We start from the raw sequence: 56,103 nt of genomic DNA, 5'->3' as shown, positions 1-56,103 counted from the left end.
TCCTTCATAATGCTTCCCGACTTGTCGGCCGTGGTCTTGATCAGGATGCCGAGCGTCAGCGACTGGTGGATGTTGGCCTGTCCGATGTCGAGGATGAAGGCGTCGTAGCGTGCGAGGATCTCGGTGAGCGACGAGGTCATGCCCGGTTTGTCTTCACCCGAAATGTTGATCTGGATAATTTCAACGTTGTTCTGCATCGTATAATGTATGGTGTTTTCCGGCGCTTTCTGCAAAAAGCGCAGACAAAGTTAATAAAGTTCTCTTTTTTTTGGCTATTTTTGCCTCACAAACTTAAAAAACGGAATTATGTGGACATTTTTAGCGGCCGAAGAACCTGCCTCGCTGATCGTGCCGGACAGTGTGCAGAAAGCGAATCTGGCCGAAGCGGTCAATAAGATCGTGAACATGGATTTCAGCACTTTGTTCGGCTCGCTGATTCGTGAATCGCTCTGGATTCTTGTCAAGGTTCTCATTGCGCTAGCCATCTATTTCATCGGACGCTGGCTCGTGCGCCGCTTCCTGCGGCTGATCGACGTGGCCATGCAGCACCGCAATGTCGACATTTCGCTGCGTTCGTTCACGCGTAATACCGTCAGCGCGTTCTTCACGCTGCTGCTCATCCTGATCGTCGTGTCGACGCTGGGCGTCAACGTGACATCGCTCATCGCCGTCGCGTCGGCCGCCACGCTGGCCATCGGTATGGCTTTGAGCGGCACGGCCCAGAACTTTGCCGGCGGGGTGATGATCCTGCTGATGAAACCCTACCGCATCGGCGACTACATCTCGGCGCAGGGACAGTCGGGAACCGTGCGCGACATCAAGCTCTTCTCGACGGTGATCGCCACGGCCGACAACCAGACGATCTACATTCCCAACAACTCGATCGCGACGGCCATCATCGACAACTATTCCACCTCCGAGACGCGCCGCGTGGACTGGACCGTGGGCATCTCCTACGGCGACGACGTGGATGTGGCCCGCAAGGCCGTCCTTTCGATGCTGGCCGCCGATCCGCGCGTCCTGCCCGATCCCGCCCCGGTGGTGTGGGTCGCTGCGCTGGCCGACAGTTCGGTGAACCTCTCGATCCGCGCATGGGTCAAGAACGCTGACTACTGGAACGTCTTTTTCGAGCATAACGAGCAGTTCTACAAGGAGCTGCCGAAGGCCGGCATCAACTTCCCGTTCCCGCAGATGGACGTGCACCTGACCAAAGAGTAGGGTATGAAAACGCACCTTTTCACCGTTCTTGCGGCAATGAGCCTTTCGGCCTGCAATCCTGACCGGGGACCCGAGTATACGACCCCGGCGGAATTCGGCGAGGTGACCGTGTCGCCGCAGACCATGGCCTTCGATTCGGAGGTCCGGGTGAAGGTGTCCGTTTCGTGCCCCTACGGGCTGCGCAACGTCTGCATTCTCTACATGCTCGACGGCGACGAATCCGACGTGAGGACCGTCGCGAAGACCGAGCCGCCAGCCGACGTCACCTCGTTCGATTACGAGGGAGTCATTCCCCGGCATAGAGCCGGCCGGAAAGTGACTTTCCGGATACGTGCCATCACGGCATACAATGTGCCCTCCTATACGCAGCTTCGGGAATATACGGTTCCCGACGAAGAGGAGGAAGAATCCGAACAACCCATTTAAACAACGAAATAGCAATTTTATGGAACTGAAAGAGATTCTGGCCATTTCGGGCCAGCCCGGACTTTATAAATTCGTGGCGCAGTCCGTGCGCGGCGTGATCGTCGAGTCGCTGCTCGACGGACGGCGCATGAATGCCTCGGCGAATGCCAAGGTGAGCGCCCTTTCGGAGATTTCGATGTTCACCGAAGGCGAGGACATTGCGCTGGCCGACGTTTTCACCCGGATCTACGCCCACACGGGCGGCAAGGAGGCGATCAGCCCCAAGGAGTCGCCCGAGAAGCTGAAAGCCGCGTTTGCCGAGGTGCTTCCCGAGTACGACCGCGACCGGGTGCATGTTTCGGACATCAAGAAGTGTTTCGCGTGGTACAACACGCTGGTCGGGGCGGGATTCACGGAGTTCAAACTTCCGGCCGAGAACGAATAGCGAAAAATATCCCGGCCCGTGCCGGGACGAACCGAAAGCCGCTGCGGCTTTCATAAAGACCTGTCGTTATGGAGAGGAAAACGAAAGTGCTGGCACTGGTTGCCCACGACAACATGAAACGCGACCTGGCGGAGTGGGTCGACTGGAACAGCCGCAAGTTGAGCCGCCACCATTTGGTATGTACGGGTACGACCGGCAAGATGGTCGAAAAGACCCTGCGCGACCACCGGGAGGAGCACGAGGACGAGACGGAGGAGAAACCCGAGCTGAAAATCACGCTGCTCAAGTCGGGTCCGCTGGGCGGCGACCAGCAGCTGGGGTCGCTCATCGCCGACGGAAAGATCAATGCGCTGATTTTCTTCTGGGACCCGATGTCGGCCCAGCCGCACGACGTCGACGTGAAGGCGCTGCTGCGTCTGGCGACGCTTTACAACGTCCCGACGGCCATCAACCGTTCGTCGGCCGATTTCCTGATCTCCTCGCCGCTGTACGAGGACGACGGCTACGAACCCGTCGTGAAGGATTACAAGGCCTATGTCGAGCGGGTGCTGAAATAGGCGATGGATTGAAAAGGGAACGGGCGTGAATTTCACGCCCGTTCCCTTTTTCGTTATTAAGTGTACGCAGAGGTTGTTTTTGCAGGAATCCGGAGCGTTTACTCCATGTCCAGCGGCATGGATTCGATGACCGCTTTGTTGGCGGCCTTGAGCCGTTCGGGAAGCACCTTCATCACCTTGCGGTCGTAGGTGAACAGACCGTTCACTTCGCCCTCCACGTCGGTGGTCTGGGTGTAGACGGCGCCCGAGAAGCCCAGACGCACGTATTTGATCAGGCTTTTGGCGTATTTCTCATACTCTGCCGTCACCTCCTCCGGGGTCTTGAACTGCACGTAGCCCCAGTTGCGCTTGTTCCACCAGAGGTGTCCCTCCATGGGCAGCCCGATGCCGCCGTATTCGCCCAGCACGTTCACGCGCTGCGGATCGAAGAGTTTCATGGCGGGACCCGGGTAGTTGTGCAGGTCGAGCATGTGGCCGCAGGGACGGTGGTTGCCGCCGCTGGCGGGGTTGACCAGACGCGAGGGATCGTACTCCATGGTCCAGTTCACGATGCGCTCGGTGTCGAACTGGCCCCATGCCTCGTTGAAGGGAACCCATACCACGACGCTCGGGGAAGACATGCATAAATCCATGATCTCCTTCCACTCTTTGCTGAAGTTGTCCTTCGACTCCTGCGTGCGGTTCTTGTCCGTACCGCCGTTGTAGGTGTGCATTTCCCACTTGTTGCCCATGTCTCCCGAGGGCATGTCCTGCCATACGAGAATGCCTTCGCGGTCGCAGTGGTAGTACCAGCGCGCCGGCTCGACCTTCACGTGCTTGCGGATCATGTTGTAACCCAGCTCCTTGGTCTTCAGAATGTCGAACAGCAGCGCTTCGTCGGTCGGTGCGGTGAAAAGTCCGTCGGGCCACCAACCCTGGTCGAGCGGACCGAAGTGGAAGAGCGGTTTGTCGTTGAGCGTCATGCGGAGGATGCCGCCCTTGTCGCGCTTGGTTCCGATCTTGCGCATGGCGGTGTACGAATCGACCTTGTCGACGGTTTTCCCGCCCTGCCTGAGCGACACTTCCATGTCGTAGAGGAACGGCGAGTCGGGGCTCCAGAGTTTCGGCTCGGCGATGCCCAGACGCAGCGGGTTTCCGGGAAGTCCCGTCGCCGAAGCCACGAGCTTGCCCTTGTCGAGGATCTTCACCTCCACCAGATCGCCCGTCGTGCAGTTTTCGGCCGCCACGGTTACGGCGATGTTCTTCTGGTCCAGGTTGGGAATGGCCTTGATGCCCGAGATGTGGCTCTTCGCCACCGGTTCGATCCACACGGTCTGCCAGATGCCGCTGACCGGCGTGTACCAGATGCCGTTGGGGTTCAGCACTTGCTTTCCGCGGGGCTGGTATCCCTTGTCCGTGCCGTCGAACACGCGTACGACCAGCTTCTGCTCGCCTTTGGCCTTGAGATAGGGGGTGATGTCGAGCGAAAAGGGCGTGAAGCCGCCCGTGTGCGAGCCTGCAAGGATGTCGTTCACGAATACGTCGGCTTTCCAGTCCACCGCGCCGAAGTTCAGCAGCACGTTGCTGCCTTTCCAGGCGGCGGGCACGCTGAACGTGCGGCGGTACCAGAGTTCATCCTTCTCGGTGAGGCCCTTCTGCACGCCCGACAGCGAGGATTCGACAGCGAAGGGGACGAGGATCTTTCCGTCCATCGTTTTCGGTTCCATGGCGCCGACGGGTTTGATGGCATAGTCCCACAGGCCGTTGAGATTCACCCACTGCGAGCGTACCATCTGCGGACGCGGGTATTCGGGAAGCACGTTGGCCGGGTCGACCTTTTCGGCCCATGGCGTCTTGATTTTGTCGCCCACGGGTTTCCACTGGGCAAAGGTGCACAGCATGCTCAGCGCTGCCACGGTTGTCAGAATTGTTTTTTTCATTACTGATTGATAAAAGGATTGAATATAGTGTTTACTGTCTCTTCTTCTTGAACTGTCCGGGGTAAGGCTCTACCATGCAGCGCTTTGCCCAGGCTTCATACGCTTTGGCCATCGCTTCGACCTTTGCGGGGGCCTGCTCCGGATTTTCGAGCACGTATATCTGATGGTTGCCCGTATTGCCGTCGTCGGCGCTCAAATAGATATACCATCAGGTTCGCGATCCGGCGCAGCGACATGGCGTTTACGGGAGCTTTCATGGTTGGGTTGGTTTTAAGATCCTGATTTACGAATACAAATTTCGTAAATTAAAATTTTTTACCTGCCATATTTTGATCAGAAAAAAGCAAGATTTAGTCAAAATGCCCCGCAGGGGTCCGGTTGGCGAAAAATTGTCGTCGATTGGTCAAATATTGGTGCCCCGGAACGGCTGATGTATTTATATTTGTATGCCAATCGAAATCGTGCATTATTTTATGCTATTCTTCAAACGCCCGGCTTTCGGCCGAATCTACGCCTTCGAGGTGGACGGCTACGGGAACCGCACCGGCCTGCTCAACAGCATTACGGTCGAGTAGGGACCGGTATGATTCCGATGAAAAAGCGGGGCCGCACACATTGCGGCCCCGCTTTTTCACAGGTTGTGCGACAGCGGTGCCGGAACCGCTTCGCTCAAATCGTAGCCGCCCCAGCGGCAGGCGATCTCGTCGAGCGTGGCGAACAGCTCGGCGGTGTCGAGCGATGTCACGAGTTTCAGCCGTGTGGACTTGAAGTCGGGCAGCCCCTTGAAATAGTTGGTCATGTGACGCCGCATTTCGAGGATTCCGACATGGTCACCCTTGATTTCGAGCGATTTCTGTAAATGTTCCTTCGCGATGGCCACGCGTTCCGCGACCGACGGCTGCGGCAGCGCTTCGCCCGTCGAGAGGTAGTGCTTCACTTCGCGGAATATCCACGGCCGGCCGTAGGTCGCCCGGCCGATCATCACGCCGTCCACGCCGTAGCGGTCGAACATCTCGCGGGCTTTCGGACCTGAATCGACGTCGCCGTTGCCGATGATCGGAATGCGTATCTGCGGGTTGTTCTTCACCTTGCCGATCAGCGTCCAGTCGGCCTCGCCGCGGTACATCTGCGCCCGCGTGCGCCCGTGAATGGTGAGGGCCGCAATGCCGACATCCTGCAACCGCAGGGCTATCTCTTCGATGTTTTTCGACTCCTCGTCCCATCCGAGGCGGGTTTTCACCGTCACGGGCTTCTTCACCGCCGCGACGATCCGGCGCGTCATCTCGACCATCAGCGGCACGTCGCGCATCATCCCCGACCCGGCTCCGCGGCCGGCGATCTTCTTCACCGGGCAGCCGAAATTGATGTCGATCACGTCGGGACCGGCCGCCTCGGCCATGCGCGCCGCCTCGACCATCGGGTCGATCAGGTGGCCGTATATCTGAATGCCCACGGGGCGTTCCGTGTCGTCGATTTCGAGTTTCTTGAGCGATTTCGCCGCGTCGCGGATCAGCCCGTCCGACGAGATGAACTCGGTGTAGACCATGTCGGCGCCGAAGCGTTTGCACATGTAGCGGAACGACGGGTCGGTCACGTCCTCCATCGGAGCGAGCAGCAGGGCGCGTTCGCCCAGTTCTATATTTGCTATTTTCATGGCTGTTGTTTCTGGCTGACGAGGATTTTGTCGATGCGCGCGCCGTCCATGTCCACGATTTCGAACGTGAAGCCGTTCCATTCCAGTTTCTCGCCCGTGGCGGGAATGTGGGCCAGTTGGTCGAGGATCAGGCCGCTGACGGTGTTGTAGGCGTTGCAGGGCAGGGCGTTTTCCAGACCGAACCAGTCGAGAAAGTCGTAGAAAGGGCATTGCCCGTCGACCAGACAGCTGCCGTCTTCGCGCCGGACGATGTCCGGTTCCTCGCGCGGGTCGGGCAGTTCGCCGACCAGGGCTTCGAAAATGTCGCGCAGGGTGATGATGCCGCGCGTCACGCCGAATTCGTCGCAGATGATGCCGTAGCCCAGCTGCTCCGTGCGCAGCTGTTCGAGGGCGTTGTAGACCTCGAACCCTTCGTGGAAGAATTTCGCCGGAGCGACCAGCCTGCGCAGGTCGAATCCCTCGTCGCCCAGGTGCAGGAAGAGGTCTTTGAGGCAGACCACGCCCAGCAGTTTGTCGAGACTTCCCTCGCCGACGGGGTAGCGGTTGTGGGGCGCTCGGGCCACCGTCTCGCGGATCTGCGCTGCGGACGCCGCCGCGTCGATCCATGCCAGTTCGCTGCGGTGGGTCATGATCGACTCCACGGTGCGGTCGCCCAGCGAGAAGACGCGGCCCATGATCTGCTGTTCGACCGCCTGCACCTCGCCGTCCTCGGCGCCTTCCTGGATGATCGAACGGATTTCCGCCTCGGTGACCTTGCTCTCGGCCCGTTGCAGGCCTAGCAGGCGGGCGACGCCCGCCGTGCTTCTGGAGAGCAGCCACACGAAGGGCGACGCCGCGACCGAAAGCAGCCGCATCGGCTGCGCAACGATTTTTGCGGCCCGCTCGGCGGCGTTCATGCCGATGCGTTTGGGAACCAGTTCGCCGAAGATGATCGTGAGGTAGGTGACCGCGATGACGATAGTGACCTGCGCCGTGACGGTCGCCGTGCGCAGCGGAATGCCCAGTCGGGCCAGCTCTCCGCCGAATTTCGCCGCCAGCGTGTCGCCGGAGTAAATACCCGTGAGAATGCCGATCAGGGTGATGCCGATCTGTACGGTCGAGAGGAACCGGTCGGGGTCTTTGGCCAGTTTCAGGGCCTGGCGGGCGCCTGCGCTGCCTTGCCGGGCCTGCATCTCCAGATTCGAGCGGCGGGCCGATATGAGCGCGATCTCCGACATGGCGAACAGCCCGTTGAGCAGGATCAGCAGCAGAATGACGAGAATTTCCATGGAATGTCTTGTCGGTTTGTGTCGCAAAGATAATGGATGTCGGGCTAAAACCAAAGAATATGGTCCCGGGGGAATTGCTTATTCGCTGAAAAACGCTAAATTTGCAGGCAAAATCTATTGGATATGAATATCGAAACCTTTATTTCGGATGCGGTCCGCCGGTCGGTGGAGGCGCTTTACGGTGAGCTTGGCGACGAGCAGTTGCAGATTCAGAAGACCCGCAGGGAGTTCGAGGGCGACTATACCCTCGTAACCTTTCCGCTGCTCCGGCGAAGCCGCAAGTCGCCCGAAGCCACCGCGACCGAAATCGGCGAATACATGGCGGCCAACGTCCCCGAGATCGCGTCGTTCAACGTGATCAAAGGTTTCCTCAACCTTTCGCTCGACAGTGCGTTCTGGGCGGCCCGCTTCGCCGAGGTCGCCGCCGACGAACGTTTCGGGCAGGCTCCCGCGACGGGCCGTACCGTGATGGTCGAGTATTCGTCGCCCAACACCAACAAGCCGCTCCATCTGGGGCATATCCGCAACAACCTGCTGGGTTACTCCGTGGCGCAGATTCTCAAGGCCAACGGCCATACGGTCATCAAGGCCAATCTGGTGAACGACCGCGGCATCCACATCTGCAAGTCGATGCTGGCGTGGAAGCTCTACGGAAACGGCGAAACCCCGGCATCGTCGGGGATGAAGGGCGATCACCTCGTGGGCAAGTACTACGTGGAGTTCGACAAACACTACAAGGCGCAGATCAGGGAGCTGGTCGCGCAGGGACAGCCGGAGGACGAGGCCAAGAAAAACGCCCCGATCATGCTCCAGGCGCAGGAGATGCTGCGCAAGTGGGAGGCCCGGGACCCCGAGGTGTACTCGCTCTGGGAGACGATGAACGGCTGGGTTTACGAGGGCTTCGACGTGACCTACAAGGCGTTGGGCGTCGATTTCGACAAGGTCTATTACGAGTCGCAGACCTACCTGCTGGGCAAGTCGCTCGTCGAGGAGGGGCTTAAAAAGGGTGTCTTCTACCGCCGTTCCGACAATTCGGTGTGGATCGACCTCACGGCCGACGGACTGGACGAGAAACTGCTGCTGCGCGGCGACGGCACGTCGGTCTACATGACGCAGGACCTCGGCACGGCTTTCCGCCGCTTCGAGGACAATAGGCTCGACGACATGATCTACGTCGTGGGCAACGAGCAGAACTACCACTTCCAGGTGCTGAAACTGGTGCTCAAGAAACTGGGCTACGCCGACTGGAGCGATCATATCACCCACCTCTCCTACGGCATGGTGGAGCTTCCCGAGGGCAAGATGAAGTCGCGCGAGGGTACGGTGGTCGACGCCGACGACCTGATCGAAGGCATGGTCTCGACGGCCCGCGAGATGTCGGCCGAGCTGGGCAAGCTCGACGGATGCTCGGAGGAGGAGGCCAATGCCGTTTCGACGATGGTCGGGCTGGGTGCGCTCAAGTACTTTATATTAAAGGTCGATCCCAAGAAAACGATGCTGTTCGATCCCCGCGAGTCGATCGACTTCAACGGCAATACGGGTCCTTTCATCCAGTACACCCATGCGCGCATCCGCTCGGTGCTTCGCAAGGCCGCCGAGGCGGGCATCGACTTCGGAGGAGCCGCCACGGCGGATTACCTGCGCGAGGAGATCGACCTGGTGAAGTCGCTGACGGAGTATCCGTCGGTGGTGAAGTCCGCGGGCGAGAACTTCGCGCCGTCGGTCGTCGGGGCCTATGTCTACGAGCTGGCCAAGCAGTTCAATGGCTATTACCACGACCATTCGATCCTCAAGGAGGAGAACGCCGGGGTGCGCACGATGCGTCTCCAGCTGGCGCAGCAGGTCGCCCGCGTCATCAAGGAGGGCATGAAACTGCTGGGCATCGACGTCCCCGAACGCATGTAACGCATTCTGTGATAATGAAAAACGGAGGTTTCGCCGAAACCTCCGTTTTTTCGTGCCGTTAGCGTGGTACGAATCTTGCGAGAGACGAGGACGTTAACTAACACTATTTTAGCGTGAAAACATTTGCATCAACTTTCGCTCTTTCTCTCGCGTTGTGTGCCGCTGCCGGAGCGACGGCCCAAACCAAGAGTGCGGTTCCGGCTCCTGCGGCCGATACCGTATTGCTGTCGGAGACTGCCGACGGAGACTACATCGTTCGCAGGTTCATCGTCAAAAGCCGCGGCGACGCCGACTATTCGATTCGCTACCAGATCAATCTGGCGACGCTCAATGCCGCGCTCAACGGCAATCCGCAGGAGCTGGACGGACTCAACGCCTTTGTGGACAACCTTGTGAAGGATACGCTCCGGCAGGTCTGCGCCGTGACGATCACGGGCTATTCTTCTCCCGACGGTCCGCTGAAGTTCAACGAAGCGCTGGCTGCCAAGCGGGCCGGCGATTTCAAGGCGTATGTCGACAGGAAGTACGATTTCTCGAAAAAGTACAAGGTGACGGTGAATTCCGTCGCCGAGGATTGGGAGACGTGCCGCGCGCTGGTCGCGCAGTCGTCGATGCCCGACCGGCAGTCCGTGCTGAACGTCATCGACGGCAAGCAGTCGTCCGATCAGAAAGAATTGGCGCTCAAGAAGATGCCGGCTGCGTGGAGCTACCTGAAAAAGAACGTTCTGCCGAAACTGCGCCGTGTCGAACTGACGATCGGCTACGGTGCGGGCAGCATCGTCGAGCAGCGCACCATGATCCCCAAACCCAAACCGGCTCCGCAGCCGCAGCCCGCGCAACCCGCTGAACCGTATGTCGTTGTCGACGAGCAGGTGAACGGAATCATCGTCGAGATGCCCGACAGGCACGAATACAAGAAGGAGGTGCGCGAGGAGTCCCGGGAGGTGAAGAAGGAGGCGAGGGCCGCCGAGCGGCTCGCCAAAAAAGAGGCCCGCGAAGCGCAGAAGATAGTCCGCCAGCAGGAGAAGGCTGCCAAAAAGATCGCTAAAAAGGAGGCCAAGGCCGCCAAGAAAGCCGAGAAGGCCGCCAAAAAGACCTACAAGGAGCTCGAAAAAATGTAATGAAAAAGGATTCCGGATTTCCGGAATCTTTTTTTGTCCGCCGCCCGCCCGGGAAATAATTCCCGGGGCCGCAGTCCGAAAATGTTTGATAATCCGAAACGTTTTATTACCTTTGTCAGAGCAAAAATTTTAAAATCGACTGAATATGGCAAATTTACGAAACCTGAAGAAGGAGATTGACTACCGCCTTGAGGAGGTTGTTTTCGACTGCGATATGGCTATCTGTTTTCAGCCTTCGAAAGAGAAGGAGATTTTCGAGGTGATGCAGGAGGCCGTCGGCGTTCGCAACGATCTGTTCGCCAAAGCGATGAATCCCGCCGAGCCGCACAATCCGTCGCTCGTCCGCAAGCACTACGCTGCCCTGCGCGCCGAGATGGACGACGTTTTCGGCAAACTTTTCGAAAAGTTGAGCAAGATCAACGAGCAGAAATAGGGTAGTCCCTTTCGCTGAAAAACAACGGAGCGCCTCATGCGGGGCGCTCCGTTCGTTTTATTCGTGGTCGCGGCAGCAGTCGCCGGGGTGGTGTTCCAGCACGGTGTGGGGGATGTGCCCGTGCGATACCAGTTGAATCGGGCAGTCGTAGTTGCGCAACTGTTCCTCGGTCAGAATGTTCGAACGGTGGCGGTGGACCTGCCGGTTGACGCAGACGATCTCCTTCACGACGCTGGTGATCGTGCCGATGTCGTGCGACACCATGACGATCGCCATGCGGGCGTTCAGTTCATGCAGCGTGCGGTAAAGCTCCTTCTCGAATTTGTTGTCCACGAAATTCGCGGGTTCGTCCAGGATCAGCAGCTTCGGGTCCGAGATCACGGCCCGGGCCAGCAGCGCCCGCTGCATCTGCCCGCCCGACACCTCGCCGATGGGGCTGCGGGCCGTGTCGGCGATTCCCGATGCCGCAAGCAGTTCCATCGCTCTGGCACGGTCCTCCTTCGTGTAGCGGGAGCTGAATCCGCGGCGGCCCTGCAATCCCGACAGTACGACCTCGAGGACCGAGATCGGGAATGCGCGGTCGAAATCCGAAATCTGCGGCATGTAGCCGATCAGCCGTTCCTTCCCGCGGAACAGCTCCGGGGCGAGAGTCAGCTCTCCGGTGTGGGGGACGGTTCCCAGGATGGCCTTTACGAGCGTCGTTTTTCCGCCGCCGTTGGGACCTATGACCCCCAGGAAATCGAGGTCCGCAATCTCCAGGTCGACGTGCCGGAGGGCCTCGTAGCCGTCGTATGCGACACTTACGTCGCGCAGCGTTACCAGATTCATTTTGCCGTGATTGAATCGGTCATTGCGTCGATGGCGCCGATGGCGTCTTCGTCCAGCGGGTCGATCTCCACGTATTCGGCGTCGATGTCGCGGGCGATGATCTCCACGGTCGATGCCGGGAACTGGTTCTGGTAGAAAATCCGCCGCACGCCGTCCTCGCGGGCCTGTCGGATAACCGCCGTCAGCTGTTTGGCCGACGGTTCCTTGCCGTCGGCCTCGATGGCCACCTGCCGCAGTCCGTAATCGCGTGCGTAGTAGGTGAGTGCGGGATGGTAGACGATGAAGTACTTCACGCCGCTCCGGGCGATCTTCTCCGCCGTGCGGATGTCCAGTTCCTTGAGCGTGCTGCGCAGCCGGTTGTAGCCGGCCTCGTATTTCACCGAGTCGGGATAGGCGTTGCGAATTGCCTCGTAGGCGTTTGCGGCCATCGTTTGCAGGGCTTTGGGCGAGGTCCAGACGTGGGGGTCTACACCGTGGGCATGCCCGTGGTCGTGTCCGTGGTGGCCGTGCGAGCAGGAGCCTGCGATCAGGTCGATACCGCGGCTCAAGTTCACGACTTTCGCCTGATCCCCGACTTTGCCCAGCAGGGTGGTTTCGAAGTCGATCAATCCCACGTTGAAAATGAGCTGTGCCTTGTTCAGCTCCACGAACTGCCGGGGCGTCGGCTCGAACGTCTCGGGACTTGCTCCGGGCGGCACGAGCACCTCGATTTTGAAATCGTCGCCGACAATCCCCTCCACGATGCTGCGCAGCGGGGGGATCGAGACGTAAAACGTATTCTCCCCGGCGGGTTGTTCCGGCGTGCAGGCCGCGAGCAGCAGGGCTGCCAGTAAGTATGCCGATAATTTACGCATGGTTGACAATCAATGATTTGTGATTTATACGGTAGGGTAGTCCCCTGTATTTTGTGCAAAGGTAGTAAAATTACCCGTAGCGGCGGGATTTTGCGGCTTGTTTTGTCGTTTCGGCCGAAATGTTTATCTTTGGCCCCCGATTAAAATCCCCGTATGCCGATAAACAATCCGAAAGAGGTCCTCGCCCTGGTGGAGAGGGCCGCCTCCGACAAGATTTCGCTTCCCGTTCGCAAAATATTGATTTTAGCGTTTTTAGCTGGCGCCTATATTTCTATGGGAGGCTTGTTTTCCATCGTGATAGGATATGGCTTTCCGTCGATGGCTCCTGCTCCGGGATTGCAGCGCCTGCTCTCCGGACTTGTCTTCCCGCTGGGGCTTATGCTGGTCGTTTTCGCAGGAGCGGAACTCTTTACGGGCAATAATGCCGTGCTGATCCCCGGTGCATTGGGACGACGTTATGGATGGCGTAAGGTGTTGTTAAATTGGATGTTGGTCTATGCCGGAAATTTTGTCGGGTCGCTGTTTTTCGCCTGTTTTCTCGTGAAACTTCCCGGCATGCTCTCTGCCGAGGCGTGGCGTTCGGCGGCCGTCGGCATTGCCGAGGCAAAGGTCTCGATGCCGTGGCTCACGGTGTTCCTGCGGGGTGTCGGCGCCAACTGGCTGGTGTGCCTGGCCGTGTGGCTGGGTTTGAGCGCCAACGATGTCGCGGGCCGGCTGCTGGGATTGTTTTTCCCGATAATGTGTTTTGTGGCAATCGGTTATGAACACAGCGTCGCCAATATGTTTTTCATTCCGCTGGGCATGATGCACGGTGCATCGGTCACCGTGTCCGATTTTCTGCTTGCCAATCTTGTTCCCGCGACTTTGGGCAATATCGCCGGCGGAGCGGTCTTTGTCGGCGGTATCTACTGGTATATTAATAAGTAAAAAACGGTTGATTATTAATCAATTAATATTCGGGTAACGACCATAATTTAACATAATGACAATATTAATTCAATTACCTTTGTACTGTAAGGATGCTTTTTTTATGGTCGCCGGTCGGACGATTGGCCGGCGGGTTAAATTCATTTTGGATTTTAAGCTTCGGCCGGCGGCGGATTATCTTCCTGTGCGTGCAACATTCACAAAAATATTCCGGGCGATGGCTTTTAGCGCTTTGTCGGCGTGAAACTCTCGAAGGTAAGGTCATCGTACAATATTACGATCCGCCGGACAGCGACGTCTGTTCGTGTGCCGGAAAATGGAGTCGTTGCCGGCGGCGCCGGATTTTCGGACGTTGTCGAAGCCGGCTCCTGATGCGGCGGGTTGAACGGCGTATTCCGGGTCGGACCGAACAATCCGTCGGAGATCGACGATTCGACCGCAGCGGCCGGTGCGGATTGTTCGGGTTCGCTGTCGCGATACATCTTGTCGGAATCGAGCAGCAGCCAGTCGGGATTGATTCGCGGGAACCTCCGGAGAATCTTTTGTAACAAATCGAAGCCCGGTTTGTTTCGCCCGGCGAGAATATGGGAAATTCCCGCCGGATTGATTTCGAGCAGTTCCGCGAGCTGGCTCGGCTTCAATCCTTCGTTTTTCATCAGATCGAGCAATTTTTCCCTCATCAGCGCAAATTTTTACAAATATAAAGTTTTTTCTTTTGTAAAACAAGTAAAATCTACATTTGTAAAATGTTAATAAGTGTCGACAAAGTTTACAAGTGTAAATAAGTCGATATGGTTAAATTTGCATGCAATCTATTTGTTAAAGCGTTATTTTAGATAAATAACAGTAAATATATGATATTATTGTATTTACGTCGTATATTGTTGGTGTTGTCTGCATGTAGCTGGTTATTGATGAATTAGACCGTATGATATTAAATCGTTTCTTTAAGTAATATTTGTAAATAGCTGATTGATGGATATATATTGCTCGATGTTTAATATTTTGATCGCTTGTTGGTCGCTCTGGAATTGCAGTTTATTCAAAGGATGCCGGATTATTACAATTGTAACTATTGACATCTTTAACAAACAGATGTGGTTTACAAATGTAATTACATATGGAAATGACGCGGACATTGTGTGTTTACATTTGTAAATACACTACCCTATTTTGTAAAAATGAATGCATTTTCAAGCTATTTCCGAACCCTTATCAGACATTTTGTTAACATCTCCGGATTTCGGATTTATTATGTTAAATAAAAAGAGGCCGGATAGTGTTGATAACCCACTATCCGGCTTAAATACAGCTTGTTGTAGATTTGTAAACAGCCTTCTATTTCGAGAGTTTGTCGGCTATTTCGCGGAACTCTTCCGGCGTCAGTTTGAGCTTTTCGCGGTGGAAATCCACGTCGTTTTCGCTCTGAATGGGGATCAGATGAATGTGTGCATGGGGCACTTCGAGGCCTAAAACGACGACTGCTACCCTTGCACACGCTATTTCCCGCTTGATTTTGGCTGCGACCTCTTTGGCGAAAAGCATCATGCCTGCCAGCGTTCGGTCATCGAGGTCGAAAATGTAGTCCACCTCCTTTTTGGGGACGACCAGCGTATGGCCTTTTGTCAGCGGATTGATGTCGAGAAATGCGTAGTAGTCTTCGTTTTCGGCTACTTTGTACGAGGGGATCTCCCCTGCGATGATGCGTGAAAAAATAGTTGCCATATCTTTGTTTTTAGGTTTTGCCTATTTAGCGACCGGGGCGTCTTCCGAAGTTTCGGCTGCATTTTTTTCTGCGGCGATTCGTTTATTGCGGATCAGTTCCTTGATGCTGTTAAATACATTGACAAGAATCATTATCAGCAGCAGGCTGTCGGTGAATGTGAACTTGTCCGGTTCTGCGAAAAGCCCGAAAATCGCCCATGTCGTGAATAACGCACCCCAGAACCAAAGCGCCCTGCGCTGCATTCGGACCGTTTTCGCGGCTTCCCGCCGGCGGTATTCTTCCAGCCATTTATTTTCCCGAGGTGTCATTTTCGTCATTTATCGAGGTTTCTGCTGTGGAGAGAGTGGGTCAGAGATCGCCCCAGGGCCTCTTGCCCACCAAAATACGCCTGTTATTGACAATGCCGAGAAGGATGCTGACGAGGGAGAGGGCGATCCCCAACGCTCCCAACCAGTCCGACCGGGAGATGACATCGGTACGGAATAAGTAGATTCCCCATCCGATACTTGCGGCGATTGCGCATCTGAGCAGGATGTATTGCAGTTTCAGATTGCGTTTTGCCTTGTCCGGGTCCCGGGCGGCGGCCCGCCAACGCAGTTCTTCGGGCGTCAAGGGGGCTTTAGGCTTGGTTTCAGGCATCCTATTCCTCGAACTTGGGTTTCAGTATTTCCGAGTAGATAATCGCCTGCCGGAGGTTGAATTCTTCGGTCTGGGACGTCGTTGCCGCATCCGGTGCATTGTTCGTGAGGGAATGCGCGGCGATTTCGTCATTCCCGCTGTCGTCCATGAGCCGGTTGACGGTCTGATGGCGTAAATGCCCCCTCCCGGCGGCTTTCGGCGTCGTATGTTCCGGTGCGTATTCCTCGGCGGGAATCTCCTCCAGACTCTGGCATTCGTCCGGAAAAACGGGTGCAACGGGCCACGGCGCAGGGCGTGGAGCAGGCATCGGAGCCGGTTCGGACTCCGGGTGTGCCTGCGAGGGCCACGCCTCTTCGTGGCCGGGTGTGCGGGCGCCTTTTCCGCGGGCCTTGCGCGATTGCGATACGACGTTGAATATCATCGCTCCGGCGATGATCACGACCCATATTACCGTTGCGAAATCATCCATGTCTTTAACTCAATGTTCGTTTGACACTCTCTATACCCTTTATCTTGCGCAGTTTGTCCATCACGGCGTGGAGACTTTCGGCGTCCTTCACGTAGAGGCTGACGTTGCCTTCGAAAATGCCGTCGTGGCTGTGGATGTTCACTTCGCGGATATTGATGTTGAAATCGGCGCTTACGACCTTCGCCAGGTCGAGCAGGATGCCCTGCCGGTCGATGCCGCGCAGTTCCGTGGTCACCAGGTAGGACATGGCCTTGTGCTGCGACCATTTGATCTCCTCCTTGACGATGTTGCGGCCGAACTGTGTCGCAAGACGGTTCAGCTCGTCGCACGTGGCCTTGTGTACGATGATGTTTCCCGAGGCGGGGTCTCGATACCCTACCACCTTGTCGCCCGGAATGGGCTTGCAGCACTCCGCGATTTCGAACTGCGGTTCCGTGGCCGGAGCCTCCTCTGCCGGGGCGATTTCGCCCGGAATTGCGGCATCGTCCGTCTCGTCCTCCTTCTTCTGGGGGATGAAGAGGGTCCAGAATTTGAGTATCTTGCTCTTGGAGTTGACCTTGAGGGCTTTGTCCAGGTTGTCGAGCGAGACGATTCCCGCTCCGATCTTACTGTACAGCTCCTCCTTGTTCTTGCTGTCGTAAATGGGCGTGATCTTGCGCAGTACGCGGCCGCTCAACTTGACGTTCAGCGACTTCATCTTTTCGTCGAGCATCTGCATGCCCCGCTCGATGTTGTTCTGCCGTTCGCGTTTGAGGAAACTCTTGATCGACTGTTTGGCCTTGGCTGTGGTGACCGTTTCGAGCCATTCGGGCTTGGGGCGGGCGTTGTCGGCCGTGATGATCTCGATCTGGTCGCCGCTGTTGATCTGCGTGGTGATCGGTTCGAGTTTGTGGTTGATCTTGGCGCTGATGGCGCTGTTTCCGATCTTCGAGTGGATGTCGTAGGCGAAGTCGAGGGCCGTGGCTCCGAACGGCATTTTCCGGGCTTCGCCCTTAGGGGTAAATACCACTATTTCCGACGTATACAGCGATAACTTAAAGTTGTCCAGGAAGTCCACGGCGTTCTCCGTCGGACTGTTCAGCGCCGCGCGTATCTGTTTCAGCCACTTGTCGAATTCGTCCTCGTCCTGCGAAATGGTCGCATGCTTGTATTTCCAGTGGGCGGCGAATCCGCGTTCGGCGATGTCCTCCATGCGCTGTGTGCGGATCTGCACCTCGACCCACACTCCGTCGGGTCCCATCACCGTCGAGTGCAGCGCCTCGTAGCCGTTGGCCTTGGGCATCGAAATCCAGTCCCGCAGCCGGTCGGGCTTGGGGGTGTAAATGTCGGTGATCGTGGAGTAAATCTGCCAGCATTGGGTTTTCTCCGACGGAAACGGCAGCGGCTTGAAGACGATGCGGATGGCGAACAGGTCGTAAATCTCCTCGAAAGGAATCTGCTTGCGCTGCATCTTGCTCCAGATCGAGTAGACGCTTTTCACGCGTCCCGAAATCTCGTAGTTGATGTTGTCGCGGTTGAGCGAGGCGATGATCGGGGCGTTGAACTTGTTGATGAACTCCCGGCGCGAAGCTTCGCTTTCCTGCAATTTCTGCGTGATTTCGGCATACTGCTGCGGGAAGCGGTACTTCATGCAGAGGTCCTCCAGTTCGCTCTTGATCGAGTAGAGCCCCAGCCGGTAGGCCAGCGGCGCGAAGAGGTAGATCGTCTCGCCCGTGATCTTGATCTGCTTGTTCATCGGCATCGCCCCCAGCGTGCGCATGTTGTGCAGGCGGTCGGCGATCTTTATCAGGATCACCCGTACATCGTCGGAGAGCGTGAGGAGCACTTTACGAAAATATTCGGCCTGCTCGGAGGTGTCGGCGTTGAACACGCCGGACATTTTCGTCAGTCCGTCGACCATCGAGGCGATTTTCGGGCCGAAAATGCGTTCCATGTCCTCCACGGAGTATTCCGTGTCCTCCACGACGTCGTGCAGCAGGGCTGCGACGACCGATTTCACGCCCAGCCCGATCTCCTCGATGACGATCTTGGCTACTGCAATAGGATGCAGGAGGTACGGCTCGCCGGAGCGGCGCCTTACCCCCTCGTGTGCCTCCTTGGCCAGGAAAAATGCACGTTTGATGAAGTTCCAGTCCTCGTCGTTCTTGCAGATCTTGGTGCACGAGAGGAGCAGGTCGTCCCATTTCTCCTTTATAAGGTTCTCATCCTCGGCAGTATATCCCATAGACTACTCCTTTTTGGTGGTCTTCATGGCTTCGCGGACCTTGGCCTCGATCTCGTTGCGCAGCTCCTCGTCGTTTTTCAGCAGCTCCTTGACGGCGTCGCGTCCCTGTCCGATCTTGCGGTCGCCGTAGGAGAACCACGATCCGGCCTTCTTGACCACGCCGTAATCGACGCCCAGGTCGACGATCTCGCCGATCTTCGAAATGCCCTCGCCGAACATGATGTCGAACTCCGCGCGTTTGAACGGAGGGGCCACCTTGTTCTTCACGACCTTGACCTTCGTGCGGGTTCCCAGCTGGTCCTCGCCGTCCTTGATGACCGACATGCGGCGGATGTCGATACGCACCGAAGCGTAGAATTTCAGCGCATTGCCTCCCGTGGTGGTCTCGGGGTTGCCGTAGACCACGCCGATCTTGTCGCGCAGCTGGTTGATGAAGATGCAGACGGTCTTGGTCTTCGAGATGCTCGACGTGAGTTTGCGCAGCGCCTGCGACATGAGTCGCGCCTGAAGACCCATCTTCGAGTCGCCCATCTCGCCCTCGATCTCGGCCTTGGGCGTCAGCGCCGCCACGGAGTCGATGACGATGATGTCGATGGCGCTCGAACGGATCAGCGAGTCGGCGATTTCGAGCGCCTGCTCGCCGTTGTCGGGCTGCGAAATGAGCAGGTTGTCGACGTCCACGCCCAGTTTCTGTGCGTAGAAACTGTCGAAGGCGTGCTCGGCGTCGATGAAGGCCGCGATGCCGCCGGCCTTCTGCGCCTCGGCGATGGCGTGAATCGCCAGCGTGGTCTTGCCCGACGACTCGGGACCGTAGATCTCCACGACGCGGCCCTTGGGATAGCCGCCTACGCCGAGCGCCATGTCGAGCGTGATTGAACCCGTCGGGATGACCGGAATGTCGTTCACTTCGGTGCTGTTCATGCGCATGATCGAGCCTTTGCCGAAGTCCTTCTCTATTTTCTGCATCACTGCGTCCAGCACTTTGAGCTTGTCCGCGTTTATCTGTACTTTTTCTGCCATTATGGTTTTGTTTTGTATCATTAACTTTGTTTCGGTCCGCTGCTGTCGAACTTCGCCGAGCGGCGGGAGCCGTTGTTTCGCCGCCTTGCGGCGTCGGGTCCCCGCCCGAGACGGGGATTTAGGGGGTGGGTCGGATTCGTAAACGACGCTTTAGGCGGCGAATACGGCGGTCGGACGCACATCGGCGGGACAAATTGTATCCTGTCCTTACTTATAGGAATCAATGATCTGCCGGTAGTGGTTCTTGGTGTCCACCTTGGTGAAAATCTTCTCGATGCGGCCTTCGGCGTCGATGACGAACGTCGTGCGCAGCACACCCATGTACTTGCGGCCGTACATCGACTTTTCGGCCCACACGCCGTAGGCTTCGCACACCGAGTGGTCGGTGTCGGAGAGCAGCGTGAAATTCAGGTCGTGCTTGTCGCAGAAACTGCGGTGCGACTTCTCGCTGTCGGGGCTTACGCCGATGATCCGGAATCCCATCCGTGTCAGTTCGGCCTTGCCGTCGCGCAGGCTTTTGGCTTCGAGCGTACAGCCCGAGGTGTTGTCCTTGGGGTAGAAATAGAGTATCGTGCGCTGTCCTCGCAGATCGGCAAGCGTCAGAGGCTCACCGTCTTGGGTCGTGGACTTGAAATCGGGGGCCATCTCCCCCGCCTGCAACTGTGTCATAGCGTTTTCCGAAAAAGAGATTATTTTCTCAAAGGTATGAATTTTCCGGCGATTTTCATGCTTCCCGGGCGACTTTTTTGCGGCCTAATCCCATTGGTAGGTCACTTCGATCTGCTCGTTGAACTCCTCCTGCGTGGTGTTGAGCCGGTGCAGGCAGGCAGGACACCGGATGGCCGTTTCGGTCTCGACGTATTCGCCGCACCCGACGCACATCGGCAGCAGGCCGTAGCCCGGCTGCATGGAGTGCTCGAACTGCGCTCCGCAGTGCTTGCACCTGATTCTGTAAGCTGTTCCCATTGTCGTTTTGTTTTTGGTTCACGCTGCAAAGGAACGGTCTGCGAGTGACAGGTTGTGACACAGCGGTGAAAAATGTAAAATAAACCCGCCGACAGCTGTCGGCGGGTCGTTCGGCTAATGGTGGTGTTCGGCCTCCATGGCCTCCTGCCGGGTCTTGTGGACCGTGCCGTGGGGGTGTTCCGCCGGGGCGTAAATCGAGTAGATTTTCAGCGGTTTGTCACCCGTGTTGACGATGTTGTGCCATTTTCCGGCCGGGACCAGGATCGCATAGTCGTCCGAGACCTCGCGCACGAAGTCGAGGTTGTCCTCGCTGTCGCCCATCATCACGCGTGCCGTGCCCTCCTCCACGCGCAGGAACTGGTCGATGTCGTGGTGTTGTTCCAGCCCCACGTCGCCGCCGGCGGGAATCGCCATCAGCGTCACCTGCAAGTTGCTGCCGGTCCACAATGCGGTCCGGAAATTCTCGTTCGCGAGCGTGTGGCTTTCGATGTTCAGCACCGTCGGTTCGGCTCCGTGATCTTTCAGCGAGACGGGTTCGGCGGAGGCTTTTGCCTGCGGGGCCGGAGCTTGCCGGCAGCACGATGCGGCGGCGAGTGCGAGGCACAGCGCGCCGGTCGTCAGGAGGTGATTTCGTTTCATGCGGTTTGCTTTCAAAGTTTGTGGAAATATAGTGAAAAATTTACATTTTCGGGGTGTTTGCCGCAATATATTCGCGGATATAGCCCGTCAGCTCGGGGGAGTCGACGATGCGGATGTCGTCCAGCAGCCCCACGACGAAGCGTCCCACCCCGGCCATTCCGGCCACCTCCGTGTCGAGCGACCAGCGTCCCCGCCCCAGCGGTTTCACATCGCGTTCGGCCAACGGATACTCCTCGCACAACAGGTTGTAGGCCAGCGTTCCCAGTTCCAGCCGCACGCGGCGGCGCGCCCCGCCGTGCATGCGGAAGGCGTCGATGAATCCCTCGCTGTGGGCTTCTTGGTGCTCCCACGCCGCTTCGGACAGCTCCACGGAGCCGATACGCGAGGTTTTGAAGAGTTTGTTCGTGTGGCTTTCGAGGTCGTAGCACCACACCTGCACGTAGTTGGTCGTGAAGGCGAAAGGCTCTACCCTGCGGTCGCGGACCCCGCCTCCGTGGGCCGACAGGTAGCCGTGCAGCACGGCCTGCCGCTCCTGCTCGATGGCCTCGATCAGCCGCCGGATGTTCGGGGCGTTTTTGCCCCGCACGACGGTGTCGGCCAGCGTCTTGTTGTCGTAGACGGAGTAGAGTTTGCGCTTGAGGTTCTGCTTGAGCATATTGGTGTCGTCGATGTTCTCGATGGTGTTTTTCAGGATCACGGCCTCCTCCTCGGTGAAGTGCACCAGCTGCGAGATGTCGCGGAAGTGCGGCGACTCCTTGTCGAGACGGATGCAGTCGCCCGATTTCTTGATCACGAACCCCGCCTCGCGAAAGGTGTCGATATACCGGTAGACCGTGCGGCGCGACATCTGGAGCCGTTCGGCCAGCTGGTCGACGTTGTAGGTGGTGTTGGCCGTCAGCAGCTTCATAAGCCGCAGCAGGCGTTCGAGTTTGGGTTGGTCCATAATTATTCGGCAGCAGACGGCTGTTCGCCGTGCAGAGGTCGTAAATTAGCCATAAGAAAGTCGGATGTTCTTTTTATGAAGTCATCGAATGCAATCAGCATCGGGTCTTCCTTTCCGCCGTGAGCGGCATTTTCGACAATCATCAACTCTTTGGGTGTCGTTTCGGGCAGCGATTCGATTATTTTCCTGCTCATCCAGACGGGAGTGCGGAAATCGTTCTCGCCTACGATCAGGAACAGAGGTTTTTCGAATTCCGGAGCGATATGTACGGGCATCAGTTCGGTCGGAAAATCATCCGGAACCAGCAATTCATTGCGGGTCTTGTTTTTGTACTGCATGACCAAAGGGATGAAATCGTCGAAATCCGTCGGAAGGGAACGGCCGATGAAAGCATTCACCAGATTGTCGGTGTGTGCCGTAATCATGGACAGATAGGCGCCTGTCGACCAGCCGACGATGGCCGTCGCTCCGTCCAGAACTTCCTCCTGTTCGGAGGTCTTCCGTATGACAGCCCGGTAATCTTCCAGCATTTCCGTATAACACAGGTAGTTGCGATCCATTGCAAAGGGTGAACTCTTGCCGAATCCGCGCCAGTCGAAAGTCACGACATTGAACCCCCGGGAGGTCCAGTTCTTCGCCAGATAAAGTTGGAAGTAGGACATATTGCCTGCATCGCCATTGCATATGATGATGGTCGGGCGCTTTGCCTCACCCGGCGCTTCGTGGGTTCGGCGGTTTTCGTTCGGATTCCGCAGCTCGCTCTCGGACGGCGGGTTTTGTGCAGGGAAAAACCAGGTTTCGATTTTATAGCCGTCGTTTGTGATGACTTCTAAATTTCTATATATCAGCCTCATGCTTTCCGGCTTCCTGATATATACGGTATCCGGAATAATTGCATGGCAGTTTGCGATTCCTGAAAAGGACGCAATCAAAAGAGTGACGAACGCTTTCATGCTGTTTTCGGCAAATATACGAAAAAGTCGTGACATTGTCTGTCACGACCCGCTTTCGGGTTGGTTCATAGGCGGTCAGTCGAGCAGTTCGGAGAGTTTCTGCGCGAGGGCTTCGCCCCGCAGTTGTTTGGCTATGATCTTTTCCGTCGCACAGTCGATCAGGAAGCAGGAAGGGATACCGCCCAGCGTATAGTCGCTCCACGCCTGTGTCTGGCGCGGGTGCAGACCGAATCCCTGATGAATCTGCGTCCAGCGCATGCCGTAGGTCTCGATGCATTCGAGCCACCGTTTGCGGTTGGCGTCGTAGGAGACGCCGAAGATGTCGAATCCCCGGCTGTGGTATTTCTCGTAAAGCGCGGCGAGGTTCGGGAACTCCGCCCGGCAAGGCCCGCACCAGAGGGCGCCGAAGTCGAGCAGCACGTAGCGGTTGCCCGGTTTACGGACTGTCGCGGCGAGTGAAACGGTATCCCCTTCGGGCGTCTGTCCCGTGATGTCGGCATAAGATGTTCCGACATCGGCGCGCATCCCGGCGATCGTCTTGCGCAGTCCGAGCAGGGCGGGATGCTTTTGAAATGCAGCCGGGAACGAATCCAATAATGGCAGAAGCTCGCGTCCGGGACGATTGGTCAGTAATTCGTTCTCCAGCAGGGATAGCGCCAGGGCGTTGCGGTTCTCGAGAACGACCGCGCGGAATAAACTGTCGCAGGCTTCGGCCGTACGCAGCGGGGAAAGGCCTTTTTGCCTCAACCCGGCGACTTTTTGCGGCAGTTCGTTCCTGAACTCGTTCTGCGGCGTTCCGGTCAGGATGAATTCGTCTTCATTGCGCTTTTCAACACGGATCTCGCCGGTTTCGAGGATGAAATCCGAGTCGCTGATTTGTTCTCCGTCGGCGCCTCGTCCCATATAGAGGAAGGCGCTCACCGGATAGGGCCAGCTTCCTTTCATTGCGAAGGACGAGTTGTCGATTCGCGCCGAGTCGATGATGGTCTCCGGGCCTCCGGCATAGGTGATGATGTACATGTATTTTCCGTCGGTAAACGCCGGGTCGCGGCCCGTAAGGGTGAATTTTACGGCTGTCGATTGGCTGCAACCCGCCAGAATCGCGGTTGCGGCGATGATCGAAAGGGGCTTTTTCATGGGTTTGAGGGTTAGTGACTCCAAATATACAAAAAAGTCGTGACATTGTCTGTCACGACCCTCTGTTTGTACCGACGGTATGTGTACCCAATTTATTGGGCGAGCACCTTTTTTTCGATCTCCTCGACCTGGCGGCGGAACGCCTTGTCGGTCTCGATCAGATTCGTCACGGCCTTGCACGAGTGGAGCACCGTGGCGTGGTTGCGGCCTCCGATGGCCGACCCGATCGTCGTCAGCGGCGCCTTGGTGTGCTGCTTGGCCAGATACATGGCGATCTGCCGGGCCTGGGCGATTTCGCGCGTGCGCTCCGTGGAGTTGAAGCGTGCGAAGTCCAGATTGAGGTATTCGCACACGACCTCGATGATGTGGTCGATGGTGATTTCCTTCTGGTAGAGCTTCACGTAGACCTTCAGAATCTCCTTGGCCAGCGACGTGGTGATCTTGCGTCCGAGGAACGAGGCGTTGGCCACCAGCGACGACAATGCGCCTTCGATTTCCCGCACGTTGGCCGAGATGTTGTCCGCCAAGTACGCCACCACGTCGTCCGTGATCTGCGCCCCGAGTTTCTGCGCCTTGGCGCGTATGATCTTGAGCTTCGTGTCGTAGTCCGGCGTGTTGAGCTGGGCCGACAGTCCCCATTTGAAACGGGTCAGCAGTCGCTGCTCGATGTCCTTCAACTCGACGGGCGGCTTGTCCGACGTGAGGATCAGCTGCTTGCCCGCCAGTTGCAGGTGGTTGAAGATGTTGAAGAACGCGTTCTGCGTACCGGTCTTTCCCGTCAACTCCTGGATGTCGTCGATGATCAGCACGTCGATCATCTGGTAGAAGTGGATGAAGTCGGGAATCTCGCCGTTCTTGTAGGCCGTCTGGAACTGCGCCTGGAACTTGTTCATCGAGACGTACAGCACCTGCAACTCCGGGTGGCGCTGGCGCACCTCGTGGCCGATCGACTGCACGATGTGGGTCTTTCCCAGCCCCGAATCCCCATATATATAAAGAGGATTGAAGGGGTTGTTTCCCGGGTTCACCGCTACGGACATGCCCGCCGAGCGGGCCAGCCGGTTGCACTCGCCCTCGATGAAGGTCGCGAACGTGAGGTTCGGATTCAGCTGCGGATCGACGATAAGCTTCTTGACACCCGGAATTACAAAAGGATTTTTTATATTTGCGGTGTTGGTCTGCGCATTGAAACGCGAGATGGCTGTCGTGTCGGCGTCGGCCGCTACGGGAACCGCCGGAGCCGTCGCACGGGGCACGGCGTAGTGCAGTCTCGTCTGCTGCCCGTAGAGCTGCGAGATGATCGGTTTGAGGAACGGGATGTAGTTCTTCTCGATTTGGCGGACGTAGCTTTCGTTGGGAACCCTCAAGCGAAGCGTCGTGCCGTCGAATTCGAGCGGGACGATGGGCTGAAACCACTTTTCGAACTCCTCGGCGGAGGTCCGGGCCTTGATCTGGTCCAAGCAGTTTTGCCATATATCGCTATATGTCCGTGTGTTGTTTAACATGACAGAGGGTTGCACTATTTTTGATGTGACAAAGTTGTGAATAATTTTGCAAAAAGATTCTCGATTTTATGTTGCAGTTCTCCTTTTTTTGTATATAGAAAAGCAACGGTTTCCGGGGTCTCAATTTTAACTCCCTGATAGTGAATTATCGAATTTTATTTCGTATATTTGCATATAATTTTTTTGGGACTTCCGAAGTCAAACTATAAATAAAACTAATAAACTTATGGCAAACGAATTGGAACAATTGGTTCTGAAAAAAGCCCAGAGTTGGCTCGACGGCCACTATGACGAGGCGACGAAAAAGCAGGTCAAATACCTGATGGACAACGATATGAAAGAGCTTGTCGAGAGTTTCTACAAAGACCTCGAATTCGGTACGGGCGGCCTGCGCGGCATCATGGGCGTGGGTTCCAACCGCATGAACGTCTATACGGTGGGCGCCGCCACGCAGGGTCTTTCGAACTACCTGAAGAAGAACTTCGCGGGCGAGCGGGTGCGTGTGGCCGTGGCCCACGACAGCCGCAACAATTCGCGCATGTTCGCCGAGCATGTGGCCGATATTTTCGCCTCGAACGGGTTTCAGGTTTTTCTGTTCGACGCGCTCCGGCCGACGCCGGAATTGAGCTTCGCCATCCGCGAACTGAAGTGTCATTCGGGCGTGGTCGTCACGGCCTCGCACAACCCCAAGGAGTACAACGGTTACAAGGCCTACTGGACCGACGGGGCGCAGGTCACCGAGCCGCACGACAAGAACATCATCGCCGAGGTTGCGAAGATCACCGACGTGGATATGATCGAGACGGGCAAAAATCCCGAAAATATCACCATCCTCGACGAGAAGTTCGATGAAATCTATTTAAATAAGGTGCACGAACTCTCGCTTTCGCCCGAAAGCGTGAAGAAGCACCACGACATGAAGATCGTCTATTCGCCGATGCACGGTGCGGGCGTGCGGCTGGTTCCGGCGTCGCTGAAGAAATTCGGCTTCACGAACGTGATCATGGTGAAGGAGCAGGCTGTCATCGACGGCGACTTCCCCACCGTCGAGTCTCCCAACCCCGAGGAGCGCAAGACGATGGCGATGGCCATTGATCTGGCCGCGAAGGAGGGCGCCGACCTGGTTCTGGCCACCGACCCCGATTCGGACCGCATCGGCGTGGCGCTGCGCAACAAGAAGGGCGAATACGTGCTGCTGAACGGCAACCAGACCCTCGTGCTGCTGTTGAGCTACCAGCTGACCCGCTGGGCCGAGCGCGGCGAGCTGGACGGCAACCAGTATGTCGTGAAGACCATCGTCACCTCGCAGATGGCCAACGCCGTGGCCGAGCATTTCAAGGTGAAGTGTTACGACTGCCTCACGGGCTTCAAGTATATCGCCAAGATCATCCGCGAGAACGAGGGCAAAGCCAAGTACATCGGCGGCGGCGAAGAGTCGTTCGGTTACCTGGCGGGCGACTACGTGCGTGACAAGGACGCCGTGTCGGCCTGCTCGCTGGCCGCCGAGGCCGCCGCATGGGCGATGGATACGATGGGCCTGACGCTCTACGAGTGGTTGCAGGAACTCTACGTGAAATACGGTTTCTACCGCGAGGGCCTCGTTTCGGTGGTCCGTAAGGGCAAGGAGGGCGCCGAGCTGATCCAGAAGATGATGGTCGACTTCCGCGCCAATCCGCCCAAGGCGATCCTCGGTTCCGAGGTGGTGAAGATCAACGATTTCCAGACGCTCGAAACGCTCGACGTGAAGACCGGCGCGAAGACCGCCATCGAGCAGGACCGCAGCAACGTGCTGCAATGGTTCACCGCCGACGGCACGGCCGTTTCGGTGCGTCCCTCGGGCACGGAGCCTAAAATCAAGTTCTACTTCGGCGTGAAGGCGCCGCTGGCTTCGGTCGCCGATTTCGACAAGACGCTGGCTGAACTCGACGCCAAGATCGAAGGCATCAAGAAAGACCTCAAGCTGGAGTAGCCCCCTGCTTTCGGGGCGGTTCCGTCCCGCCGATACCTCCGAACGATTCCGTTCGGAGGTATTTTTTTGCTCTGGGGCGTTCCGGGGCGTTTGCACGGCCCCGAAAAGGGCTGGCTCCGCGGGCATGAAATCGCCTTTGCTCTATATTCTCGAAGTGCTCTTTTGTAGCGGACTGCTCCTGGCGTTCTACCGCCTGCTGTTGGTCCGCAAGGTTTCATTCAGGGCCTGCCGCCGCTATCTGGTCGCTGCCGTATTTCTCTCGGCGGTCATCCCGGCGCTCGACATTCCGCTCTACCCTGCCCGGACGGTGGTCTATCCGCTGCCGCTGATCGCCGCGCCCCCGGCTGAAAACTTCGTGCAGACGACCGGGGAGCTTCCCGCTGCCGGTCCGGTCGTCCCAGCCGGCTGGCGGCGCATATTGCGCCCGGTGGCTGTGGGAGGCTATCTGACGGCGGTGTTTCTGTCGCTTGGGTTTCTTGCGGTCCGCATGGTCGGAATTCGCCGTCTGCGGCGACGGTCGCGTCTGACCGATTGCGGGGCGTACACCCTTGCCGAGCATCCGCAGATCGCCACTCCCTTTTCGTTCCTGCGCACGGTTTTTCTGGGCGAGGGATACGAAGGGCGCCGGCGCATGATCGTTCTCTGCCATGAAGCGGGTCATGTCCGTCACCGCCATTCGGCGGAACGCATCGCCGTCGAGCTGGTCCGCAGTCTCTTTTGGTTCAATCCGTTCGTCTGGATTGCCGGGCGGTGGTTGCAGGAGGTGCACGAATGGGAGGCCGACCGCGGCGTGCTCGACGCCGGTTACGACCTTACCGAATACAGAACGGTTATTTTTCACCAACTCTTCGGCCATAATCCGGATATAGCCTGCGGGTTGAATCATTCACTCACCAAAAAACGATTTGCCATGATGACCCAATTCAGAAAACGCCGTTTTGCCGTGCTGCGGCTCGGTGCCGCCATTCCCGTGGTGGCAGCAATGATGATGCTTTGCAGTTTTACCGTCAAAACTCCTCTTCCGGCAGCCGGGGATCCGGACCGGCCGACCGTTACGGTACATATTTCCTCCGGCGGAAAGATTCTCTTCAACGGCCGTCCTGTGACGGTCGGGGATCTGGAGCGGCTGATCGCCGCCGAACGCGAAAAACTCTCCGAAGCCGACCGTGCGCAGATGGAGGTGGTTCTGCGGGCCGACAAAGATGCTCCTATGGCCGATCTGGCCGACGTGATGGACGCGTCGCGCCGTGCGCATGCCTTTCGTCTCAAACTGACTGCGGAAGCTTCCGATCCCGGCATCGTGCGGATGCTTCCGCCCGATCCCCTGCGCCTGCCTGCCGACAGCGCGGATTATGCTTTGCCCGCGACGAACCGCAACGACAGGTAATTGCCCGCGCCGTGCCGTTGAAACTGACCGAACCAAGACGCTGATCCCTCCCCTGATGCCATAAGCGGGAAATGCCCCATACGACGGCCAAAGCCGCCGCATGGGGCGTTTTTACGGCTTCGGGCCGGGGCTTTGCCGCGGTCGGCGGCGTTTTATAACTTGGGGTTGCCGCGGTGACGCTCCTTGTCGCGGGCGGTCTTTTTGGCGAAATTGGCCTCAACGGCCGCCGTGAGGTCCACGCCCGTCTGGTTGGCCAGGCACACCAGCACCCACAGCACGTCGGCCATTTCGTCGGCGAGGTTCTCCTTTTCGCCCGCCTTGAACGACTGGTCGCCGTATTTGCGGGCCATCACGCGGGCCAACTCCCCCACCTCTTCGGTCAGGCAGGCCATGTTGGTCAGTTCCGAGAAGTAGCGCACGCCGTATTCCCGGATCCAGGCGTCTACGCGCTCCTGCAATTCCTTGATTTCCATCTTATTTTACTCTTATCAGATTCAGCCCGTCGCGCAGCGGGACGATGACGTTCTCCACCCGTGCGTCTTCGACGACCATGCGGTTGAATTCGAGGAGCGCCTGCGTGTGGCGGTCGTTGTGCGCCACGGGCTGCACGACCTTCCCCGACCAGAGGATGTTGTCGGCGATCAGCACCGATCCGCTGTGAACAAGCGCCTTACTGCCGTCGTCGCCCATCAGCATCCGGTAATAGGCCGGATATTCGCGTTTGTCGCCGTCGATGAACACGAGGTCGAATTCGCCGCCCAGTTTCGGGGCGATGTCGAGCGCCGAGCCGATGTGCAGGCGGATTTTGCCGCCGTGGGCCGAGCGGTCGAAATACGATCGGATGAACTCTTCCAGCTCGTCGTCCACCTCGACGGTGTGCAGTTCGGCCTCTTCCTCCAGCCCCGCGGCCATCGAGAGCGCCGAGTAACCCGTGAAGGTCCCGATTTCGAGCGCCCGCCGGGGCCGCAGCATCCGTACGAGCATCTCCAGCAGACGGCCCTGAATGTGCCCCGAGATCATCCGCGGCGCCACGGCCCGCAGATTGGTCTCGCGGTCGAGTTCGTGCAGCAGCTCCTCCTCGGGTTCCGAAAAATCGTGGACGTATTTTTCGAGAGCGTCCATCTATTCCTGATAAAATCCGTGTTTGTTGAAGGCGTACGATGCGGCGATTTGCTCCGGCGTGTCGGCTTCGAGCGCGAGCAGGCATTCGCGCGTGAATTCCAGATACCCCGAGCCGTTGGCCGTCACGACATTGCCGTCGCGCACGGCCTGCCGCTCCTGGTAGAGTTTCTCGCCCGTGTAGTTCGCGCCGCCCCATTCGCGAAGCATTTCGAGGCCGTTTCCGGTGTGCCTTACGCCGTTCAGGAATCCGTGGGCCGCGAGGAACGATGCGGCGTTGCAGATCGCACCGACGAGAATCCCGTGCGACAGGGCCTCCCTTACCAGCGGGACGATCCGTTCGGTTTCGGGCGTCGCCCAGCTCATACCGCCGACGAGGATCAGCCCGGCGCAGTCGTCCGGCAGCGTCTCCGTATCGCAGTCGGGGGTGAGGGTCATGCCGCCGATCGAGCGCACGGGAACTCCCCCGGGCGTCGCATACCGCACGGCGTGGCTTCCCGGGCGTCCCGGCATAATGCCGCCGCGAAGCGCCGGGGCGAGGAATGCCGACTCCCAGTCGGCGAATTGGTCGAGTAATACGAACAATACGGTTTTCATCTTATTTGTAGATTAATCGTGACATATCCGAAAAAACCTCCTCGGCCACCTCCGTGAGCTGCCGGGCCGTCAGGGCGCGGACCTTGGCGTAGACCTGCTCCATGGTGTCGATGCCGTCGTGGACGAGCAGGCTTTTGCCCGCCCCGAGCATGTAGCTTTCGTTGCTCTCGCTCGATATGGCCAGCTGGGCGATGAACTGTTTCTTGGCCATCGATAGCTGGCGCGCCGTCAGCGGCACGGTGCGCAGTTTGTGCAACTGTCCTTCGATCAGCTCGATGCACTGCTCCGCGTTGCTGTGGTCCGAACTGAAATAGATGGCCACGATGCCCGTGTCGCCGTAGGGCGTGTAGCTGGCTTCGATGTTGTACGAAAGTCCGTTCTTCTCGCGCACCACGATGTTGAGCAGCGAGTTGGCGCACGGACCTCCGAGAATGTTCGTCACGAGGGCCAGCGGCAGCCGCCGATCCTCCGAGATGCCGAATGCCCGGCTGCCGATGATGCAGTGGGTCTGGTGCGTGTGCTTCGAGACCGTCTTTTCGAAGGCCCGGTAAGGCGCGGGCGCCGCGCGCACGAAGCCGCGCTGCGAGGCGGGCTGCGAGGCGAAATAGCGTGCCGCGACGGCTTCGGCGGTCTTGGCCGAGAAGTTGCCGATCGACGAGAATACCATCTGGTCGGTGGTGTGCGTGCGTGCCGTGAAGGCGCGGATCGCCTGGCCGTCGTAGCGCATCAGCGACGCCTTGCGGCCCAGGATGTTGTGGCCCAGTTCCGAACCTTCGAACAGCATGTCCTCGAAGGTGTCGTAGATCAGGTCGGCGGGCGAATCCTTGTAGGTGTTGATCTCGTCGACGATCACCTCCTTTTCGCGCTCCAGCTCCCGGTCGGGGAACGTCGAGCGGAAAGCGATGTCGGCGATCAGCTCCGCGGCCTTCGCGAAGTCGCCCTTCAGCGTCGTGGCGTGAATCGTCGTGTCCTCCTTGGTGGTGAAGGCGTTCAGCTCCCCGCCGAGGTTTTCCAGGCGGCAGTTGACCTGCCATGCCTTGCGTCGCTCGGTCCCCTTGAAAAAGGCGTGCTCCGTCAGGTGCGCCAGTCCGTACTCTGCGGGATGCTCGTCGCGGCTCCCGGCGCCGATCACCAGCGCGCAGTGCGCCACGGTGTTTCGCACCTGACGGTGAATGCCGCGGATGCCGTTGGGGAGTGTATAGGTAGAGAATTCCATTCAATTGAAAATTAAAGATTAAAAATGAAAAATTGGGCTGCGCGGCTATTTTTGCACATGTGTACGACAATTTTTCATTTTTCATTCTTCATTATTTTTGCGCGCATGCGCAAAAATTTGCCCGTATGGCTTTCGGTGCACTTTTCCAGTTCGCGCGGCGTGCCTTCGAACACGACCCGTCCGCCCGCCGTGCCCGCCTCGGGGCCGAGGTCCACGATCCAGTCGGCGCATTTGATGATGTCCATGTTGTGCTCGACGACGACGATCGTGTGTCCGCGCTGGATCAGGGCGTTGAACGCCGCGAGCAGTTTCGAGATGTCGTGGAAGTGCAGCCCCGTCGTCGGCTCGTCGAAGATGAACATGACGCCTCCCTGCGCCGAATCCTTCGTCAGGAACGAAGCCAGCTTCACGCGCTGGCTCTCGCCGCCCGAGAGGGTCGACGACGACTGTCCTAACTTGATGTATCCCAGACCCACGTCCTGCAACGGTTGCAGCCGCTCGACGATGCGCCGGCAGGTGGCGTTCTTCTTGCTTTCCTCGCCGAAGAAGGCGATGGCGTCGTCCACGGTCATCTCCAGTACGTCGTAGATCGACTTGCCGCGGTATTTCACTTCGAGCACCTCGTCGCGGAAACGCCGCCCGCCGCACGCCTCGCAGACCAGTTCCACGTCGGCCATGAACTGCATCGAGACCTTGATCATGCCCTCGCCCTGGCACTCCTCGCAACGGCCTCCGGCGATGTTGAACGAGAAGGCCGAAGCGCCCAGCCCGTTGTGCTGGGCATAGGGCTGGTCCGAGAAGAGTTTCCGGATTTCGTCGTAGGCCTTGATGTAGGTCACGGGGTTCGAACGCGACGATTTGCCGATGGGGTTTTGGTCGACCATCTCGACCGATTTGAGCAGCTGCACGTCGCCCGTCAGGCCGTCGAAATCGCCGGGTTTCACGCCCGTGTCGTAGAGCAGGCGCCGCAGCGCCGGGTAGAGGATTCCCTTCGCCAGCGACGATTTTCCCGAGCCGCTGACGCCCGTGATGCAGGTCATCACCCCCAACGGAATCCGCACGTCGACATTGCGCAGGTTGTTCTCCCGCGCGCCTTTGACGGTTATCGAGTTGCTCCAACCGCGGGCGGTTGCCGGAACGGCGATCTCGCGCCGCCCCGTGAGGTAGTCGGCCGTGAGGCTCTTTTTGCTTTTCAGCAGTTGGGGCAGCGTGCCGCTGAAGACCACTTCGCCGCCGTTGTAACCGGCCTTGGGTCCGATGTCGACGATCCAGTCCGCGGCGCGGATCACCTCCTCCTCGTGCTCCACGACGATCACCGTGTTGCCCAGGTCGCGCAGCTGTTTCAATACGCCGATCAGGCGGTTCGTGTCGCGCGGATGAAGCCCGATCGACGGTTCGTCGAGGATGTAGAGCGAACCGGTGAGGTTGCTGCCCAGCGAGGTCGAGAGGTTGATGCGCTGGCTCTCGCCGCCCGAGAGGGTCGACGACAGGCGGTCGAGCGTCAGGTAGCCCAGCCCCACGTCGGCGAGGTATTGCAGGCGGTTGCGGATTTCGACGAGGATGCGCGACGCCGTTTTCGTGTCGTGTTCGTCGAGTTCCAGCCCTGCGAAGAAGGCGATCAGGGAGTCCACGGGCATCGCCACCAGATCGGCGATCGTCTTGCCGCCGACGCGTACGTACAACGCCTCTTTGCGCAGGCGCGAGCCGCCGCATTCGGGACAGGCGGTCTTGCCCGTGTAGCGGGCCTTCATCACGCGGAACTGGATTTTGCGCCGCTCCGAGTCGATGTATTCGAAAAATTCGTCGAGTCCGTGGAAATATTCGTTGCCGCGCCACAGCAGCCGTTTCTGCTCGGGCGTCAGTTCGTGGAACGGCGTGTGGATCGGGAATCCGAACTTCGAGGCGTTCTCCACGAGCTGCTGCTTCCATTTGCGCATCGTCTCGCCCCTCCAGCAGGCCACGGCGTCCTCGTAAATGGTCTTGCTCTTGTCGGGGATCACCAGGTCCTCGTCGATGCCGATCACCTTGCCGTAGCCCTCGCACCGGGGGCAGGCCCCCAGCGGGTTGTTGAAGCTGAAGAGGTGTTCCGAGGGGCGTTCGAACTCGATGCCGTCGGCCTCGAAGCGCGACGAGAACTCCCGTACGCCCTCGTCCGTGACGATTTCGCAGATGCCCCCGCCGTAGGAGAAGGCGCGGGCCACCGAGTCGCGGATGCGGGTCTGCGAGTCCTCGTCCGTCGCTACGCGCATGCGGTCGACGACGATCCGGATTTCGTCGGCCCGGGTGTCGGGACCGATTCCGGGCAGCACGTCCTCGATCAGCCGCACTTCGCCGCCCGTGTAGACCCGCATGAGACCCTCCGAGAGCAGCAGCGTCAGTTTTTCGATGATCCCCTGCCCTTCGCCCAATACCAGCGGTGCGCCGATGACCACGCGCTGTCCGTCGCGGGCGAGAATCCGGGCCGCCACGTCATCCACGCTGAAGCAGCGCACCTCCTGCCCCGAGACGGGCGAAAAGGTGTGCCCCGCGCGGGCGAACAGCAGTTTGAGGTAGTCGTAGATCTCGGTCGTCGTGCCCACGGTCGAACGGGGGTTGCGCGTGTTGACCTTCTGCTCGATGGCGATGGCCGGCGCGATGCCCGTGATGATGTCCACGTCGGGTTTGTTGATCTTCCCGAGGAACTGCCGGGCGTAGGCCGAAAGGCTCTCGACGTAGCGGCGCTGCCCCTCGGCGAAAATCGTGTCGAAGGCCAGCGTCGACTTGCCCGAGCCGGAGAGTCCCGTCACGACGACGAGTTTGTTGTGCGGAATTTCGACCTCGATGTTGCGGAGGTTGTGGACCCGCGCTCCTTTGATATATATGGAGTTTTCGTGTTCTTTCATGTTACAAATATTCCAATCCGCTTTTCCGAGTGTTTCACACTCGCCGTTATGTACCTTTTGGTGGTAAAAGGCGCCCAAAACCATCCGCATGCCGTTCTGGCGGGAGTGCCCTCGGATTCGCGTTGAGCGGGCGCAGTAAATCGGGCCTTTACGGCGCAAAAACACGCGCCGTTTAGACTGTGGCGGCTCGGCAAACAGCAAGCTGTCTGCCCTCGCCTGCGGACGCCTTTACAGCCCCCCCCCGCTCCGGGCGCGCGTTTCCTCGGTCTCTCTTTTTCCGTTGCGAACGATAATGCGGATTTTTTTCCGTCAAAAACGGAGCTGACCCGCAAATATTCCAATCCGTTGTTCGTATTTCATTCCGCTTCGTCCCGAACCGAGCCGCCGGCTTTGCGCAATTTTTCGATAAGCCCCGCTGCGCGGCTTTCGCGGATCGCGAGCCGCATCGTACAGAGGTTGTCGAAGGTCTGCTCCTCGATGCGCGGCTGCTGCTCCTTGACGACCCGCATGATGGCGTTCATCGCCACATAGGGGAAATCCACCCGCACCGTGCGGTCCACCGTCAGTTCCACGATTTCGGCCGCTGCGATGGCCTCGGCCGCCGACTCCCGGTAGGCGGCGATCAGCCCCGGAACCCCCAGTTTCGTGCCGCCGAAGTAGCGGACCACGACCACCAGGCAGTCCGTGATGTCGTTCGAGAGCAGTTGTCCGAGGATCGGTTTTCCGGCCGTTCCCGAGGGTTCTCCGTCGTCGTTGGCGCGGAACGCCTCGCCGCGGGGTCCCAGCCGCCAGGCGTAACAGTGGTGCGTGGCGTCGTAATACCGTTTGCGCAGCGCGTCGAGCCGTTCGCGGATCTCCTCCTCCGTGCGCACGGGATAAATCCAGGAGAGGAACTTGCTGCTCCGCTCCCGGCAGGCGGCTTCGGCGGGGGCCGCGACGGTTCTGTAACTGTCGCCGGCCACGTCTACCGAACCTTTCTGAAGAGCCGTTCCCAGCGGATGTTCGCGGGGAAACTCTTTTCCGCATCGAGCGACAGCCATACGAACGACGCCTTGCCCACGATGTGGTCCTCGGGCACGAAGCCCCAGAAACGCGAGTCGGCCGAGTTGTGGCGGTTGTCGCCCATCATCCAGTAGTAATTCATCGCGAAGGTGTACTCCGTCGCCTCTTTGCCGTCGATCACGATGCGTCCGTCGCGCTCTTCGAGCGTGTGCCCTTCGTAGGCCTCGATGATGCGGCGGAAGAGCGGCAGGTTCTCCGCCGTGAGCTGCACCGTGTCGCCCTTCTTCGGAATCCAGATCGGGCCGTAGTTGTCCTGGCTCCAGCGGGGCGCGCCCCACTGCGGGAACACCTCGTCGTTGGGGGTGTAGATATAGCGGTTGACCGAAATGACGTTGCTCAAGCCCCTGACCTTCTCGGCGAGTTCGTCCGTGAGGTTCATGTAGTAGCCCGAGCCGTAACCGCTGTACTCCCGGATTCCGAGGTTGTCGATGGCGTACTGCGTGAAGGGGGCCGAGGTCTGCACCACGTAGTTGTATTGCAGTCCGGGTATCGCCTCCTGCGGTTCGCCGTTGACCCACACCTTTCCGTTGCGGACTTCGAGCGAGTCGCCCGGAAGCCCCACGCAGCGTTTGATGTAGTTCTCGCGTTTGTCGACCGGGCGGCTGATCACCGTGTATTTTTCGTTGAGGCGTTTGCGTCCCTCCTCCTTGCCGAACGACTCCTCGAAGCTGCGCAGCGTGTCGTAATAGGTCACGTTCTGGTTTTCGAGCAGCACCGTGTCGCCCGCCGGGAAGTTGAAGACCACCACGTCGTTGCGGCGTATCGGCTTGAGCCCCTTGAGGCGGTGGTAGGGCCACTTGATCGCCTCGGAGAACGATTTCTTGGTCTGCGAGAAGGGCATCGTGTGGTGTACGAAGGGGAACGACAGCGGCGTGTTGGGCATCTGCGGTCCGTAAGCCACCTTGCTCACGTAGAGATAGTCGCCGATGAGCAGCGTCCGCTCCATCGACGAGGTGGGGATGACGTACATTTGGAAGATGAATAGATGCACCAGCGTCGCCACAACCGTCGCGAAGATGATGGCGTTGACCCATTCGTACACCGTGCGGTAGGTTTTGCTGCGCTGGCACATCTTCACGTTGTGGCTCCAGACGTAGCGGTAGAAGAACTTCGTGATGTAGAGGTCGAAGATGACCGGCAGTCCCAGCAGCAGCCAGAGGTTGCCCGTCCAGACCACGAACCAGAGCGTATAAAGCAACGCGGCCAGCGTGAAACCGACCCATTTGTTGCGTAGCAAGTTTTTGATTTTACCCATGCGGAAAGCCCCGATTTTAATTGTGAATTATGAATTGTGAATTATGCATTGCGCAGCAGGTCGTCCATCGAGTAGACCCCTTGTTTTCCGCAGAGGAATTCGGCGGCCACGACGGCTCCCAGGGCCAGCGTGCGGCGGTTCTTGATCGTGTGTCTGATCTCCAGCACGTCGTCCTCCGATTCGTAGGTCACGGTGTGGATGCCCGGGACGGCGCCTTCGCGCACGGAGCGGATTTCGATCCGGTCGGCGGGCGCCTCTCCGCTGCGTTCGATGCGGTTGGCGGCGTGTTCGATTCCCGGAGCCAGGTTGACCCAGCCCTGCTTGCCGGCGAGGTTTTCGACGATTCCCTCGGCCAGCGTGATTGCCGTGCCGCTCGGGGCGTCCTTCTTCTGGGTGTGGTGCACCTCCTCGATGCGCACGTCGTAGCCGCCCACGCGGTCGATCATCGCGGCCAGCTGCCGGTTGAGGCGGAACATCAGGTTCACGCCCAGACAGTAGTTCGAGGCGTAGAACAACGCCCCGCCCCGCTCGCGGCACAGCTCCTGCAACTCCCCGAGGCGGTCGGTCCAGCCCGTCGTGCCGCTCACCGCCGCCACGCCGCATTCGATGCAGGTGCGGATGTTCCGGTAGGCCGTTTCGGGCGTCGTGAACTCCAGCGCGACGTCGATGCCCGCCAGATGTGCGGCGTCGAGTTCGTGCGCGTTGTCCGTGTCGATAATCAGAGCCGCTTCGTGCCCTCTTTCCGTGAGAATCCGTTCGATTTCGCGGCCCATCTTGCCGTATCCTATGATTGCTGCTTTCATTTGTTTTGTCGAGATATTCGTACAAAGATACGAATTATTTATGAATCTAAACGCAGGAGAGCGTACAATAGTATTCCGGAATTTCGTATATTTGCCGGACAAATCATTTCCGGTATGCGCTATTTTCTCGAACTCCGGTACAACGGGGCCGCCTACTGCGGCTGGCAGCGGCAGCCCGACCAGCCGTCGGTGCAGCAGACGCTCGAACGGGCGCTCGCTACCCTGCTGCGCGAACCGGTTGCTCTGACGGGCGCCGGGCGTACCGACACGGGGGTCAATGCGGCCTATTACGTGGCGCACTTCGACTGCGAACGTCCCGTCGCCGATCCTGCGCAGACGGTCTGCAAACTCAATTTCCTGCTGCCGGGCGACATTGCCGTGGGCAGCATGACGCCCGTGGCGGAGGATGCACACGCCCGCTTCCACGCCCGCGAACGGGAGTACCGCTACTTCATCGAGCCGCGCAAGAATCCCTTTACGCGGCACGAGACGTGGCAGTATTACGTGCCGCTCGACGTCGGGCGGATGAACGAGGCGGCGGCGATGCTGACCGCGTACGACGACTTCACCTCTTTCGCCAAGCTCAATTCGAACAACAAGACCAACATCTGCCGTGTGAAGGAGGCCGTCTGGACGATCGACTCCCGCGGCACGATGTGTTTCACGATCCGTGCGGACCGGTTTTTGCGGAATATGGTGCGGTCGCTGGTAGGCACGCTGGTCGACGTGGGGCGCGGACGTTACACGCCCGACGGGTTCCGCTCGATCGTCGAGAGCCGCGACCTGTCGCGGTCGAGCGCCGGCGCGCCGGCCCAGGGGTTGTTTCTCTCGGACGTGGTTTACCCGGCGGACATATTCGAACATCAATGTTTCTCTAAATTCAAAATGTTATGATTGGAACGATTGTTTGGCTGATCGGCCTCGTGTGCGCAATCTGGTGCGTGCTGGACATTTTCAAAAAGAACATCTCCACGGGCGGAAAGGTCATCGCGGCGGTCGTGGTGCTGCTCACCAGCTGGGTGGGGCTTGCGGTCTACTACTTCTACGGCCGCGACCATTTGCAGGAGTGGTTCAAATAACCGTCCTGTGCAGGCGAAAACATGCGGCGGACCCACAGAGGTGCGGGATTAAAGTAATGTAACGACTTGATTTATATGGTAGTTACATTTTTGTATAGGAGAGTAGGTAACGAGAAGGCAACGGTTTGTTTTCAGCTTCTTGCGCTCAAATACCGCATTTCAAATAACCTATCGCAAGATACGAAAAATTTTCGAGATGGGCAAATTAGGCAGGGTCAACCGGCGAGTGCAATTTTAAGAAATTAGTTTAAAGAACTTTTTTAGACGAAGAAAATTTTAATTTTCCCGATGTCTTCTGTTCATTGTATTGCACTTGTTTAATAAACTCTTCCGTTAACACAAAGAAATCTGCCCCATTCAGTATATATTGCCTGATGGTTTATTCTGATTTTCAATTGCCCCTTTTCTGTCAGGGGAAGCATATGAATCGACAAAACATACTTTTGTACCGATAGTTTTTGCAATTTTCTTATGACAAAAGAATTCGCTGCCATGGTCGCTGTGTCGCAATGGTCGGGGACGGCATCAACGACAGTGCGGCGCTGGCGCAGGCCGATCTGGGCATTGCCATGGGGCAGGGGAGCGACATTGCGATCGACGTGGAGAAGGTCACGATTCTTTCGTCCGACCTGACGAAGATCGCCGCGGCGGTCCGCCTTTCGGCCGCGACCGTGCGCACCGTTCGGCAGAACCTTTTCTGGGCGTTTATCTACAACCTGATCGGCGTGCCTGTCGCCGCTGGCGTGCTCTATCCGCTGACCAGGTTTCTGCTCAATTCGATGCTCGTCGGGGCCGCCATGGCCCTGAGTAGTGTGAGCGTTGTGGCCAATAGCCTGCAGCTGAGTACAAAACGGCTCGGCACGAAAGCCGTCCATAAAATAAATACAGAATTTATAACCAAAAAACAAACAGCCATGAAAAAAGAGTATCGTATCGAAGGAATGATGTGCAACCACTGCCGGATGCATGTCGAAAAGGCCCTGAACGGCATCGAAGGTCTCCGTGCCGTTATTACTCTCGATCCTCCTGCCGCGACGGTCGAATTCACTGGGCGGGAGCCGGAGCTGGCCGAATTGCAGCGGGTGCTGGGCGAAGATTATAAGATCACGGAGCGTTGAAACCCCGGTCTCGGAGCGGCCGCTATCCATCTATAAAGGTATTGCGGCTCCTGAAAACCCCTAAAATTAGGTATTGCCGTTCCCGGCGTAATGTCGTTTCTTTGTATTACTAAAATCTGCCGAGACGCTGCGGGACGGCCCGTTGCGCCGAATGCGGAAAACGAAGAAAAAATTCAAACCGATTATGAGACATTTCGTTTATTGTGCGGCGCTTGCAGCCGCCGTATTTTTCCTTGCTGGGTGCGGCGGGAACCCGAATAAAAAGAACGCTTCGGAGACTCAAACCTCAGAAACGCAGAGTTCCGTCATGGAGGTCGATAACCTGCTCGCCGATGCTGAGAAGTTGACCGGCGGCAAGGTGACGGTCGAGGGCGTCTGCACGCATATCTGCCGCCACGGGGGCCGCAAGATTTTCCTAATGGGAACCGACGATACGCAGGTGATCCGCATTGAAGCCGGAGAGAAGATCGGCAGCTTCAAGCCCGAATGCGTGAACAACGTCGTGCGGGTGACGGGCACGCTGGTCGAAGACCGGATCGACGAGGCTTACCTTGCCGAGTGGGAGCTGCGGCTCAAGGACCAGATCGCCCGGCAGCACGGCGAGGGCGAAGCCGGATGCAGCGCCGAACATCAGGCCCGCGGCGAATCGGTTGCCAGCAGCACCGAAAAGCGTATCGCCGACTTCCGTGCCCGTATCGCCGACCGCAAAGCCAAAGAAGGCAAGGAATACCTTTCGTTCTACCATGTGGACGGCGGGAGTTATGAAGTTTTGAAATAAGAAGTTTTGCACGTCATGGGGACACGGTCGTTTATGTCCGCCGTGAGGAAATGGAGCAGGCCCGTTCACCGCGACCTCTCCTTTTTCTTTTCGGGCGTACTGCTGATTTATGCGGTTTCGGGCTTCATGCTCAACCACAAACGCGATTTCAATTCCGATTATTCGGTGCGCCGGACCGAGCTGGTCTTCGCACAGGAGATACCGCGCGCCGAGCAGGAGTGGACCCGTGCGCGGGCCGAGGAACTGCTCCTGCGCGTCGGCGAGGAGGGCAATTACTTGAAACATTACTTTCCCGAACCGGACCGGTTGAAAGTCTTTATCCGGGACGGCAGTTCGCTGACGGTCGATCTGGCGTCGGGACACGCCGTCTACGAGTCGATCCGCAAGCGGCCCGTGCTGAGCAGTCTGAACCGGCTGCATTACAATCCGTCGCGCTGGTGGACGGTCTTTTCGGATGTCTTTTTAGCGGGATTGATCGTAATCGTGCTTTCCGGGCTGGTGATGATGCGCGGCCCGAAAGGATTGCGGGGCCGCGGAGGCGTCGAGCTGATCGCGGGGATTCTGATTCCGCTGCTGTTTATTTTCCTGACCTGATCCGGGAAACTGCGTGTGATAAAAGGGCGGACGTCGAAAACGTCCGCCCTTCTCTTGCGTATGGGTTTGTTGTCATCGTTTTGCCGTGCCGAATACCAGCAGCGGGACGAAGAGGAAGAGTCCGAACAAGACGACGCCGACGGTCTGCCAGAGCCGTCCGCCGGGCGATCTGCGGCGGATGAGCGCATAGAACGCGCCGAGCACGAGTCCCAGCCAGAGGGCCTGAAACGACACCTCCGCAATCCGGGGCTTTACGTAGCCGTCCAGCGGCGAGGTGAACGACAGTTCGAAGGGAAACAGGTATTTTGCGTACTCGGCCCATGCCTGCGGTTTCTCTTCGGGGCGGTATTCGTCCGCCAGTGAATAGTCGCGGGCGTTCACGGCGACATAGCGTTTCGATTCGGCGCCTTGGATGGTGACCGTCCAGTAGAACATGTCGCCGATGATCATCATGTTCTCCCGTGTGGGGCCGAATTTCCCGACGGGAATCTCGTGCAGTTTGTAATCCTCCGCACCGAGCGTATAGAAACGCTTTTCGCTGTCCACCAGAAAACCGAGACTTTTGCGGTCGGCGAACTCCGTGACGAAAATCTGGCCGATTTGCAGCGAGTCCGCAACGTCGGTACGGCGCACGAACGGGCGGCCGCGGACCTGCTTCATGTGGTAGACGCGCAGCGCGTCGTCCACCAGCAGGTAGCCGTTGTCGTACCGCTTGCGCGTCGAGGGGTTGCCGGAGACGACGCGGGCCGGGAACGAAAATCCCTTGTCCCGCAGGACTTTGGTGAATGCCGCGCTCTTCTTTTGGTCGATGGTGTTGGTCTCCATATCGACGAACTCGATTCCCTCGCCGGTGATGCGGAACACGTCCGTCGCCGGTTCTAAATCGATGCGATCGGGCATCGATTCCAGCAGTTGATAGACCGTCGGTCTGCGGCGGTTGATTTCGCCGGGCGACGTGCGGAACATGAAGTTCGTGCGCTCCACGTCGCGCGATTCGACCGCCACGCCCTCGATTTCGGACGGAAACCTCCCTTCGGCGGCGAGTTGGCGGTAATAGAACGTCGGCAGGATACTGTCGAACTGCTGCTGGGTGTAGGTGTTGCCCTGCAGATCGCGTCCGGCGACGTTGTTTTCGCGGTCGAAATCCACCGATGCGAATCCGTGCGTCACGCAGCTGTAGAGCGTGAACGGCGACCACGAAGGCGATGCGAACACGAACGCGTAGCACCACGGCAGCAGCCATGCCAGCAGAAGCGCCGCAAGGAGGATTATTCCGGTTTTGATACTCTTTATCATAGATTTGTCGTTTTGCGGGTTAATCCTGACATCCCTGCTTGAAACGGTATACCGAAAGCAGCGGGAAGAACAGCGAACATACCAGCAGCAGCGCCAGCCACGGCAGCATGCCGTCGTAGGCCTGCGGGGTGTCGGAGAGGAAGAAGATCCGGCAGACGCCCACGGCGATCAGCAGATTCGCCAGCCGCCGTTTCCATGTGGGTTCGAGACAGATCCATGCCGTCAGCAGGTAGAGCGTCAGCCCGGCCAGATACCACGGCAGCGCCGTCAGCAGAATCCGCGCGACCAGTTCGGGCACCAGCAGGGCGTGGAAGTACCCCCACAGCACGGCGGTTTGCACGATGAACAGCAATGCCAGCGCTCCCAGCCCGATGCCTGACATCAGCAGAATCATCTTCCACTGTGGAAAGGGCAGGTGAAGCGTCAGCTTCAGCCGTTTCTGGGCCATTTCGGGGACGAACTGAACCACTGCGAGCAATACGCCCAGCAGGGCCGGCAGGTATTGGAGAATGTCGATGAAGACAACTTCCTTTTCGAGCATCACCTCCCAGACGTGCGCCGCACCCTTGAAGGTTATCACCCGTTGGACGCGCAGCAGCGCATAGGCGGTGGCTCCGAAGAGGAACAATGCGCTCAGCGGATAGAAGCAGCGCATTTTGATCCACTCTTTGTAGAATATGGCTTTGATCATAATTCGGGTTTAGTATTTTCCGGTCAGTCCGATGAAAGCGTCTTCGAGGTTCAGCGTTTCGCCGCGCAGGTCGCTGCAGACAATGCCCGCGCGCTCCAGCACGCCCTGTACCGTCGCAGGGGAGTCGAACGAATAGAGTTCGGCGCGCCCGTTCACGACGCTCGGGTGGTAGAGGCCGTCGCCGGCGGGGATCGTGACGTCGGCGCCCGGCGTGAAGGTGTATCGCCGGAACGTGCCGAGCAGTTCGCCGACGGGCATCTGTACCAGAATGCTTCCGTAATCCATGATGATACAGTCGTCCACGAGCTTTTCCATGTCCTGAATGATGTGCGAGGTAAGGAAAACGGTCTTCTCCTCGCTCTGCGCATAGTCGCGCAGGTATTCTACGAACAGGCGGCGGTAACCGGGGTCCAGTCCCATCGAGAAGTCGTCAAGCACGAGCAGATCGGCGTTCTGGGCGAGAATCAGCCCTAAGGCCACCTGCGAACGCTGTCCGCACGACATGCGCGAGATGCGCTGCCGGGGCGCCACCTTCAGCATTTCCATCAGTCCGTAATAGGCGTCGCGGTTCCAGCGGGGATAAAACCGCGCATAGAACCGTTCGATCTGCTCGATGGTCATGAAGGCGTACTGCACGTGTCCCTCGATCAGCAGGGCGATCCGGGCGCGGGTTTCGGGCCGCATCGTGCGGATATCCTCGCCGAAGATCAGACACTGTCCGGCGCGCGGTTGGAGATAGCCGCTCAGAATGTTGATGGTCGTGGTTTTTCCGGTGCCGTTTTTACCCAAAAGTCCGAGGATCCGCCCGCGCGGAACCTCGAAACTCAGGTCTTTGTATATCAGTCGCTCCCCGTAACAATGGGTGAGGTTGCGGCATTCGATGACAGAATCGGTCATAAAGAATGGTCGTTCTTCCGGCTTACTTGATCAGCGACGCCTTCGTATTGGACTCGAAGTCGTTGGTCGAGTTGTTCGAGTCGATGAGTTTGCCGTCGGAACCGGTCTTGCGGATCACCGACTTGCCGAAGCGGTCGGCATCTCCGTCGGCCGTACCGCACCATGCGTAACCTGCGTCGAGCGAAGCGTCCCACGGGGCGATGTAGTATTCGTCGCGGCAGCCCGTGTTCACGGCGTCGAGCACCCATTCGTTAGGCACGCGGTAGCAGTTGCGCAGCGGCATCGTGTAGTCCGAGCCGTTCGGGGAGTGGAAGATATACTGGGCGTCTTTGAGCGGGTATTCGGCGAGGAACTGCTCTGCAGTCAGGCCGACGGGCGGCATGGCGATAGCCACGGCGTTGAAGCCGCGGTTGTGGAGCACTTGGACCGTCAATGTCGAAGCGTACCATTTGTCGAGGTTGGGCACGTCGGGGTTGTCGATATCCAGATAGTTCTCGTTCGACGAAACGTCGTACCACTCGAAATCGGCTTTCGTGGCGTCCCACGAGTTCGGGTTGCCGATGGTGTGGTTCTGGGCGTTGTTGACGACGATCAGCGACTCGCCGGCTTTGACCAGCACATCCTGTCCGTTGCCGGGAATGCAGTAGAACGCATTGCCCGCACAACACTCCTTGCGGAAGTCCTTGCCTTCGATCATCTCGCTGTTCATGCCCGAATTGAGTCCGCTCGAAAGGATCAGCATCATGCCGTCGGCATAGAGGTCTTCGTCGGAGTTGTTACGGATCTTGATGTACTGGTCGCCCAGCCACCTGTCAGGCTTTCCCGTTTCGGGAAACGCCGTGCCTGTGAAGTAGATCTCCTCGATCACGAATTCGCCGGCTTGCAGCGTGATGTCGCTCTGTTTGATGGTTACGGTCGCCAGAACGGTGCTCTTGCCGCTCCGCGTCACGTTCACGACGGTCGAACGTTCCGTCCCCGTTTCGTTCTCATCGACGGACAGCACCAGCGCTTTGCCCGAAGATTCGGCTTCATTGATCTGAACCCACGACGCAGCATCGGCGGGAATATTCACGTCGAAATTTTCCTCGGGCACGTTTACCAGCACATTGCCGCCGAGCGCGCGCAAGATTTCGGATACGACGACGGGATTGACCGTTTCTTCGGGATCGTCGGTGCAGGATGCGAAGCCCGCTGCGAAGAGGGCCGTGGTGAGAATTAAGAAAAGCTTTTTCATAATTGGTTTTTATTATTGGTTTGACAAATATTGGTTCGATCGTTTAGAACAGGATGCCGAACGTCGCCGTCAGAACGTGTTCGGACAATCCTCCGCTGTAAAACCGGGGCGTCCACCCCGCCTCGGCGAAGCAGGCCAGATTCCGGCTCAGGCGGCGTTCGGCCCGCAGGGACACCTCGGGGGCGACGGCCCGGCCGCTCAGCCGCGCCGCCGTGTAAGTCAGGTATTCCGAAATGTTGTTCAGCACGTTGCTGAGCGAAACCTCCTCGTCGGGCGAGACGTAACAGCCGATTCCTGCCGTCGCTTTCACGCGCCACTGCGGACGGAGCCATTCTGCGCTGCCGCGTACCGCTCCGCAGAACTGCGCAAGCCGCATCCGCCGTGCCGGATAGGCGTACGTGGCCGTGGACTGCCGCCATTCCGCGCGGGGACTGAGCATGTAATTCACCGTGCCGCGCCGCCATTCGACGGTCGCTTCGGCGTCGGCGTGCCAGATACGGTTCTTATACATCGCCTGTTCATCGACGATGACGCTGTGTCCCGTACGGTCGGCTATCATTTCGATACTGCGGCGCAGTTCATAGCCGCCTCCGGCGCGCAGGCTCCAGCGGCCGCTGCGGTAGGCTGCGGAGAGGGTCGCCTGACGGGTTTTGAGCCGGGTTATGGGGACCGTGTTGTTGGATTTGTTGAGCCGCTCCGTCGTAAGGCTTTCGAATGCGGCACGGGCATACCAGCCTTTCGCGTGCCGCGGCATGAGCTGTGCCGCCAGCAGACAACCCTTTCCGTCATAGCCGATGTTGAAACTCTCGCTGTTCAGTGAATAGCGGGTGTAATAACTGCCCAGTCCGGTCATATACAGCTCGGAAGAGCTGGCGCCGGGCGGATAGAAAAAGTCTATGTCCTGATCCTGTTTATAGAGCCGCCCCTGCAGGTCCAGCCCCAAAACGTACTGAGGGAACTGCATGCCTACGCCGAGTTTGATCGTGAAATCCGACACGACGTTGTGGGGCCGCGGATCGACCTGACGGTATTCCTGTCCGGCGCGGTAGTCGCCCCGGATCGCAAGGTCGAAGCGTCCCACCCGGTGGACATAGCCGCCGCCGAAAGCATATTCCTCGGTCGAGAGGTTTCCTCCGGCGGAATCCGCCGTGATGCAGGGATAGAGCAGCAGGTAGTCGGCCGTGGAGTTCCAGCAGACGTTGCGGCGGTTGCCGCGGACGTACCGGGCGTCTGCCCACGTTGCCGACCGCTCGCTGAGCCGCCGGTAGCTTTCGGCATAAAATCCCCCGTCGAAGGCTCCGTCGCCCAGCGGCTGCAGCAGCGCCTCCTGCTCACGGCGCAGGTCGATGCGGAGCGAGATCTGCGAAAGCGACTGTTCGCTGCGGTAGAGCATCATCGCGGGCGACTCCGTATGAAATCCGGCTACGGCCCGTTCGTCCTCCGCGCTGAAAACGGAAGAACGCTCCAATACGCCGAGCGTATCGCGCTGGGCGGAAGCGGCGGCGGGCAGCAGCGCCAGTATCGACAGGAAAAGGGCCTTCATCATCGTCAGATCGATTTTAGTAACAACACGATCGATTCGCTGTCCTCTACCCAAGTCATTGCTACTGGAATCTGATTGTAATCCGTGCAGCGCAGAATCTTCTTTTCTCCGGTCGAATAGGTCGCGTCGGCTTCGACGATGAACGTGTAAACCCCTTTGCGGAGCCGTATTGTCGCGCTGTTCTGTTCGGCGGCGGGAAATGGCACCCGCTCTCCGGAGTTGATATTGTCGAAGTAGGAGATGTCCGTGCGTATTTCCAGCTTTTCGACGGGGCGGCTGTCCGGCATCACGAACCGGATGGACAGTTCGGTGAAAATCGAATCGTCTTTTTCGCAGGCCGAAAACAGCAGTGCGGAGAGCAGAAACAGGGTCCGTATGGTAGATTTCATCATCATCGCATTACAGTTTGAAGTTGAGTTCCATGCCGAAATAGGGGCTGGAATAGCGGCGTACCAGTGCGTTGGTCTCGTTTCTGTACGAAGGACTGTATGTGAACAGCCGGTTTACGAAAATCGCAATGTTGAGCCGGTCGCGGTAAAGCCGTTTCGAGATTTTGAGATTGACGTTCATACTGAAAGGCGTGAGACGGTAGAGATAGGCTTCTTTCGATACGTTGTCGTGGATCATATGCTGCAAAATACCGTCGGCTGCCGACTCGGCCGTAAACGGATGTTCCTGTAACTGCAGGTCGAGGTAGCTGGTCGGCGCAGGATTGCACCATTCGGCCTTCATGCCGGAAAACCACTGGCATTGGAACGACGTGGAGAAAATCAGCCCCAGTTTGGGAATCTGGGTGTCGAGCAGGAAATTGGTGTTGCATACTTCGTGAAACGTGTTGTCGTCCTGATCGTAAAGCCCGATGTAAGGATAGGGCGTCCCTTCTGCGAGCTGTACGGTCGTCAGGACGTACTGGGGTTCGCTGTTCTCATAGCGGGTTTTGAAATAGGCGCCCGAGACGATGAGTTTCGTGGCCAGCGCCCGGATGCGCCGCGTGGAGAGCGAGAATTCGATGCCCTGCTTGAATGTGCGGCTTCCGTTGGTCTTGACGCCGACGGTCTGGAATACCGTTTTGTCCTTGTAGGGAAGCCATTCGAGCTGCGGCGGTCCGGTGAACTCCATATCCTTGAGCGGTCCGGTGTCGTATTCGCGGTAGGTCCGGGTGAGTACGTCGGTCGAGGTGCGGAATCCCGAGGTCATATTCTCCCGGAAATAGGTTACCGACAATCCGTATCCGTTCCACTCCGCATTGCCGCGCACCTCCCATTTGAAGTTCCGCGCCGCCTTCAGGTCGTAATTGGTGGGGTCGTGCTTGAAGACTTCCACATTGACACGGCGTTTCGATTCGTCGTCCGCCGGGAAATAGTTGAGCCGCGTGTAATAGGAGTAGTCCGGTTCGGGGAAGAGCTGGTCGAGCGTAGGCGTTTTGGTGTGCCATCCCGCGCCGCCCGCGAATGTGATGCGCATCGGGTCGCCTGCCATGTCGAACGCCGGAAGCGTCACCGAGAGGTTGGCACGCGGATCGAAATGGAATTTGCCCTGCAGGGTGTAACGGCTTCCGAGATTGGCCATGGCCGTCGTACGCAGTCCGGCCATTATCTCGATCCGCCACTCGCCGGCCGTAATCGTCGTATTGTCCTCCAGAAACGCCGAGAGCCGGTGCAGCGCCGGCAGGGCGTCGTAACGCCGCGGATGGGAACTCATCAGGTCGGTAAATGGGCGCGTCACGTCGTAAAGCAGACCGCCGCCGTAATTTTTCGACATGTTCCATTCGGCTCCGATGCGGATCGTGTTGCGGCTCAGCGGGGTGTCGGCTCCCAGCAGGGCTACCGCCTTGGCGTTGGCGTAGAACGGTTTGTTGTCCACCTGCAGGGTCGCTTCATAGCGGACCGGCAGCACTTCCATATCGAAGACGCCCTCTTCGACTGCCGTGCGTATAGGGACGTTGCCGCTGTTCGCTCGGTAACGCCAGCGGTCGATCAGGTCGAATTCGGAAGAGACGGAAGCGGAAAAATCGAAGCTGCGGAAAAAATTCGCACCCTTGGATTCGGCGGTGAAATTCACCGCCGCGACGACGTTGTTGTAACTCGATTTGTAGCGTTCGAGGGGGATGCCCGCCGGGCCTTCGTCGATATCCCGGTCGCTTTTTTGGCGGTCGAAAGAGCCGGTGTAGTCGAGCGATCCGCCCAACGTGTAACGGTAGGCCGAGGTGCTTTCCCAGCGTTTCTTCATGCGCCACGATCCGGTCGCACGCTGGTAGTTCTGGCGCGTATTGCGCGGGTCGTCGTGGGAGTTGAGCCATGTCGCGCCGACGTTCATCGTCAGCAGGTCGGCCGGAGCGCCCCATTCGAATCCTTTGCCGACATAGAGCAGCTGGCTGCCCAGATCCGCTTTGAAGCGGGCTTCGAGGTTGCGGCCTCCCTCCTTGCGCTTGATCTTGATCAGTCCGCTGGTCAGATCGCCGTATTCGACCGACGGAATGCCCTGCTGAATCTCTACCGAAGCTATTTCATCGGTCGGCATCGTGCGCATGTCGACGCCTCTGTTCAATGAAATATTATTGCCGACGGTCGTTCCCGAATTGTATGTCATGCCCGCGTCGTTCGACATCGGAATTCCGTCCATGACGAACGAAACGCCGAGCGATGTAGTCTGGTAATCGCTGTTCGAGGTGCCGATCTCGCGCAGATGAATGTGGTTCGAGGAGGAAAACGAGGGGTCGGAGGCCCGTCCGCCGGGCAGCAGTTCGAGCAGGTCCCCGAAACTCGACGGCTGGATGTGGTTCATCGCGTCCCGGCCGATATGCACGCCCGAGACCGGTCCCCGCACTTGGGTCGCCGTGATTACGACCTCGCGGATCTGCGTGTCGCTTGTCCGGAGCCGGACGGTCCGCAGCATGTCGCTGCCGCTGACGGGCCGTACCTCCATCCGTTGGGAGACATATCCGATATATGAGATATCCGCATTGTAGGTATTCGCGGGCAGGGTGAAACGTGCCCGGCCCTCCTCATCGGTCGTCGTCGCGTAGGCCTTTCCCCCCCCCGACATAGGAGTCAGCGCCACCGTAGCATACGCCAGCGGATTGTGCAGGGAATCGGTAACTTCGAACGTGATCCCGGCGTCGGGCCGGCCGGACTGCCCGTACGTGTACGCAGGCAGCAGGATAAATAGCAAATATTTCAGGAGTAGCCGCATAGTTCTGTTTTCACGGGACAAAAGTATAGCGCCCCGGCATATGCGGCAATCGCCATATCTTGGTAAATTGCATTGCAATCATCACCAATTAATAATGAGTTGCGTTCGTGCGGCATCCCATCATAATGCTATCCGGCCGCGCCAAAACCCCTAAAATCCGGTATTGACGATCCGGTGGGAATGCTGTTTCTTTGCCGTAAACCAAAAACGACGAAATTATGACTGGTATCTTTTTCGGCAGTACGATGGGCACGACCGAGGCCGTGGCTGCGGATATTGCCAAACAATTGGGCGTCGCGGACGCCGATGTACACAATGTGGCCGATACGCCGGCCGGCGAAGTGCAGAAATACGACCTGCTCGTGCTGGGTTCTTCGACGTGGGGCGCAGGCGAATTGCAGGACGACTGGTACGGCTTTTTGGATCAGCTGAAGGCGCAGGATCTGAGCGGTAAAAAGGTGGCGCTTTTCGGCTGCGGCGACAGCGGTTCCTATCCCGATACGTTCTGCGATGCCGTCGGGCTGATTTACGACGGCTTGCAGCAGAGCGGCTGCACGTTCGTCGGAGCCTATGCGCCCGAAGGGTATGACGAAACAGGTTCGCTGGTCTGCCGCGGCGGAAAGTTCGTGGGACTTGCCGTCGATGAAAGCGCGCCCGACAAGACCGACCGGCGGGTTGCCGCATGGTGCGAACAGATTAAAAACGAGTAACGATGAGCGCCGAGGAGTTCAGCCGTTACGATTCGATGAAGCTGTTCCTGCACCAGATTTACGAGTTCCAGAAAGGTGTACGGAGTCTGGTGCTCTGCACGATGTGCCGCACCTGCGCTTCTCTGCTCTCCGAGCGGCTGGAAAGGCTGGGTATCGCTTACCGGATTCAGTCGGTGACCGACAGCAAGGTGAATCTTTACTTCGGCAACCGCATGTGTCTGGAGACCGTGGCGACATTCATCCACAAGCCGCTCAACGAACTCTCCGCCGAGGAGGATTTCATGCTCGGCGCGATGCTCGGCTACGACATCGCCGGGCAGTGCGAACGTTATTGCAAACGAAAGTCTCCGGGTGTTTCATCAGAACAAGCGGCGGTCAACTGACCGCCGCCTATTCCTTCCTGATCTGCGCCGTGAACGAATCCCCCGCGCCGACACCGTCGGCCACTTCGACGTGCGGCGTGGCGACGTACGACATGCCGTCCGGAGTGAATACATGGCTTCCGACGGCGCCGCAGGTGAGTATCACGGTACGGAGTCCGTATTTTTCGAGCAGGTCGCGGCACTGCGCCTGTATGCCGAACATCCGGCTTACGACGGTCAACTCCTCGTCGTTTGTTTTCAGAATATTGCTGCGGCAGAGCGAGTCGTGGACCACCTCCGACGAATAGAAATGCTGCCGCAGGTTGATGTCGAAGATCTTATAATGTCCCGCTGCGCAAAAAACGGAACTGCGGAAAAGCCACAGTCCCGATTCTTTGCCGTTGCTCTCCGTTATTCTGTTTCGAAATCATGCGACAGCTTATGTCCGTTCTCATCGACACGCAACGATACGATGTGGAGATGCTGCCGGTCAATGTCCTTATGCTTGAAGACGATATAAGGCTGGTTGCCGTAACCCATACGTTCCATGTATTCTTGTGTGATCTCACGGAGCTGTTCGTCGGTCAACTTGTCTTCCGGCGAGGAATTCAGCGAAGCATGGAAAACCGTGCTGGTCGTCCTTCTGTTGGCTTCGAGGTACGGCCGGAAACTCTCCATGCAAGCGTCGATATCCAGTCGCCCGTGTTTGTCGAAGGGTTCCAACATCTTCTGCCAGAAGAGCACCTCGGCTTCATCCTTATCCACTTTTTCCTTGTTATAGCGCAAGGCTCCGCCGGGCGAGGAACCCGACCTTATATTCGCAACCATTCCTTAGCTTGTTTGGCAAGGTGCAGAATCTCGATACTAAAGGCTTTCAATTCCCTCGTGCGCTGTTCCAATGCGGCGATCTGATGCGGGATCGCGACGCTGGAAAAGTGAGAATTGATGGCTTTCACAACTTGATTATGTAGGCTAAGTACCCGGCGCCTTGTCATATTTCTATGATAGGTTTCCCAATACTCGCCTCCGAACCGGACGTACACCTTCCAGCGTATCCGGCTCTCCGCTAATATTGTCAGTCTAAAACGTTCCATGATGTATCTTTTGATGACAGCTTCCGCAAACGGCCATAGCCTTACGCCGTCTGGCAATCATCAGTTTTTCCCAATTCTCCTTGCCTTTCAGTTCTCCGAGTTTACGCACATGGTGCATAACCAGATTATCCGTAGCACCGCACAACTCGCATTTCCGAGCTTTCAGCCTGTCTATAAGGCTTGTGGTGCTGACGCCGGGCATTGGATTCGGGCATCTGTCAATCGACCGATCATAAGAAGGTCTTTTTCTTTTGAACCCTTCATTGTATAAGCGACGTTCTTTTGCTTTGCCGTTTTTTACCGTATACCCGACTGTAAAGACTCCGTTGCGTTTGTATTTCCGGCAAATTCGTCTTACTGTGGTTCGGTATTTCCCGGCAAAGGTTTTGTACATACTGTACTGCATGATGTAGTGAAAAGTATTCAGTTCAGAAGCGTTGTTAGCTATCGAGTAATAGTTGTAAAACCCTCTGATCTCGGCATTGTAACTGTCAAGGATTTCAAGGTCGTCATTATTGATAAGTTCCGACCTATGTTTGGGAATCCATTGCTCGTGCCCGTTATGATAGCTGAATTTCAGCACCCCGAGTTCCAGCAATTTTTTCTTTATTACTTCGGTCGTTACCTTTAATCTGACCTTGTTTCCATACACACGGGACAGGCTTCCCCGTTTGTTCCGTTTTTGCAGGTTCGACTTGCGGACAGTCACCTCATATCCAAGGAATTTTGCAGGCTTTTCAGTATGAGTGACGAGCGTTTTCTCATCCGATAGTTCCAATGCCAGTCTGTCTGCAAGGAAACGCTTTATATCGTCCTTGATCTTTACGGCATCTTCTTTACTGCCGATAATTCCAATGAGGAAGTCGTCGGCATACCTCACATATTTAAGCCTCTTGAAGTTTCCGTCCATAGGGTCGAAGCACGGCATCGCGGATCGGGTTTTGTCTATCTCTTTGAGCCGTTTGACGAGCACTTTTCTTTCTACATTATTTGTCGCTGTTTTGAGTTCACGCATAACCAGCCTCTTTTGGTAAGTGAGAACTTCGTATTCCCGTTGCTGTCTTCCCCTATCTCCCTTGTCGAATTTGGAAGCATATTCTTTCATGTACTTATCCAGTTTGTCCAAATAGATATTGGCCAATATCGGACTGATAATTCCACCTTGCGGCATTCCGCTGTACGTCCCATGAAATCGCCATTGTTCCAGATAACCCGCCCTGAGGAACTTCCGGATAAGCCGTATGGATCGTTCGTCGGAGATACGTTCCTTCAAGATGTCGATCAGAATATCATGATTGACATTGTCGAAGAAACCTTTTATATCTCCTTCGATGAACCACTTCTTACCCGTAAAAGTCTTCTGTACGGCATTCAATGCGGTGTGGCAGCTGCGATGCGGACGGAAGCCGTGCGAAGTATCTTCAAAGTGACCTTCGTAAATAGCTTCCAGTACCATTCGTACTACCTCCTGCACCAGTTTGTCGTCGAAAGAGGGTACGCCGAGAGGTCGTGTCTTTCCGTTTTTCTTCGGGATGTGTACTCTTCTCGATGGCTGGGGAGAGTAGCTTTCGTCTTTCAACGAAAGGATCAGTTTCTCAATGCGGGGAAGGCTCATACGGTCGATGGTTTCTCCGTCTGCACCTTGTGTCATATTACCCGGCTTGGCATATATTCGTTGATAAGCCAGGTAATACATTTCCTCATTGAAAAGAATACGATAAAGCCTCTCAAACCTGTATTCCGTGGTTTGACTATGCTTTGTCAGACTGTTTAATACTCTTGCGGGACTTCTCATAATGCCTCTCGCATTTTCCGTTAATCGTATTAATGAATATTAGCTGCCGCCCTTCGCCGTGTGCGAGGCTTTCCCTCGCTCGGACTACTACGGCGGCTCCGTTACCATACCGGATATTCATAGACCTTCGTCCAATAGCCTTACGGCATTCCGGTTTAGGTAATCCCCGTTTGCGATATAATAACTATGGCGCGACAGATTGTCGGATATGACGTCCGCCTTTTACTGCTTATTGCAGTTGCGTCGTGATAAGTTCTTGCTCTCTCTGTACAACTACCACAATGAGAGTATCACGATATGACGAGTATAGTTACCTTAACGTCACAGTTTCGGAAGGTACCGCTCAGGCTGTCATTCAATCAATCCGGATTTTATCCTCATATCTGTCTTTCATCACCCCATTCAGTCGCAGTCCGGTAACTAACTGACTTATGGTTTACCCCGACATGCTACACTCCCTGTCCGGTTTCCCTCTCAGATAAGTCGGTTGATGATAGGTTATTTGCAAAGAACACTTACCTAATAGCTTGCCATCACTATATTTATTATATCGCCTTGACGGGCACACAGTTATTCCCCAGCTTTTGAAATTGGAAATAAAAGTCATTCAGCCGGGCAATAAACTGCGTCTTCGACGGGTCGCGTTTGATGACGACAAACTCCTCGGCGAAGATTCTTTTGACGATAAAACGGCTCCGGTTATGCTCCGATCCCGCCTTATAAAGCATCTGCTTAAAGCGGATATTCTCCTCCGTGGTGAGTTTGAAATTATACCTGTGGACTCTGGGATCTGTCGTTGTCGGGCGTCCGATCCTCTTTTTTGAACTTGTCATATCGTAGGTTGTAAGGTGGCGTGACTCGGGAACGCCACCCGGCCTCGCAGAGCGAGCACCTTTCGTATGCCGAAAATTTTTTCGGCATACGAAGGTACAGCTCGCTCGCCTCAAGTGAGGCGAAAAATCCGCGGCGGAAAAATTTTCGAAAAATCTATGCCAAACCTCCGCTACGGCTTCCGAGGGTGGGTCGTTTCCCTCTGCAATATTACAACCATGCGGGCGCCAAAACAAACCCTCGGTACGGACTGGAGCGGTCTGGAGCGGACATCGGAACCGAGGTATTTCACCCAGTTGTATCTTGCAGCATGAAAGGTCGATTTTCTTATTGCGTTCATTATCCCGATATAAACTGCATGAAATAGAAAACGGTATTTTGAATGGTTTAACCCAATAAACCAGACATACATACTCTATGCTCGTATGGCTGACAATCAATCTCAAAAACGTTGCACCATGGATTCATTAAAGGAAAAAGACAACCCCGCACCCAATCCTGCTAAGCGTCCCCGTATCGAAGTCGACGAGGAACTGATGCGTCAGATGATCGCCGGACAAGCCCCTTTGGACTCGGAAGTCGTCCGCAGGATTCCCGAGCCGGAAGAGGAAGATACGAACGCTCTTGAGGAAAACACATCGGAAACGGTATCCGGAGCATCGGCACCGACTGCTGAGAAAACAGGCATAGACTCCACTGCGAGTACCGTAAAAGAACATTCCGGTTTCCGTCGGAAAAAGCTCACGCTACCGGATTTTGAACGCACGTTCTTCGCTCCGGTGGATTGCCGCAACCGCTCTGCGATCTATGTCAGTACCCGAACCAAGCACAAAGTGTCGGAAAT

At 57.5% G+C, this 56,103-nt stretch carries 55 protein-coding genes and 4 pseudogenes (1 of these 59 only partly in view); 18 read left to right on the top strand and 41 right to left on the bottom strand.

Annotation, left to right across the window (positions count from 1 at the left end; all coding sequences use genetic code 11):
* Positions 1-197 carry the 5' portion of a phosphoserine phosphatase SerB gene (serB, locus tag DWW03_RS05375; RefSeq protein ID WP_044054862.1) on the bottom strand. Its footprint begins 1,027 nt before the window's first position, so 197 of the gene's 1,224 nt are visible here — the first part of the coding sequence; the start codon lies at positions 195-197; its stop codon lies beyond the left edge, outside the window.
* Between the two features lie 109 nt (positions 198-306).
* Here serB and DWW03_RS05370 point away from each other — a divergent pair, with 109 nt between their 5' ends.
* The 4 genes from DWW03_RS05370 (at position 307) to DWW03_RS05355 (ending at position 2,625) form a co-directional block, all read left to right on the top strand.
* Entirely contained in the window at positions 307-1,218 is a 912-nt protein-coding gene (locus DWW03_RS05370; RefSeq protein WP_015547753.1) for a mechanosensitive ion channel family protein, read from the top strand.
* 3 nt (positions 1,219-1,221) lie between these two features.
* Positions 1,222-1,644 (top strand): hypothetical protein, encoded by a 423-nt coding sequence (locus tag DWW03_RS05365; RefSeq protein ID WP_118406448.1) that lies wholly within the window; start codon positions 1,222-1,224, stop codon positions 1,642-1,644.
* Between the two features lie 19 nt (positions 1,645-1,663).
* Positions 1,664-2,068, top strand: coding sequence for a DUF5606 domain-containing protein (locus DWW03_RS05360; RefSeq protein WP_015547751.1), 405 nt, complete (start codon positions 1,664-1,666; stop codon positions 2,066-2,068).
* A 68-nt stretch (positions 2,069-2,136) separates the two neighbouring features.
* A complete protein-coding gene (locus DWW03_RS05355; RefSeq protein WP_022062448.1) occupies positions 2,137-2,625 on the top strand; it encodes a methylglyoxal synthase in 489 nt (162 codons plus the stop codon).
* Positions 2,626-2,723: 98 nt separating this feature from the next.
* Here the strand turns inward: DWW03_RS05355 and DWW03_RS05350 are convergent, their stop codons facing one another.
* From DWW03_RS05350 to DWW03_RS05340, 4 genes are all read right to left on the bottom strand, one after another.
* The gene (locus DWW03_RS05350; protein ID WP_118406447.1) at positions 2,724-4,544 is read right to left on the bottom strand and encodes a glycoside hydrolase family 2 protein; all 1,821 of its coding nucleotides are present in this window, start codon (positions 4,542-4,544) and stop codon (positions 2,724-2,726) included.
* Positions 4,545-4,575: 31 nt separating this feature from the next.
* Positions 4,576-4,740 carry a hypothetical protein gene (locus DWW03_RS16545; protein WP_153811583.1) on the bottom strand — a complete coding sequence of 55 codons (165 nt, stop codon included), beginning with the start codon at positions 4,738-4,740 and terminating at the stop codon, positions 4,576-4,578.
* Positions 4,741-5,175: 435 nt separating this feature from the next.
* Positions 5,176-6,198 carry a tRNA dihydrouridine synthase DusB gene (gene dusB / locus DWW03_RS05345; protein ID WP_022062445.1) on the bottom strand — a complete coding sequence of 341 codons (1,023 nt, stop codon included), beginning with the start codon at positions 6,196-6,198 and terminating at the stop codon, positions 5,176-5,178.
* Positions 6,195-7,466, bottom strand: a complete 1,272-nt coding sequence (locus DWW03_RS05340) for a hemolysin family protein (RefSeq protein WP_022062444.1) — start codon at positions 7,464-7,466, stop codon at positions 6,195-6,197. Before DWW03_RS05340 ends, dusB begins: the two co-directional genes overlap by 4 nt.
* Before the next feature lie 123 nt (positions 7,467-7,589).
* On the opposite strand from DWW03_RS05340, the gene argS reads away from it, so the two are divergent.
* From argS to DWW03_RS05325, 3 genes are all read left to right on the top strand, one after another.
* Positions 7,590-9,371, top strand: coding sequence for an arginine--tRNA ligase (gene argS / locus DWW03_RS05335; protein WP_022062443.1), 1,782 nt, complete (start codon positions 7,590-7,592; stop codon positions 9,369-9,371).
* 113 nt (positions 9,372-9,484) lie between these two features.
* Complete coding sequence (locus DWW03_RS05330; protein WP_240046618.1) at positions 9,485-10,492, top strand: hypothetical protein; 1,008 nt, start codon at positions 9,485-9,487, stop codon at positions 10,490-10,492.
* A 145-nt stretch (positions 10,493-10,637) separates the two neighbouring features.
* Positions 10,638-10,925 (top strand): hypothetical protein, encoded by a 288-nt coding sequence (locus DWW03_RS05325; RefSeq protein ID WP_022062441.1) that lies wholly within the window; start codon positions 10,638-10,640, stop codon positions 10,923-10,925.
* A gap of 57 nt (positions 10,926-10,982) precedes the next feature.
* Here DWW03_RS05325 and DWW03_RS05320 read toward each other — a convergent pair whose 3' ends face one another.
* Positions 10,983-11,753, bottom strand: coding sequence for a metal ABC transporter ATP-binding protein (locus DWW03_RS05320; protein WP_022062440.1), 771 nt, complete (start codon positions 11,751-11,753; stop codon positions 10,983-10,985).
* Positions 11,750-12,607, bottom strand: a complete 858-nt coding sequence (locus DWW03_RS05315) for a metal ABC transporter solute-binding protein, Zn/Mn family (RefSeq protein ID WP_015547742.1) — start codon at positions 12,605-12,607, stop codon at positions 11,750-11,752. Before DWW03_RS05315 ends, DWW03_RS05320 begins: the two co-directional genes overlap by 4 nt.
* Positions 12,608-12,760: 153 nt before the next feature.
* Between DWW03_RS05315 and DWW03_RS05310 the strand changes: the two genes are divergently transcribed.
* Positions 12,761-13,534, top strand: coding sequence for a formate/nitrite transporter family protein (locus DWW03_RS05310; protein WP_015547741.1), 774 nt, complete (start codon positions 12,761-12,763; stop codon positions 13,532-13,534).
* Positions 13,535-13,758: 224 nt separating this feature from the next.
* Here the strand turns inward: DWW03_RS05310 and DWW03_RS05305 are convergent, their stop codons facing one another.
* The 14 genes from DWW03_RS05305 to dnaA form a co-directional block, all read right to left on the bottom strand.
* Positions 13,759-14,214 (bottom strand): helix-turn-helix domain-containing protein, encoded by a 456-nt coding sequence (locus DWW03_RS05305; RefSeq protein WP_022062439.1) that lies wholly within the window; start codon positions 14,212-14,214, stop codon positions 13,759-13,761.
* A 658-nt stretch (positions 14,215-14,872) separates the two neighbouring features.
* On the bottom strand, positions 14,873-15,259 hold the full coding sequence (locus DWW03_RS05300; RefSeq protein WP_022062438.1) for an HIT family protein: 387 nt from the start codon (positions 15,257-15,259) through the stop codon (positions 14,873-14,875).
* A 21-nt stretch (positions 15,260-15,280) separates the two neighbouring features.
* Positions 15,281-15,577, bottom strand: a complete 297-nt coding sequence (locus tag DWW03_RS05295; RefSeq protein ID WP_022062437.1) for a hypothetical protein — start codon at positions 15,575-15,577, stop codon at positions 15,281-15,283.
* Between the two features lie 31 nt (positions 15,578-15,608).
* On the bottom strand, positions 15,609-15,899 hold the full coding sequence (locus DWW03_RS05290) for a hypothetical protein (protein WP_022062436.1): 291 nt from the start codon (positions 15,897-15,899) through the stop codon (positions 15,609-15,611).
* 1 nt (position 15,900) lies between these two features.
* Positions 15,901-16,368, bottom strand: coding sequence for a hypothetical protein (locus DWW03_RS05285; protein ID WP_022062435.1), 468 nt, complete (start codon positions 16,366-16,368; stop codon positions 15,901-15,903).
* A 4-nt stretch (positions 16,369-16,372) separates the two neighbouring features.
* Positions 16,373-18,592 (bottom strand): RelA/SpoT family protein, encoded by a 2,220-nt coding sequence (locus tag DWW03_RS05280; protein ID WP_015547736.1) that lies wholly within the window; start codon positions 18,590-18,592, stop codon positions 16,373-16,375.
* Positions 18,593-18,595: 3 nt separating this feature from the next.
* Positions 18,596-19,612, bottom strand: coding sequence for a recombinase RecA (gene recA / locus DWW03_RS05275; protein ID WP_015547735.1), 1,017 nt, complete (start codon positions 19,610-19,612; stop codon positions 18,596-18,598).
* Positions 19,613-19,819: 207 nt separating this feature from the next.
* Positions 19,820-20,281 (bottom strand): thioredoxin-dependent thiol peroxidase, encoded by a 462-nt coding sequence (gene bcp / locus DWW03_RS05270; RefSeq protein ID WP_015547734.1) that lies wholly within the window; start codon positions 20,279-20,281, stop codon positions 19,820-19,822.
* An 84-nt stretch (positions 20,282-20,365) separates the two neighbouring features.
* Positions 20,366-20,578, bottom strand: coding sequence for a hypothetical protein (locus tag DWW03_RS05265; RefSeq protein WP_022062434.1), 213 nt, complete (start codon positions 20,576-20,578; stop codon positions 20,366-20,368).
* A 114-nt stretch (positions 20,579-20,692) separates the two neighbouring features.
* A complete protein-coding gene (locus DWW03_RS05260) occupies positions 20,693-21,217 on the bottom strand; it encodes a cupin domain-containing protein (RefSeq protein WP_015547732.1) in 525 nt (174 codons plus the stop codon).
* 40 nt (positions 21,218-21,257) lie between these two features.
* A complete protein-coding gene (locus tag DWW03_RS05255; protein WP_022062433.1) occupies positions 21,258-22,160 on the bottom strand; it encodes a helix-turn-helix transcriptional regulator in 903 nt (300 codons plus the stop codon).
* 2 nt (positions 22,161-22,162) lie between these two features.
* Positions 22,163-23,113 carry an alpha/beta hydrolase family protein gene (locus DWW03_RS05250; protein ID WP_022062432.1) on the bottom strand — a complete coding sequence of 317 codons (951 nt, stop codon included), beginning with the start codon at positions 23,111-23,113 and terminating at the stop codon, positions 22,163-22,165.
* 75 nt (positions 23,114-23,188) lie between these two features.
* On the bottom strand, positions 23,189-24,250 hold the full coding sequence (locus tag DWW03_RS05245; protein ID WP_118406445.1) for a TlpA disulfide reductase family protein: 1,062 nt from the start codon (positions 24,248-24,250) through the stop codon (positions 23,189-23,191).
* A 92-nt stretch (positions 24,251-24,342) separates the two neighbouring features.
* Positions 24,343-25,755 (bottom strand): chromosomal replication initiator protein DnaA, encoded by a 1,413-nt coding sequence (dnaA, locus tag DWW03_RS05240; protein ID WP_118406444.1) that lies wholly within the window; start codon positions 25,753-25,755, stop codon positions 24,343-24,345.
* 226 nt (positions 25,756-25,981) lie between these two features.
* Between dnaA and DWW03_RS05235 the strand changes: the two genes are divergently transcribed.
* On the top strand, positions 25,982-27,724 hold the full coding sequence (locus DWW03_RS05235) for a phospho-sugar mutase (RefSeq protein ID WP_118406443.1): 1,743 nt from the start codon (positions 25,982-25,984) through the stop codon (positions 27,722-27,724).
* Positions 27,725-27,848: 124 nt separating this feature from the next.
* Complete coding sequence (locus DWW03_RS05230; RefSeq protein WP_118406442.1) at positions 27,849-29,111, top strand: biopolymer transporter ExbD; 1,263 nt, start codon at positions 27,849-27,851, stop codon at positions 29,109-29,111.
* 152 nt (positions 29,112-29,263) lie between these two features.
* On the opposite strand, the gene DWW03_RS05225 is transcribed toward DWW03_RS05230, so the two are convergent.
* From DWW03_RS05225 to dapB, 8 genes are all read right to left on the bottom strand, one after another.
* Positions 29,264-29,584, bottom strand: a complete 321-nt coding sequence (locus DWW03_RS05225; protein WP_015547726.1) for a nucleotide pyrophosphohydrolase — start codon at positions 29,582-29,584, stop codon at positions 29,264-29,266.
* A 1-nt stretch (position 29,585) separates the two neighbouring features.
* Positions 29,586-30,233 (bottom strand): O-methyltransferase, encoded by a 648-nt coding sequence (locus DWW03_RS05220; protein ID WP_022062428.1) that lies wholly within the window; start codon positions 30,231-30,233, stop codon positions 29,586-29,588.
* Positions 30,234-30,827 carry a type 1 glutamine amidotransferase family protein gene (locus DWW03_RS05215; protein ID WP_022062427.1) on the bottom strand — a complete coding sequence of 198 codons (594 nt, stop codon included), beginning with the start codon at positions 30,825-30,827 and terminating at the stop codon, positions 30,234-30,236.
* Position 30,828: 1 nt separating this feature from the next.
* A complete protein-coding gene (locus tag DWW03_RS05210) occupies positions 30,829-32,043 on the bottom strand; it encodes a M16 family metallopeptidase (RefSeq protein WP_118406441.1) in 1,215 nt (404 codons plus the stop codon).
* Between the two features lie 74 nt (positions 32,044-32,117).
* Positions 32,118-34,925: an excinuclease ABC subunit UvrA gene (gene uvrA / locus DWW03_RS05205; RefSeq protein ID WP_022062425.1), complete on the bottom strand. Its 2,808-nt coding sequence runs from the start codon at positions 34,923-34,925 to the stop codon at positions 32,118-32,120.
* Positions 34,926-35,281: 356 nt separating this feature from the next.
* Positions 35,282-35,887, bottom strand: coding sequence for an IMPACT family protein (locus DWW03_RS05200; RefSeq protein ID WP_022062424.1), 606 nt, complete (start codon positions 35,885-35,887; stop codon positions 35,282-35,284).
* Positions 35,888-35,889: 2 nt separating this feature from the next.
* Complete coding sequence (gene lepB, locus DWW03_RS05195; RefSeq protein WP_118406440.1) at positions 35,890-37,242, bottom strand: signal peptidase I; 1,353 nt, start codon at positions 37,240-37,242, stop codon at positions 35,890-35,892.
* Positions 37,243-37,283: 41 nt separating this feature from the next.
* Entirely contained in the window at positions 37,284-38,045 is a 762-nt protein-coding gene (gene dapB, locus DWW03_RS05190; RefSeq protein WP_022062422.1) for a 4-hydroxy-tetrahydrodipicolinate reductase, read from the bottom strand.
* 114 nt (positions 38,046-38,159) lie between these two features.
* Between dapB and truA the strand changes: the two genes are divergently transcribed.
* The 5 genes and pseudogenes from truA to DWW03_RS05165 all read left to right on the top strand — a co-directional run bounded on the left by truA (position 38,160) and on the right by DWW03_RS05165 (position 41,614).
* The gene (truA, locus tag DWW03_RS05185) at positions 38,160-38,939 is read left to right on the top strand and encodes a tRNA pseudouridine(38-40) synthase TruA (protein ID WP_022062421.1); all 780 of its coding nucleotides are present in this window, start codon (positions 38,160-38,162) and stop codon (positions 38,937-38,939) included.
* On the top strand, positions 38,936-39,124 hold the full coding sequence (locus DWW03_RS05180) for a PLDc N-terminal domain-containing protein (RefSeq protein WP_015547718.1): 189 nt from the start codon (positions 38,936-38,938) through the stop codon (positions 39,122-39,124). Before truA ends, DWW03_RS05180 begins: the two co-directional genes overlap by 4 nt.
* Positions 39,125-39,591: 467 nt before the next feature.
* A pseudogene (locus DWW03_RS05175) lies at positions 39,592-40,242 on the top strand (metal-transporting ATPase); the annotation flags it as partial.
* A 151-nt stretch (positions 40,243-40,393) separates the two neighbouring features.
* Positions 40,394-41,020, top strand: a complete 627-nt coding sequence (locus tag DWW03_RS05170) for an OB-fold nucleic acid binding domain-containing protein (protein ID WP_009597723.1) — start codon at positions 40,394-40,396, stop codon at positions 41,018-41,020.
* Positions 41,021-41,053: 33 nt separating this feature from the next.
* Complete coding sequence (locus tag DWW03_RS05165) at positions 41,054-41,614, top strand: PepSY-associated TM helix domain-containing protein (protein ID WP_118406438.1); 561 nt, start codon at positions 41,054-41,056, stop codon at positions 41,612-41,614.
* A gap of 72 nt (positions 41,615-41,686) precedes the next feature.
* On the opposite strand, the gene DWW03_RS05160 is transcribed toward DWW03_RS05165, so the two are convergent.
* The 7 genes from DWW03_RS05160 to DWW03_RS05130 are packed head-to-tail and all read right to left on the bottom strand — an operon-like array spanning position 41,687 to position 50,467.
* Positions 41,687-42,910 carry a DUF4857 domain-containing protein gene (locus tag DWW03_RS05160; RefSeq protein ID WP_015547715.1) on the bottom strand — a complete coding sequence of 408 codons (1,224 nt, stop codon included), beginning with the start codon at positions 42,908-42,910 and terminating at the stop codon, positions 41,687-41,689.
* Between the two features lie 19 nt (positions 42,911-42,929).
* On the bottom strand, positions 42,930-43,601 hold the full coding sequence (locus tag DWW03_RS05155; RefSeq protein ID WP_118406437.1) for a hypothetical protein: 672 nt from the start codon (positions 43,599-43,601) through the stop codon (positions 42,930-42,932).
* A gap of 9 nt (positions 43,602-43,610) precedes the next feature.
* Complete coding sequence (locus DWW03_RS05150; RefSeq protein WP_009597708.1) at positions 43,611-44,498, bottom strand: ABC transporter ATP-binding protein; 888 nt, start codon at positions 44,496-44,498, stop codon at positions 43,611-43,613.
* Between the two features lie 22 nt (positions 44,499-44,520).
* Positions 44,521-45,732, bottom strand: a complete 1,212-nt coding sequence (locus DWW03_RS05145) for a DUF4876 domain-containing protein (protein ID WP_118406436.1) — start codon at positions 45,730-45,732, stop codon at positions 44,521-44,523.
* Positions 45,733-45,775: 43 nt separating this feature from the next.
* Entirely contained in the window at positions 45,776-47,278 is a 1,503-nt protein-coding gene (locus DWW03_RS05140) for a DUF6850 family outer membrane beta-barrel protein (RefSeq protein ID WP_117508349.1), read from the bottom strand.
* A gap of 2 nt (positions 47,279-47,280) precedes the next feature.
* Positions 47,281-47,664, bottom strand: a complete 384-nt coding sequence (locus DWW03_RS05135; RefSeq protein ID WP_229096010.1) for a hypothetical protein — start codon at positions 47,662-47,664, stop codon at positions 47,281-47,283.
* Positions 47,665-47,674: 10 nt separating this feature from the next.
* Positions 47,675-50,467 (bottom strand): carboxypeptidase regulatory-like domain-containing protein, encoded by a 2,793-nt coding sequence (locus DWW03_RS05130; RefSeq protein ID WP_055202189.1) that lies wholly within the window; start codon positions 50,465-50,467, stop codon positions 47,675-47,677.
* Between the two features lie 218 nt (positions 50,468-50,685).
* Between DWW03_RS05130 and DWW03_RS05125 the strand changes: the two genes are divergently transcribed.
* Both DWW03_RS05125 and DWW03_RS05120 read left to right on the top strand, forming a co-directional pair.
* On the top strand, positions 50,686-51,177 hold the full coding sequence (locus DWW03_RS05125; protein ID WP_009597720.1) for a flavodoxin: 492 nt from the start codon (positions 50,686-50,688) through the stop codon (positions 51,175-51,177).
* 2 nt (positions 51,178-51,179) lie between these two features.
* Complete coding sequence (locus DWW03_RS05120) at positions 51,180-51,560, top strand: DUF2023 family protein (RefSeq protein WP_009597722.1); 381 nt, start codon at positions 51,180-51,182, stop codon at positions 51,558-51,560.
* Positions 51,561-51,585: 25 nt separating this feature from the next.
* On the opposite strand, the pseudogene DWW03_RS05115 reads toward DWW03_RS05120, so the two are convergent.
* The 5 genes and pseudogenes from DWW03_RS05115 to DWW03_RS05095 all read right to left on the bottom strand — a co-directional run.
* Positions 51,586-51,888 (bottom strand): annotated as a pseudogene (locus tag DWW03_RS05115) (PfkB family carbohydrate kinase); the annotation flags it as partial.
* A 71-nt stretch (positions 51,889-51,959) separates the two neighbouring features.
* Positions 51,960-52,367, bottom strand: a pseudogene (locus DWW03_RS05110) (relaxase/mobilization nuclease domain-containing protein); the annotation flags it as partial.
* Positions 52,352-52,504: pseudogene (locus DWW03_RS16815) on the bottom strand (mobilization protein); the annotation flags it as partial. The pseudogenes DWW03_RS16815 and DWW03_RS05110, both read right to left, overlap by 16 nt.
* Positions 52,505-52,619: 115 nt before the next feature.
* Positions 52,620-54,428 carry a reverse transcriptase/maturase family protein gene (locus DWW03_RS05100; protein WP_118406432.1) on the bottom strand — a complete coding sequence of 603 codons (1,809 nt, stop codon included), beginning with the start codon at positions 54,426-54,428 and terminating at the stop codon, positions 52,620-52,622.
* A gap of 545 nt (positions 54,429-54,973) precedes the next feature.
* Positions 54,974-55,261, bottom strand: a complete 288-nt coding sequence (locus DWW03_RS05095) for a hypothetical protein (RefSeq protein WP_118406431.1) — start codon at positions 55,259-55,261, stop codon at positions 54,974-54,976.
* 456 nt (positions 55,262-55,717) lie between these two features.
* Here DWW03_RS05095 and DWW03_RS05090 point away from each other — a divergent pair.
* Positions 55,718-56,103 (top strand): DUF3408 domain-containing protein (locus tag DWW03_RS05090; protein ID WP_118406490.1); only part of this gene is annotated, 386 nt, incomplete at its 3' end.

The organism is Alistipes sp. AF14-19 (genome assembly GCF_003461645.1).
Lineage (GTDB): Bacteria > Bacteroidota > Bacteroidia > Bacteroidales > Rikenellaceae > Alistipes > Alistipes shahii.
The sequence above is the reverse complement of the archived record's forward strand: the minus strand, read 5'-3'. Positions and strand labels throughout refer to the sequence as shown.

Excerpts from the sequence above, each read along its gene's own strand:
- DWW03_RS05235 (WP_118406443.1), top strand. The coding sequence starts at position 25,982 with ATGGCAAACGAATTGGAACAATTGGTTCTGAAAAAAGCCCAGAGTTGG.
- DWW03_RS05210 (WP_118406441.1), bottom strand. The coding sequence starts at position 32,043 with ATGGAATTCTCTACCTATACACTCCCCAACGGCATCCGCGGCATTCAC.
- DWW03_RS05280 (WP_015547736.1), bottom strand. The coding sequence starts at position 18,592 with ATGGGATATACTGCCGAGGATGAGAACCTTATAAAGGAGAAATGGGAC.
- DWW03_RS05370 (WP_015547753.1), top strand. The coding sequence starts at position 307 with ATGTGGACATTTTTAGCGGCCGAAGAACCTGCCTCGCTGATCGTGCCG.
- DWW03_RS05180 (WP_015547718.1), top strand. The coding sequence starts at position 38,936 with ATGATTGGAACGATTGTTTGGCTGATCGGCCTCGTGTGCGCAATCTGG.
- lepB (WP_118406440.1), bottom strand. The coding sequence starts at position 37,242 with ATGGGTAAAATCAAAAACTTGCTACGCAACAAATGGGTCGGTTTCACG.
- DWW03_RS05265 (WP_022062434.1), bottom strand. The coding sequence starts at position 20,578 with ATGGGAACAGCTTACAGAATCAGGTGCAAGCACTGCGGAGCGCAGTTC.
- DWW03_RS05365 (WP_118406448.1), top strand. The coding sequence starts at position 1,222 with ATGAAAACGCACCTTTTCACCGTTCTTGCGGCAATGAGCCTTTCGGCC.
- DWW03_RS05305 (WP_022062439.1), bottom strand. The coding sequence starts at position 14,214 with ATGAGGGAAAAATTGCTCGATCTGATGAAAAACGAAGGATTGAAGCCG.
- dusB (WP_022062445.1), bottom strand. The coding sequence starts at position 6,198 with ATGAAAATAGCAAATATAGAACTGGGCGAACGCGCCCTGCTGCTCGCT.
- DWW03_RS05160 (WP_015547715.1), bottom strand. The coding sequence starts at position 42,910 with ATGATAAAGAGTATCAAAACCGGAATAATCCTCCTTGCGGCGCTTCTG.
- DWW03_RS05310 (WP_015547741.1), top strand. The coding sequence starts at position 12,761 with ATGCCGATAAACAATCCGAAAGAGGTCCTCGCCCTGGTGGAGAGGGCC.
- DWW03_RS05360 (WP_015547751.1), top strand. The coding sequence starts at position 1,664 with ATGGAACTGAAAGAGATTCTGGCCATTTCGGGCCAGCCCGGACTTTAT.
- DWW03_RS05145 (WP_118406436.1), bottom strand. The coding sequence starts at position 45,732 with ATGAAAAAGCTTTTCTTAATTCTCACCACGGCCCTCTTCGCAGCGGGC.
- DWW03_RS05245 (WP_118406445.1), bottom strand. The coding sequence starts at position 24,250 with ATGAAAAAGCCCCTTTCGATCATCGCCGCAACCGCGATTCTGGCGGGT.
- DWW03_RS05255 (WP_022062433.1), bottom strand. The coding sequence starts at position 22,160 with ATGGACCAACCCAAACTCGAACGCCTGCTGCGGCTTATGAAGCTGCTG.
- dnaA (WP_118406444.1), bottom strand. The coding sequence starts at position 25,755 with ATGTTAAACAACACACGGACATATAGCGATATATGGCAAAACTGCTTG.
- DWW03_RS05285 (WP_022062435.1), bottom strand. The coding sequence starts at position 16,368 with ATGGATGATTTCGCAACGGTAATATGGGTCGTGATCATCGCCGGAGCG.
- DWW03_RS05320 (WP_022062440.1), bottom strand. The coding sequence starts at position 11,753 with ATGAATCTGGTAACGCTGCGCGACGTAAGTGTCGCATACGACGGCTAC.
- DWW03_RS05130 (WP_055202189.1), bottom strand. The coding sequence starts at position 50,467 with ATGCGGCTACTCCTGAAATATTTGCTATTTATCCTGCTGCCTGCGTAC.
- DWW03_RS05170 (WP_009597723.1), top strand. The coding sequence starts at position 40,394 with ATGCGGAAAACGAAGAAAAAATTCAAACCGATTATGAGACATTTCGTT.
- DWW03_RS05350 (WP_118406447.1), bottom strand. The coding sequence starts at position 4,544 with ATGAAAAAAACAATTCTGACAACCGTGGCAGCGCTGAGCATGCTGTGC.
- DWW03_RS05290 (WP_022062436.1), bottom strand. The coding sequence starts at position 15,899 with ATGCCTGAAACCAAGCCTAAAGCCCCCTTGACGCCCGAAGAACTGCGT.
- truA (WP_022062421.1), top strand. The coding sequence starts at position 38,160 with ATGCGCTATTTTCTCGAACTCCGGTACAACGGGGCCGCCTACTGCGGC.
- DWW03_RS05120 (WP_009597722.1), top strand. The coding sequence starts at position 51,180 with ATGAGCGCCGAGGAGTTCAGCCGTTACGATTCGATGAAGCTGTTCCTG.
- argS (WP_022062443.1), top strand. The coding sequence starts at position 7,590 with ATGAATATCGAAACCTTTATTTCGGATGCGGTCCGCCGGTCGGTGGAG.
- uvrA (WP_022062425.1), bottom strand. The coding sequence starts at position 34,925 with ATGAAAGAACACGAAAACTCCATATATATCAAAGGAGCGCGGGTCCAC.
- DWW03_RS05250 (WP_022062432.1), bottom strand. The coding sequence starts at position 23,113 with ATGAAAGCGTTCGTCACTCTTTTGATTGCGTCCTTTTCAGGAATCGCA.
- DWW03_RS05155 (WP_118406437.1), bottom strand. The coding sequence starts at position 43,601 with ATGATCAAAGCCATATTCTACAAAGAGTGGATCAAAATGCGCTGCTTC.
- DWW03_RS05100 (WP_118406432.1), bottom strand. The coding sequence starts at position 54,428 with ATGAGAAGTCCCGCAAGAGTATTAAACAGTCTGACAAAGCATAGTCAA.
- DWW03_RS05135 (WP_229096010.1), bottom strand. The coding sequence starts at position 47,664 with ATGAAATCTACCATACGGACCCTGTTTCTGCTCTCCGCACTGCTGTTT.
- DWW03_RS05340 (WP_022062444.1), bottom strand. The coding sequence starts at position 7,466 with ATGGAAATTCTCGTCATTCTGCTGCTGATCCTGCTCAACGGGCTGTTC.
- DWW03_RS05095 (WP_118406431.1), bottom strand. The coding sequence starts at position 55,261 with ATGACAAGTTCAAAAAAGAGGATCGGACGCCCGACAACGACAGATCCC.
- DWW03_RS05230 (WP_118406442.1), top strand. The coding sequence starts at position 27,849 with ATGAAATCGCCTTTGCTCTATATTCTCGAAGTGCTCTTTTGTAGCGGA.
- DWW03_RS05220 (WP_022062428.1), bottom strand. The coding sequence starts at position 30,233 with ATGGACGCTCTCGAAAAATACGTCCACGATTTTTCGGAACCCGAGGAG.
- DWW03_RS05150 (WP_009597708.1), bottom strand. The coding sequence starts at position 44,498 with ATGACCGATTCTGTCATCGAATGCCGCAACCTCACCCATTGTTACGGG.
- DWW03_RS05215 (WP_022062427.1), bottom strand. The coding sequence starts at position 30,827 with ATGAAAACCGTATTGTTCGTATTACTCGACCAATTCGCCGACTGGGAG.
- dapB (WP_022062422.1), bottom strand. The coding sequence starts at position 38,045 with ATGAAAGCAGCAATCATAGGATACGGCAAGATGGGCCGCGAAATCGAA.
- DWW03_RS05125 (WP_009597720.1), top strand. The coding sequence starts at position 50,686 with ATGACTGGTATCTTTTTCGGCAGTACGATGGGCACGACCGAGGCCGTG.
- DWW03_RS05315 (WP_015547742.1), bottom strand. The coding sequence starts at position 12,607 with ATGCGTAAATTATCGGCATACTTACTGGCAGCCCTGCTGCTCGCGGCC.
- DWW03_RS05225 (WP_015547726.1), bottom strand. The coding sequence starts at position 29,584 with ATGGAAATCAAGGAATTGCAGGAGCGCGTAGACGCCTGGATCCGGGAA.
- DWW03_RS05300 (WP_022062438.1), bottom strand. The coding sequence starts at position 15,259 with ATGGCAACTATTTTTTCACGCATCATCGCAGGGGAGATCCCCTCGTAC.
- DWW03_RS05295 (WP_022062437.1), bottom strand. The coding sequence starts at position 15,577 with ATGACGAAAATGACACCTCGGGAAAATAAATGGCTGGAAGAATACCGC.
- DWW03_RS05140 (WP_117508349.1), bottom strand. The coding sequence starts at position 47,278 with ATGATGAAGGCCCTTTTCCTGTCGATACTGGCGCTGCTGCCCGCCGCC.
- DWW03_RS05325 (WP_022062441.1), top strand. The coding sequence starts at position 10,638 with ATGGCAAATTTACGAAACCTGAAGAAGGAGATTGACTACCGCCTTGAG.
- bcp (WP_015547734.1), bottom strand. The coding sequence starts at position 20,281 with ATGACACAGTTGCAGGCGGGGGAGATGGCCCCCGATTTCAAGTCCACG.
- DWW03_RS05355 (WP_022062448.1), top strand. The coding sequence starts at position 2,137 with ATGGAGAGGAAAACGAAAGTGCTGGCACTGGTTGCCCACGACAACATG.
- DWW03_RS05260 (WP_015547732.1), bottom strand. The coding sequence starts at position 21,217 with ATGAAACGAAATCACCTCCTGACGACCGGCGCGCTGTGCCTCGCACTC.
- DWW03_RS05165 (WP_118406438.1), top strand. The coding sequence starts at position 41,054 with ATGTCCGCCGTGAGGAAATGGAGCAGGCCCGTTCACCGCGACCTCTCC.
- recA (WP_015547735.1), bottom strand. The coding sequence starts at position 19,612 with ATGGCAGAAAAAGTACAGATAAACGCGGACAAGCTCAAAGTGCTGGAC.